The following is a 56,233-nucleotide window of genomic DNA, read 5'->3' as shown; positions in this document are numbered from 1 at the left end:
CTCGGGCACGACGGCCCACATCTCATGTTTGCCGGCCATACCGATGTCGTACCGGTCGGCAACGAAGCGAGCTGGAGCCATCCCCCCTTTGCAGCCGAGATCGCCGACGGCGAGCTGTTCGGCCGCGGCGCCGTCGACATGAAGGGCGGCATCGCCTGCTTTGCCGCCGCCGTCGCCCGCTACATCGACAAGCACGGTGTGCCCAACGGCTCGATCTCGTTCCTGATCACCGGCGATGAAGAAGGTCCTGCCATCAACGGCACGACCAAGCTTTTGCAATGGGCGGCGGAGCGGGGCGAGCGCTGGGACGCCTGCCTCGTCGGCGAACCGACCAATCCCGACAGGCTCGGCGACATGATCAAGATCGGCCGTCGCGGCTCGCTGTCGGGAAAGATCACCGTCCATGGCGTGCAGGGCCATGCGGCCTACCCGCATCTCGCCGACAATCCGGTTCGTGGCATTCTGGCTCTGACCCAGGCGCTGATGCATCCACCCTTCGACAACGGCACGGAAAACTTCCAGTCATCGAACCTTGAGGTGACGACCGTCGATGTCGGCAACAGCGCTACCAACGTCATACCGGCCATGGCGACGGCCAGCTTCAACATCCGCTTCAACGATACCTGGACAGCCGACACGCTGAAGGCGGAGATCATCGCGCGGCTGGATCAGGCCGCCGCCGACCCGACGCTGAGACCGGACCGTGTGCCGGCGCGTTACGAGATCGTCTGGGCCGAGCGCCCGAGCCATGTGTTCCTCACGCGCAACAATGCGCTGATCGCCTCGCTCTCCTCGGCGATCGAAGCTGTCACCGGGAAGGCACCGAAGCTCTCGACGACAGGCGGCACATCGGACGCGCGCTTTATCAAGGACTATTGCCCCGTCGTCGAGTTCGGTCTGGTCGGGCAGACGATGCATATGGTCGACGAGCGCGTTGCGGTCGCCGATCTCGAAACGCTGACGTCAATCTACGAAACCTTCCTCGAACGCTGGTTCCTGAATGCCGACGTTTAAGGAGGTCAAATACTATCTGGCCGGCCTGTGGTTGCTGGTCAGCAACGATCCGCGCGGCTTCCACTATCTCGACATCTCGGATCGAGGCATGGCGCGGTCGTTCTGGGCCATCCTCTGGTGCGTACCGTCAATTGGCATTTCATGGCTCTGGTGGCAGGACGCCTACCTCTCGGCCATGCCGCCCGGCAGCGCCGTGGGGCCGGCCTTCTTCTTTCGACTTGGCCTGGTGGAGGCCGCAAACTGGCTGGTGCCGCCTGTTCTCGCCGGGCTGCTGCTGCTGATCTTCAAGGCGGACGACAAATTCCAGCCTGTTGTCGTCACCATGAACTGGCTTGGCCTGCCGCTTGCCTATCTCAATGCGCTGCTGATCGCGCTCGTCGCCTTTGTGCCGGGCTCGGCCGGCCTGACTGCCATCCTGTGGCTTGTGCTGATGATGGCGCTGATCTTCGCGCTCACCCGCATCCTACGAATGATCTGCGGGCCAAACCCGCTGTTCGTCGCGGCGCTGACTCTGATGATGATGGTGCCACCGATGCTGCTGACCGACTTCCTCCAGCATTTTCTCGGGGTTTATCCGCCAGGTTCCTGAGGCTCGCCATCGCGGTGGCACCCTTATGCCGGCCGTGGCTGCTCACTCTGGCGGATGCGTCGCGCATCCGGATCGGCGGGATAATCGACCTGCAGGAAATAGAGCCCCTCGGGCGGCGCCACCGGGCCGCAAGCCCGGCGGTCGCGGGCCTCGAGTGCTGCCCGCACGTCTTCCACCGACCATTTCCCCTCGCCCACCATCTTCAGCGTACCGGCAAAGGAGCGGATCTGGTTGTGCAGGAAGCTCTGCGCCGTGGCGCGGATCTCGATCAGTTCGCCGTTGCGGGTGACATCCAGCCGGTCGAGCGTGCGAAGCGGGCTGTTGGCCTGGCAGTGGACCGAGCGGAAGGTGGTGAAGTCGTGGTAGCCGATCAGCGTCTGGGCGGCCGCATGCATGGCCGCGTGGTCGAGATCTTTCGACACCCACCAGGCGCGCTTCGCCTCCAGCGACAACGGCGCCTTGCGGCTGATGATGCGGTAGAGATAGTGGCGGCGGTGGGCCGAGAAGCGCGCGTCGAAACGCTCGTCGACCTCGGCGGCATCGATGATCGAGACGCGCTCGCCGGCCTTGCCGAGATAGGCGTTGAGCGCATTGCGGAGCGTATGGGGCGGCCAGCTCTTCGACAGGTCGGTATGGACCACCTGGCCCATCGCGTGCACGCCGGAATCGGTCCGCCCGGCGCCGCGCACCAGCACGGTCTCGCCGGTCAGCGAAAGGATGGCGTTCTCGATGGCCGCCTGCACGGAGTGGCCGTTTTCCTGCTTCTGCCAGCCGACATAGGGCGTGCCGTCATATTCGACGGTCATGCGGAAACGCGGCATCAGGCGAGCCTCGTGCCATCGGGGATCGGCGTGCCGCGTAGGAAGTCGACAGCGGACAGCGGTTTTCCGCCGGCCTTCTGCAGCTTCGTCAAGCGGATGGCGCCAGTCCGGCACGCAATGGTCAGGTCATCGGAAATGACCGTGCCGGCGACGCCCTCGCCCTCGGCCAGTTCGGACATCAGCACCTTGATGCGCTCCGGCTTGCCCGAGATCTCGGCCTCAAACCAGGCGCCCGGCGCCGGCGACAGGCCGCGAATATGGTTGTGGACGTCGGCGGCCGGCTTGTCGAAATCGATGCGGGTCTCGGCCTTGTCGATCTTGGCGGCATAGACGGCGCCGTCTGCCGGCTGCGGCGTCAGCGGCAGGTCGTCCATCTCCAGCCGGACCATGGCCTCGCCGATCGCCCTGGCGCCGACCTCGCTCAACCGGTCGTGCAGCTCGCCCGCCGTCATGGTCTTAGAAATCTCGACTTCGCGGGTGAGCGCGACCGGGCCGGTGTCGAGGCCCTTGTCCATCTTCATCACTATCATGCCGCTCCTGGTATCGCCGGCCATGATCGCCCGCTGGATCGGTGCCGCCCCGCGCCAGCGCGGCAGCAGCGAGGCGTGGCCGTTGTAGCAGCCGAGCGCCGTACCATCGAGGATGGCCTGGGGCAGCAGCAGCCCATAGGCAACCACGACAGCGACATCGGCCTTCAGATCGATGAAGCGCTGGCGTTCCTCGGGGTCCTTGAAATTGACGGGCGTATAAACGGGCAAGCCGAGCAGCTCGGCCGCCTGATGCACCGGCGACTTCTGCAGCTCCAGCCCGCGACGGCCACCGGCGCGCGGCGGCTGGGTGTAGACCGCGACGATGCGATGGCCGGCCTCGACCAGGGTGCGGAGCGTCGGCACCGAGAAGGCCGGTGTTCCCATGAATATGATGCTGAGCGACATGCAATCGTCCGTTGGTTCGGTTCAGCCGCCTTCAAACGGGTTTATCAGCAGGAGATCAAGCCCCTCGAAGTCTTTTGTATTGCGCGTCGCCAATGTAGCGCCGTTTGAGAGGCAGATGGCGGCGATCATGGCGTCCTTGGTTTCGAGTGTGAAACCTGCCTTTTGTCTTTCCGTCTTTAGTCGACCATAGAAGTGGGCGGCATCCAGCGCGAAGGGCAGAATTCGGCCTGCAAAGCCGCTTTCCATGCGATCGTACGTCTGTGTCATGGCTTCGCGTCGTCTTCCCTGCGGCAGCAGCGACAGGCCGTAACGGATTTCCGCAATCGCCACGGTTGTCAGGAAAAGCTCGTCCTTCCGGAATCCATTCAGCCAGCCGAGGAGATGGTCGCTGTATTTCCGCCCGTCCAGTTCCGATATGACGTTCGTGTCGAGGACGATGGTCATTCGTCGAACCTGGGCGGCTCACGATCCTTTTCACGTCTCGACGCTGCAATTGCGGCGAGCTCTTCATCCGTCCAGCGCTCCTCCCCGAGAAGGCCACGCAACCATTCGCCCGCCGGCTGATTTGGCTCGCTTGCGCTGCTCAGCGAGCGGCGCAGATGGATCAAGGCCTCTTCCGAGAGACTGCGGCCGTTTTGTTTCGCACGCTCCTGAAGCTCGGTTTTCAGCGCGCTGTCCAGGTTCCGGATAAGCAGATCACCCACGACCACCTCTTATGATATCAATGATATCATAAGAGCTTTGGGGAGCTTTTCAATGGGCGTTCAGTCCGCCCTGCTATAAGCTGCCTCGGTCAACCTCATCATGACCATTTCGCGCTTCAGCCGCGAGACACAGTCGATGAACGGCACGCCATTATTCGCGTTCCTCAGGCAGCCAGATCCTCAGTTCACCGACAGACCGAAAGCCGAGCTTCGTCATTTCTTCCAGTGCATCGCCACTGTCATATCCGACCAGCGGCAGACCTGTTGCGAAGGCGGTCGCCGCCAGGGAAACGGCGTCCTGGAACGCCGGCAGCGTGCCCATCTGGCTGAAGACGTTGGAAATCCCGACAACGTCCGGCGACCGGTTGACGATGCAGCCGCCATCGAAACCGTCGCCCGCCACCCGGCCATAGACATGGAGGTCGGGATCGGACAGCAGCGCTGGCGGAAAGACGGTGGCGTCGGTCGGGCTGCCTGATTCCTTCCACGATTGCTCCCAGCGATGAAGAGCCGCCGCATCGGATATGCGTATCCAGGCTGCGGATGCAGGCGTCGGCCGTGAGGGAGGCTCGGCCCAGATCCAGGACGCGGAAAACAGCAGCTGGAAACCCTTGTCAGTGAGATCGAGCCGGGAGAATCCGTCCTTCAGGCCGGGTCGTCGTCCGAGGCTTTCCGTCAGCCGGTCGATTTCTGCAAGCTGCTCTTCCGTTGCATCCGGGTCGAGGGTCGTCATACTGGAGTAATACGGGGGCGCGATCCCATCGCTCGACCAGAAAGCGCCGGTTCGTCGATCCGGCAGGGCATGGGCCCGGAACACGGCCTGGTAAAGATCCGCATTGTTGGCCGCGCAGATGCGCGCCCGTTCCGCGTCGGAGCGCGGCGTATCGTGTGGGGAGTTGCTCGGAAAAGACTGGTGCATCGTGACGACCCTGCTGCTCGAACGGGTCCGGAACCGGACCTGTTCCTGTCGCGGCAAATCGTCCAACGGCCCGACCGACGTCAGCCCACCTTGGTCTTGGCCGCCTTGGTGAACTTCTTGATGACCATTTCGCGCTTCAGCCGCGAGATATAGTCGATGAACAGCACGCCGTTCAGATGGTCGATCTCGTGCTGCAGGCAGGTGGCGAGGAGGCCGTCGGCCTTGACCGTCTGCTTGACGCCGTCGACATCGAAATACTCGACGGTAACCTCTGCCGGGCGCTCGACCTCGGCATAGTAGTCGGGGATCGACAGGCAACCCTCTTCGTAGACCGAGCGCTCGTCCGACGAGGCGACGACTTCCGGGTTGATGAACACCAGGGGCGTCTTTTCCTCGCCCTCGCGCGAAACATCGATGACCAGCATGCGCCGGTCGACGCCGACCTGCACGGCGGCGAGGCCGATGCCGGGCGCGTCATACATCGTGTCGAGCATATCCGATGCCAGCCGCTTGGTTTCGGCATCGAAGCGCTCGAAGGGCTTCGAAACTACGCGCAGCAGCGGATCGGGGAGAATGATGAGAGGCTTGATCGTCATAAAGTCTCCCATAACCCATCTTTGTTTGGTAGGGAATTATGAAGATGGCCGCAAAACGGGTTTTTTGCGGCCATTTTTCACGACATCGGTGAAGGCTGATCAGGCAGCGCGGCGTTTCGTGGCCTGAACGTGCCCGCTGCGGATATCCGCCTGCGTCCGGAAGCCACTGAGCAACGCCACAAGGGTATCCGCCTCGTTGCGCAGGTGCCGGGTCTCGGCCGAGGTGCGCTCCACCATCGCCGAATTCTGCTGGGTGATGGTGTCCATGTTGCGCACGGCAGCGCTGACCTCGGCCACCCCGATCGCCTGGTCCTTGGCCGCCGCGGCGATGTCGCCGACGAACTTGTTGACGCCGTCGATCCGGCTGATCATGTCCGCAAGGGCGACACCGGTGCTGGAGACGATGCTGACGCCGGCATTGACCTGGGTCGAGCTCTGCGAGATCAGGTCCTTGATCTCCTTGGCGGCGCTGGCCGAGCGCTGCGCCAGTTGCCGCACTTCCTGCGCCACCACTGCAAAGCCCTTTCCGGCATCGCCGGCACGAGCTGCCTCGACGCCTGCGTTGAGGGCCAGAAGATTCGTCTGGAAGGCGATTTCATCGATGACGCCGATGATCTTGGAGATTTCCGTCGAGGATTTCTCGATCTCGGCCATGGCGGCAACTGCGCTGTCGACCAGATCGCCGGAGCTCTTGGCCTGCTGCTGGGTTTCGCCGACCGCAACCGAAGCCCGGGCCGCGTTGGATGCCGTCTGGCCGACGCTGACTGCCAGCTGTTGCAGAGCCGCCGAACTTTCCTCGACACCGGCCGCCTGCTGGGCGGTGCGCATGGAGAGATCATCGGTCGCCTTCGACATCATGTCGGTGCCACTCAGGATGCCTTCAGAGGTGGTGCGGACAGAGCTGATCGAATGGCGCAGGGCGGAAACCGCATTGTTGTAGTCGCTTCCCATCTGCTGGAAAGCGCCCGGGAGATTTTCCGGCAGCGCCGACTCCAAGTCGCCTTTCGACAATGCCTCAAGGGCACGACGCAGATGCTCGATGGCAACCTTCTGGTCGGCTTCGGTGCGGACGCGATCCTGCTCCATCGCCTGGCGCCTTTCCTCCAGCTCGGCGAGGTAGACCGAAATCGAGTAGTCCATGTCGAGGAAGGTCGCCTTGACGACGGCCGACAGCTTGTTGGACAAGGTCCGTGAATGGCGTCGGCCGAAGCGCGAGGGCCAGTGCTTCTCGAGAATGCCATGCGTCAATTCGGTCAGCACCAGCGCGTAGCCGCCGATATACCAGCTCGGCTCGAGGCCAATCCGGGCATGGGTCTTGCCGACGGCGGTGACACCGGCCACGTAGCTGGCATCGAATTCGCCGTTCGAGAGGTGGCCCCAATGGCTCTCCTGTCGCGCCTTGGCACTGTCCATGTGTGATTTGTCGCGGAAGAAGTGGGCGATGGCCGGTGTCTTGCCCATCTTGGAATAGAGCTTGTCGAGCGCGCCGCCCAGAAGCTCAGACAGGGTCGGGCGCAGCTCGCGGAGCGTTGCGCGCGTCGCCTGGTCGATCTCGATGAAGTCCAGGCGTTGTTCGAGGGTGGAGGCGGCGGGCGCAGATGTCATCGTCGATCTCGATTTAACAGAGGTCACCGCACTTTAGACGCGCGGCATCGGAAGGCTGGCAACTAGACTTCTCCTATTTGCATTGACCTTCCGTTAACGCTGCCGCCCAGTTTTCGTCCAATTCGATCGCGTTATCTCGTTCACGTTTTGATCTAGCTTTTGGCCGCGCCGACGGTATAGTCCTGCGATCGCTTCACAAAACCAGGATGCCATGTCGATTTCCCTTTTCGGTTACGCCTTCGAAGCCGTGCATCTGCTGTCAGCGGCCGTTGGGCTGCTGTTGCTGCTTGTCGTGTTGCTGTTGATCCGCAATGCGTCTGGCCGCCGCAATGACGAGGAGGCGGATGACCGGGCCACGGAAGCAGAACGGCGGATGGCGGAGATGCTGCGGCTGCAGGCCGAAATGCAGGGCCGGCTGGCGACCATGACCGAGGTGTTCGGCAGCCGCCAGGCGGAATTCAACCAGGCGGTCAACCAGCGGCTGGACGGCATGTCCCACCGGGTGACCAGCACCCTCAACGAGCAGACCAAATCGACGCACGAGAACCTGCAGAAGCTGCAGGAAAGGCTCGGCGTGATCGATGCGGCGCAGACCAACATCCAGTCGCTGGCAAAGGACGTCGTCGGGCTGCAGGCGATCCTCTCCAACAAGCAGACGCGCGGCGCATTCGGCCAGGCGCGCATGGAGACGATCGTGGCGGATGGCCTCCCCTTCGGCGCCTATGCCTTCCAGCACACCCTGTCCAACGGTTCGCGACCGGACTGCATCATCCACATGCCGAACGGGCTGCCGCCGCTGGTCGTCGATGCCAAGTTTCCGCTGGAGGCCTGGAACGCCATACGTGCTGCCGCGAGCCCCGAGATGGTGCGCATCGCCGGCCAGCAGTTTCGCCGCGACATGGAGGTTCATATCCGCGATATCGCCGACAAATACCTGATCCAGGGAGAGACGCAGGACACCGCCTTCCTGTTCGTGCCCTCGGAATCAATCTTTGCCGAGATCCATGAAAAGTTCGAGGGCATCGTCCAGAAGGCGCACCGGTCGCAGATCGTCATCGTCTCGCCGTCGCTGCTGATGCTGTCGATCCAGGTGATCCAGTCGGTGCTGAAGGACCAGCGTATGCGCGAGCAGGCGCATCTCATCCAGGGTGAAGTGTCGCTATTGACGGGCGATCTTGCCCGGCTCGACGAGCGCGTGGGAAAGCTGCAGGGGCATTTCGCCGCCGCCCAGAAGGATGTCGAGATGATCGCCACCTCGTCCGACAAGCTGTCGCGGCGCGGCCAGAAGATCGAGGCGCTGGATCTGGCCGAACCGGCGGAACCGGCCCGGCCGGCGGTTGAGCCGGCGCGCAGCGTCGAAAGCCGCACCGGACTTCTCAAGCTCAGGGTGGTTGACGAGGAGTGACCGCTTCGGCAGTGTCGCGCCGACCTTTCAGCAACGCGGACTCATTGCCATGATCACAGTCTTCGGCTCCATCAACATGGACCTCATCGCCACCACCGACCGACTGCCGAAGCCGGGCGAGACCGTTGCCGGCAACGGCTTTTCAACGGCTGCCGGCGGCAAGGGCGCCAACCAGGCGCTGGCCGCAAAGCGGGCCGGCGCTTCGGTGCGGATGGCGGGCGCTGTCGGCACCGATACCTTTGCCGAACCGGCACTCGCGCTTCTCGCCGAAGCTGGCACCGATCTTGGCGCTGTCCGGCATGTCGCAGGCCCTACCGGCACGGCGCTGATCCTCGTGGGTGGCGACGGCGAGAACGTCATCGTCGTCGTGCCCGGCGCCAATGGCACGGTCACCGCGGAAGATGCGACTGCCACAGTCGCGGCTCTCGGCCAGGGCGATACCCTGATGCTGCAGCTGGAGGTGCCGGGCGATGCGGTCGAGACCGCGCTCAGTGCCGCAAAGGCTGCCGGCATCCGCACAATCCTCAACCTTGCGCCGCTGACGGCCGATGCCGCCCGCCTCGGCCGCATGGCCGATATCGTCATCGCCAACGAAACCGAATTCGAGCTGCTCGCCGGCCAGGACGGAATGACGGCAGTCGAGCGGGAGGCGTCGCTGGTGCGCCTGCACACGGAAACGGGGCAGACGCTGATCGTCACGCTTGGCGGCGACGGCGTCATTGCCATCCGCGACGGTGCGATTTCGCGCGCTAGCGGGCTCGTCATCGAACCCGTCGACACGGTCGGCGCCGGCGATACCTTCTGTGGCTACTTCGCTGCCAGCCTCGACGCCGGACTCGACTTCGACGCTGCTCTGCGCAGGGCGGCCGTTGCCGGCTCGCTTGCCTGCCTTTCGGCCGGTGCACAACCGTCGATCCCACTGGCAGCAGCGGTGGCGGCTGAAATCTGAACGTGTTGAGAGCCGCATTATGAACGGGAAGCGTCGCTTTCCGTTCAGGCCGTGGAAAACATGGCCTTCGTCGCAAAAGATTCATGTGCAGTTAATGATTTTTTCGTCGTTCTCTCGGCATGATTGTGCTCGCCACGCTAGATTGGCCTGCGGCGGCGCTCACCCGACGCCCCATGACAGGGCCTCACACGCTAACCTTGCAACCGGATAATGGTCATCCGTGCATCGTTCTCGAGGCAAGCATGTCCCTTTTTCGTCCAAAATCGCTCGCCGCGAAGCTGATCCTCGTCACTGGCATCGCTATCGCATTGGTACTCTTCATTTCCAATTTTCTGTTGATTTCGCAAACCCGTGACCGCGTCGAGATCCTGACGATGGACCAGGCGAACAGCGAGGCTAAATCCATTTCCAATGAGGTGGCGGGAAACATCGGCGAGCTTGCCAGCGCGGCTCGCTCCATGGCCGGCATCATCGGCCGCGCCCATGAGGGCCATAATCTCGACCGCAAGGGCATCACCAATATCCTGAAAGCCAATCTCGAGCAGAACGCCTTTGCCTTCGGAAGCTGGTTCTGCGAGCAGCTCGGCGCCATCGACGGCAAGACGACGGAGCTCGCCAACAACAAGGAGGAGGCCGTAAACGAGCACGGCGCATTCACCCCTTACTGGTCGAAGACGCAGGACGGCGGCATCCAGTTCTCGGTGTTCAACAACGATTATACTGCCGAATGGTGGTCGCTGGCGGCAAACTCCGGCAAGGGCGCGATCACCGCACCTTATATGGCCGAGGGCACACAGGTTCCAACGACCATGAGCTCGATCGCCTATCCGGTCATGTCAGGCGGCAAGCTGATCGGCGTCGCCGGTGTCGATATCTCGCTGGCTTCGCTCTCCAACAAGCTGCAGAAGCTTCGCCCCTTTGGCAGCGGTCACGTCATGCTGCTTTCGCAAAATGGAAAATGGCTGGTTTCTTCCGACAGCAAGCTGCTGATGAAGGATTACCAGGGCGCCGGTGCCGATGGCGTCAAGGCAGCGCTTGGCGGCGCCGGTCCCACCATCGTCCGCGATCTCGGCGCTGACACTGCCGAGCCTTTCGACCGCGTCATCTATCCCTTCGCCGTCCCCGGCCTCAACGCCACCTGGGTGGTGCTGGTGGACGTTCCGCAAAGTGCTGTTGCCGGGCCGGTCCGCGACCAGACCTACATGATGATCGCCAGCGGCCTGATCGTGCTGGCTGCCGTGATGCTGGCGCTGTTCTTTGCCGTTCGCAGCTTGGTGCAGCGGCCACTCGGAGGTCTCGTCGCCAGCGTCGAAACCTTGAGTGCCGGAAGCTACGGCGAACCGGTCAAGGGCCAGGAGCGCCGCGACGAAATAGGCCTCGTTGCCAAGGCTCTGGAAGGTTTCCGCTTCGGGCTTGCCGATACCCACCGGCTCGAAGCCGATGCAAAGCAGCATCGGCTTTCTGCAGAAACTGAGCGCAACCGCTCCGAAACGGAGCGCAGCGAGACCGTCGCCCTGCAACGGCGCATCGTTTCGATCCTCGGGGACAGCCTTTCGGAACTTTCGAAGGGCAATCTCGGCTACCGCATCGTTGAGGCATTTCCGGGCGAGTACGCGCAGCTGAAGGAGGACTTCAACGCGGCGCTGACCAGCCTCGAGGATACGATCCAGACGATGCATCTCAGCATCGGCAATATCGGCAATGGCACCGGCGAGATCAGCACCAGCGCTTCGGACCTGGCACGTCGTACGGAGCAGCAGGCCGCAAGCCTGGAGCAGACGGCCGCCGCCCTCAACGAACTGACGGCACAGGTGAACTCCAGCGCCGAGAATGCCCGTACCGCCGCCGGTAGCGTCAACGAGGCGTCGGACGACGCCGGCAAGTCCGGCGAAATCGTCCAGAAGGCCATAGCCTCGATGAAGGGCATCGAACAGTCATCGACCGAAGTATCGCGGATCATCGGCGTGATCGACGAGATCGCCTTCCAGACCAATCTGCTTGCGCTCAACGCCGGTGTCGAGGCGGCAAGGGCTGGCGAAGCCGGCAAGGGCTTTGCAGTCGTCGCCCAGGAAGTCCGGGAACTGGCGCAGCGTTCAGCAAGCGCCGCCAAGGAGATTAAGACCCTGATCAACACCTCGGCAGTGCAGGTGAAAGAAGGTGTCGACCTCGTCGGTCGCGCCGGCGGCGCCTTGCAAAAGATTGCCGATCAGGTCGTGGAGATCAACGGCCTGATCCGCCAGATTTCCTCCTCTGCCAGCGAGCAGGCGATAGGCCTGAAGGAAATCAACGCGGCAATGAACCAGATGGATCAGGTTACGCAGCAAAATGCGGCAATGGTCGAGGAGACCACAGCTGCGAGCGTTGCGCTCAACGACGAGGCACAGACGCTGAAAGGTCTGGCCGGTCGCTTCAGCGTCGGCGCCCAGCAGGGCTCGGCAGGCCTGCGCCAGGTGGCCCAGCAGATGCGCAGTCCTGTGCAGACGCGCCAAGAAGCCCCGGTGCGCAAGCCGATCGCCGCAGCGCGTCGCCAGCAGCCACAGAGCCAGGGCGCTACCGCTGTGGCTGAAAGCAGTTGGGAAGAATTCTGAGCAATTCAGGTAAGGAGCCGAACGGCTCCTTACCTCCTCCCTTGACTTCGATTGGCTGAGGTGAGGCCGTTTGCCCCAGCCGACCTATCAGATCCGCGCGAACCGTTCCGTCAGCAATGCGAAAAAACCGTCCGCATCGACAGAGCGCATGTAGCGGGCATTTCGCTTGCGATCCGTAACGTGCCACCAATCGACGACCATCATGCCGACCGTCAGCTCCGACCCCACCTCGATCTCGACGTTGCAGGTCCGGCCGCCGAACAGTTCCGGCTTCAGCAGATAGGCGACCACCGTCGGATCGTGCAGCGGGCCGCCGTCCGAGCCGTATTTTTCGATGTCGAAGCGCTCGAAGAATTCCAGCATCTCGACCATTGCCTTGGCAGGCGCGGTGCCTATTTCGGCGATCTTGCGGACGCGATCCTTGCGGGTCAGCAACTGGTGCGTGACGTCGAGCGGCATGATGACGACGGGGACGCCGGAGCGCATGACGATATCGGCAGCCTCGGGGTCGACGAAGATGTTGAATTCGGCAGCTGGGGTGATGTTTCCACCCTCGAAAAAGCCGCCACCCATCATGACCAGTTCCTGGACGCGACCGACGATCTCGGGCGCCTTCTGGAACGCGGTCGCAATGTTGGTCAGCGGCCCAAGTGTGCAGAGCGTGACAGTGCCAGTGGGCTCGCGCATCAGCGTCTCGATGATGAAGTCAACGCTATGCCCCGACTGCAGCGCCATGGTCGGTTCCGGCAGTTCCGGGCCGTCTAGCCCCGTCTTGCCATGCACATGCTCGGCCGTCACCAGAGGACGGGCGATCGGCCGGTCGCAGCCGGCGTAGACCTTGATGTCGCGGCGATCGCAGAGCTCGCAGATGATCCGGGCATTGCGGCTGGTCATCGCCAGCGGGACGTTGCCGGCAACGGTCGAAATGCCGAGAATCTCGAGCTCGTCGCGGCTGCCGAAGGCCAGCATGATCGCGGCTGCATCGTCCTGACCGGGATCGGTATCGATGATGATCTTTCTAGCCAAAGCCAAGTCCTCTTTCCTGCTATTCACGGCACCACGCCCCTTGCGACGGTTTGACGCGACTCGAACCGTCCTTGTCAAGCGAGGGTTGGCATGACCAGACGCTCGACCGGGTCATGATTACCCGATGCTGCATCCTTGCACCGCGGGCCGGCTATGCCCATATTGCGGCTCTCCGGATGCTGATATTCAGGTCCGGCAAGGTCGCTTGACAACCAAGGACTTGTGGATATGAGCCGGATGACGCCCTTTGCCAGCCCCCTCCTGTTGGGCTTTGATACCATGGAAAAGACGCTCGAGCGGATTTCCAAGATCAGTGACGGATACCCGCCCTATAATATCGAGCGGATGCCCGCCGACCCGCTGGTCGGCAATCCGGAACGGTTGCGCATTACCCTTGCCGTCGCCGGCTTCACGGAAGAAGAACTCGACGTCACGACAGAGGAAAATCAGCTTGTCATCAGGGGCAGGCAGGTCGAGCAGGAAGCGCGGGACTATCTCTATCGCGGCATCGCGGCCAGGCAGTTCCAACGCGTCTTCGTGTTGGCCGAAGGTATGCATGTCCTTGGTGCGGCGCTGAAAAACGGGTTGCTTTCGGTCGATCTTATCCGGCCGGAGCCGCCGCGTGGGGTGAAGAAAATTAACATTTCGGTCCCAGAGTAGATCAGCGGCGATTCCGAGCCGTTGGTCCCTCAATCGGAGGAACGGGAAATGTTACTCAAAGAAGCTACCGCACGTCTGACCGAAAACGAGCTCGTATCGCTCGGCAGCGGCGAAGTTGCCTATGTTCGCAAGATCCGTCAGGAAGAAGTTTCCCGCTGCTTCCCGGAAGCTCCCGAGATCGACCCGACCGTCGACCTGTGGGCCCTGTTCGGCGCCGATGGCACCCCTATACTCCTGACCGACAACCGTTCCAGCACCTTCTATAAGGCCGCCGAGGACGAGCTCAAGACTGTCAGCCTGCACTGAAGCGATTTGCCTTGCGGCAGGTCTCCAGCGCGTACGTCTCCCACGATGGTTGCTGCAAGATCCGAAGGTAGCTGCGAGCGATCGGCGGAAAGACAAGGTACGTCCCAAGATGACTTGCCTGGTCGCCTTCGTGCATTGCAGGACCGCTTTCCGGCGTGATATTCCAGGCCATGTTGAAACGTCACTCGCACCTTTGGCCAGGTGTTCCCTTCGCGATCGGCTCCGCAGTGCTTTTTGGAGCCTCTGCGCCCCTTTCCAAACTATTGATCGGCGCCATCGACCCGTGGCTGCTGGCGGGCATTCTCTATCTCGGTGCAGGCGTCGGCCTGGCGTTTATCCATTGGGGAGGAAGGCAGCTCGGATTGCGCAACGAGGAAGCGCCGTTAAGACGGGGCGACGCCCCCTGGCTGGTTGCCGTGATTATTTCAGGGGGCATGCTCGGCCCGTTGTTCCTGATGTTTGGGCTCTCCCGGACAACGGCCGCGTCGGCTTCGCTGCTTCTCAATCTCGAAGGCCTGGCGACGATGGCGATCGCATGGGTGATCTTCCGCGAGAATGTCGACCGGCGCCTGCTGGCTGGCGCTGCCGCGATCCTTGCAGGGGCAGTGCTTCTGTCTTGGAAAGGCGTATCTCCCAGTCTTGACCGGGGCGAACTTTACATCCTCGCCGCCTGCCTCTGCTGGGGCATAGACAACAATCTGACGCGCAAACTTTCGGCGGCGGATCCGGTGCAGATTGCCATGATCAAGGGCCTCGCTGCCGGGGCCACGAATTTCGCACTGGCGCTCGTTCTCGGCGCCAGCCTTCCCACCGTCAGCCTGATCGGCTTGGGCGCTATTGTCGGCTTCCTCGGGATTGGGGTGAGCCTCGTTCTTTTCATGCTCGGCTTACGGCATCTGGGAACCGCGCGCACGGGCGCCTATTTCTCGCTGGCGCCCTTCATCGGCGCGGTTCTGGCGATCCTCATTTTCCGCGAAACAGTCACGCCACAACTCTTGCTGGCTGGCCTGCTGATGGCCGCAGGCATCTGGCTGCATCTCTCCGAACGTCATGACCACGAGCATGTCCATGAGACGCTGGAGCACGATCACCTGCATAGCCATGACGAGCATCATCAACACGAACATGATGGCCCGGTCAGCGAGCCGCATTCGCACTGGCATCGCCATGAGCCCATGCGCCACAAGCACCCGCATTATCCCGATCTCCATCACCGGCACAATCACGGGTAAATCCCCGACGACAGTGACAAGGCGCGATGCCTTGAAAGTCGGGGTCGCTAGACGCGCTTGAATGTCAGGTAGGCAGACGACCGGCCCTCGCGCTTGGCTTTCGCCTCGTAACGAGTGCCCGGCCAGCCGGCATAGGGGGTCAGCCAGTCGGCAGCGTTGGTGGCCGTCCATTCGAAGCCGCCATGCGCCTGGCAGTGCTGCAGCGTCCAGTTGACATAGGTGTCGATATCGGAGGCAAAGCAGAAGGTAGCGCCTGGCTTCAGGACGCGGTGAAAGCGCTCCAGATTGACTTGAGAGACGAAGCGACGCTTCCAATGGCGGGTCTTAGGCCATGGATCGGGATAGAGCAGGTCGATCTGATCCAGGCAGGCGTCGGGCAGCCAGTCGAGCAGCTGCGTAGCATCGTCATTGTAGACGCGAATGTTGGAGACTGCCGCCTCTTCAACGTGGGCCAGCAGCTTTTGCATCGAATTGACGAAGGGCTCGACGCCGATAAAGCCGGTCGTCGGGTTTTCCTTGGCGCGGTGGATCAGATGCTCGCCGCCGCCGAAGCCGATTTCCAGGCGAAGGCGATCGACCTCGACCGGAAACAGCACCGCCAGCGATTGCGGCGGTGCTTCCTCGAGATTGACCATGAAGGCCGGCAGCAAGGTTTCCAGCCGGCCGGCCTGCTGGCCACGCAGGGGCTTTCCCTTGCGCCGACCGTAAAAGGCTTCCGTTGCCCGTGATCGGCGCTCGGTATCGTTCATGACATTCAGGCCTTGATGGCTTCCTTCAGCGGCTTGACGAGATCGAGCTTCTCCCAGGAGAAGGAACCGTCGCGGCCGGCTTTACGGCCAAAATGGCCATAGGCCGAGGTCTTGGCATAGATCGGCTTGTTGAGGTCGAGGTGGCGACGGATGCCGGTCGGCGACAGGTCCATCACCTTGCGGATGGCCGCCTCGACCTGGTCCTCGGTGTACTTGCCTGTCTGGTGCAGGTCGACATAGATCGACAGCGGCTGGGCGATGCCGATCGCGTAGGCGATCTGGATCGTGCAGCGGTCAGCGAGGCCGGCAGCAACGACGTTCTTGGCAAGGTAGCGGGCCGCATAGGCAGCCGAGCGGTCGACCTTGGTCGTGTCCTTGCCGGAAAACGCACCGCCACCGTGCGGGGCAGCGCCGCCGTAGGTGTCGACGATGATTTTGCGGCCGGTCAGGCCAGCGTCGCCATCAGGGCCGCCGATGACGAACTTGCCGGTCGGGTTGATGTACCAGGCGCAATCGGCCGAGACCGGCAGATCGCCCAAGGCTTCCATGATGTAGGGTTCGACGACCGAGCGGACCTTCTTGGAATCCCAGCTGTCGTCGAGATGCTGGGTGGACAGGACGATGGAGGTGACTTCTGCCGGCTTACCATCGACGTAGCGGACGGTGACCTGGCTCTTGGCATCGGGACCGAGCTTGCCGGCGTCGCCTTCGTGCTTCTTGCGGGCGGTCGCCAGCAGCTGCAGGATCAGATGCGAGTAATAGATCGGTGCCGGCATCAGGTCCGGCGTTTCGCGGCAGGCGTAACCGAACATGATCCCCTGGTCGCCAGCCCCTTCGGCATTGTCGTGATCGGCCGCTTTGTCGACACCCTGGGCGATATCGGCCGATTGCGAGTGCAGCAGCACGTCGATCTTGGCGGTCTTCCAGTGGAAGCCTTCCTGCTCGTAGCCGATATCCTTGATTGCCCGGCGCGCCGCCGTCTTGAACTTGGCCGGATTGATCACGTCCTTGCCGTTCTTGTCCTTCTTCATCAGGCTCGGCGGCAGGCGGACCTCGCCGGCGATGACGACCCGATTGGTAGTCGCCAATGTTTCGCAGGCGATACGCACCGTCCAGGGATCGATGCCTGTCTTGGCAGCTTCGCGATAAACCAAATCGACGATTTCGTCGGAGATGCGGTCGCAAACCTTATCGGGATGGCCTTCGGCAACAGACTCGCTGGTAAACAGGTAGTTGGCACGCATACGGGAATTCCCCTCAAAGAATAATGCTGCTTCTGTGTTAGTCAGTTCGTTGCCGAATGACAAGGGACAGAAGGACATAGATATATCTTTATATCCCTAACGCAGCTGACGAAAATGTCGCCAAACATGCAAAAGGCGGCCAAATTGACCGCCTTTTCATTCTGTTGAGCAGAGTTGCCTATTCCGCGTCGGCTTCGGCTGCCAGCGCCTTCACCAGTTCGACGACCTTGCGACGAACCTTGGCGTCGGAAATCTTCACAAAGGCGCGATTGAGCTGCAGCCCTTCGGAGGAAGACAGGAAGTCGACGACGTAGTTGGAGCTGGAGGCTTCCGCCATGCCGCTGGTGGACGTCGCGTGATCGCCCGGCGCATCTTCGAAGAAGAACGAGACCGGTACATTGAGAATACTGGAGATATTCTGCAGACGGCTGGCGCCAACGCGGTTGGTGCCTTTTTCATATTTCTGGATTTGCTGGAAGGTGATGCCGAGGCTTTCACCAAGCTTTTCCTGGCTCATGCCCAACATTGTGCGGCGGAGACGGATCCGGCTACCGACGTGAATGTCGATCGGATTCGGCTTCTTTTTATTTTCAATCATTCTAATGCCCTAACTAGCTAAGGTTGAATACGGCTTTTTCGCCTCTCTGCCCCCGACCATGCTTATATAACGCCACGTTGTAGAGCAATACCTCGCTCGTCACCATTTTACGTATGATCGGCTGTACCGGACCACTATGCCTTTTTAGGGTTTTTCGGTCAATTCAAGCCTCAGATAAAACCCACGCGGGAAATCCCGCCAATCGAGCCCATAAAGCCTAAACACAACCAGAAGCACAAAAATCTGCTCGATCTACCTATTGGAGATTGCGTTACGCTACCCAAGGTGGCGTCAATAAATCCGTCCTGATTTAAATCCAACCCTGAAACCACGCGCCCACGGGCATCGACGAGAGCCGAAATACCGCTATTTGCACTGCGAATAAGCGGCAGCCCGTACTCGACGGCGCGGACACGGGCCTGCTGAAAATGCTGATAGGGTCCTGGAGTGTCGCCGAACCAGGCATCATTGGTGACGTTGACGATGGCGTCAGCCCGCTCGATATCGGGCGTCATCTCGTTTGGAAAGATGATCTCGTAGCAGAGCAACGGGTAGAGCCGGATACTGGAGGGAAGTGTCAGCAACCCACGGCGAGCAGCGGCGGAAAAACCACCGGGCATCTCGACGATGTTGGCGATACCGAAATTCTCGAGAACGCTTTCGAAGGGCACGTATTCGCCGAACGGCACGAGATGCACCTTGTCGGCAGCGCCGATGATCTGGCCTTTCCCGTCGATCACATAGATGGAGTTATAGTAGCGCGGCGGCATGCCCGGCCCCATGTCCTCGGCCCGAACTGCCCCGGTGATGAGTATCTGATCGTCGGACAGGACATCCGCCATGCGCGTCAAAGCATCACTGTTGTCCGTCAGGATAAATGGCAATGCGGTTTCGGGCCAGACGATGATGTCCGGTCGCTTGCCACCCTCCCTGGGCGGCGCGGCTGTCAGCGCCAGATGCTGCTCGAAGATGGCCGTGCGGTCGGAAGCGGTGTTCTGCTTGGCCTCCTGGTCGATGTTCGGCTGGACGATCCGGACGACGGGCGCCTTGGCATCGGCCCGGAACGCTGGCTCCGGCTGATGAAGGGCGTAGTAGCCGTAGCCGAGATGGGCGCCGAACAGCAGGATCGCGAGGCCTATGCCTGGTATTGCACCCTGACGGGTGCCGAGCAGTGCGGGCGCGGCAAAGACGAAGACCGAGAGCACGGTTACGCCGAGCATGCCGATCAGGTGGGCCGACTGCATCATCAACGGCGTCGGCATCATACCGTAACCGATGGCATTCCACGGGAAGCCGGTAAAGACGAAGCTGCGCAGCCATTCGAGCAAGCCGAAGCCGAAGGCAAGGGCGGCAATTCGACCGAAGCCATCAGACCAGAGAAGCCGAGCCAGGGCCGCCGCCAAACCATAGAAGATCGCCAGAAAGGCCGGCAGCCCCAGGATCGCCAGCGGCAGCGCCCAGGCAAACTGCTCAGCATCGATCATCAACGCATGACCGAGCCACCAGAGGCCGGCAACGAAATAGCCGAATCCGAACAGCCAGCCGGTGAAAAATGCCGGCCAGAGGCGACGGACGATGCCGCTTCCCGGCGGCGAGGCCGCGCCATCGATCAGCCAGACCAGCAATGTGAAGGAGACGAACATCGCGGCGAAGAAGCCGAACGGCGGCAGCGCCAAGACGCCGATCGCGCCGGCACCGATCGCCAGCAGAGCGCGCCTGACGCCCCAGACCAGGATGACCCTGTCCGCAAGCCATTCCATACACGCTCTCCCTTGAAGGACACCGAATCACATTGGGTCGCAGTGTTTCAAAAAAGGCGCGGCTTGTCCTGCGATGCCTGTAGGTCGTGGGGCTAGTTGGCCGTCTTCCGATTGGCAGCGCCGCCTTCCAGCTGCACGTCGGATGCGGGAAGATCGCGGTCGGCTCCAGCCGGATCGACCTCCCCCTTGGCGGGGCGGCGACGGACCGGGTGGCGCTTGCGGGTGATCCGGACACGTTTGATGCGGCGCGGATCTGCCTCCAAGATCTGGAATTCGAAGCCGGGCAGCCCCTGAACGAGCTCGCCACGGACCGGAATGCGCCCCAGCGCCGAGAAGATCAGGCCACCCAGCGTATCAACGTCATCGACTTCTTCGCTGACGTCGAAATCCGAACCGATGGCGCGGGCGATGTCTTCCAGCTCGACACGGGCGTCGGCGACGAAAACGTCTTCCGAGACCTGCTTGAACATGACTTCCTCGTCGTCATGCTCGTCGTCGATATCGCCGACGACCATTTCGACGATGTCCTCATGCGAGGCGAGACCGTCGGTGCCGCCATATTCATCGATGACAAGCGCCATCTGCGTGCGGTTGACCTGCATGCGGCGCAGGAGATCGGAGGCCAGCATCGACGGTGGCACGAACAGGATCTTGCGGATGATGCCGGCTTCGGCAACGGTCTTGCGCAGATCGACACGGGCAAGATCGAAATTCGGCTTGGCCGAGCGCGGGGCTTTCTCAGCCTTCTCTGCCGCCACCGCGGCCACCTGCGGATCGAGGGCTGCGGCCTTGGCACCGACGCGGCGCTTGTTGCGCGCCTGCTTGGCGACATAGGAGAGCAGGTCGCGGATATGGACCATGCCGCGCGGATCGTCGAGCGTGTCGCAATAGACCGGCATGCGCGAGCGGCCCGATTCCTCGAACAGGATCATCAGCTCGCCGATGGTCAGATTCTGGTCCACCGCCTCGATATCGGCGCGCGGGACCATGACATCGGCAACGCGAACCTCGCGGAAGCGCAGGATGTTGTGCAGCATCGCCCGTTCGTCGGCTGAAAAGCCATCGTCCTCGGTGCCGTTGACCATCAGTGCGTCGGTGAGGTCCTCGCGAAGGCGCGAGCCCTGGGCCGGGCGGAGGACGCGCGCGGCGCGGCTCCAGAAGGTGGATTGGGATTTATATCCCGCCTTGCCGTTACTACTCGCAACCTCGTCGGAGGTCGCGTCCTGCTCTTTGGCGTCAGTGGCCGGTTTTGCTGTAAAGTCGCTCATGGTTCCAATCAGACCGGGTCTTGACCCGCATAGGGATCAGATAGTCCAAGTCTCGCTAAAATGCGAGTCTCCAGACCTTCCATCATTTCGGCGTCCGCATCATTCATATGGTCGTAGCCGAACAGATGCAAGAAACCATGCACCAACAGATGGGTAAGATGTTCGTCGAGGCTCTTGTCGAGATCGGCCGCCTCGCGCTCGACGGTCTCGCGAGCGATGATGATATCGCCGAGCATCGGCCCAGGCATTCCCCCGGGCGCGAGCGGGAAGGCCGGGAAGGACAGCACGTTGGTCGGCTTGTCCTGTTGGCGCCACTCCGCATTGATCTCGCGGATCGACGCATCGTCGGTGAAAACAAGCGACAGCTCAGGCTGCATGGCCGGGAAAGGCTGGGAAAGCTCGGTCACCAGGAAATCCGCGGCATCGCCGAGCACACGCTCGGCCATCGCCTGCAGGGTGTCTTCGGAGGGCCAATCGCCCTCCTCGACGCTGATCTGTATATCCAGTCGGGTCATAGGTTCATGCCGGCATCAACGCTGCCGATCGGCCTCTTCGCTTTCGGGGGTCGCATACAGGGTGTCGTAGGCGCGCACGATGCGGCCAACGAGCGGGTGGCGGACGATGTCGGTATCCTTGAAGCGGATGACCGAGATGCCTTCGACACCGCTGAGCAGCTGCAGCGCCTCGACCAGGCCCGACTTGACGCCGCGCGGCAGATCGATCTGGCTCGGATCGCCGGTGACGATCATCCGCGAATTTTCGCCGAGACGGGTGAGGAACATCTTCATCTGCATCGATGTGGTGTTCTGCGCCTCGTCGAGGATGACGGCGGAATTGGCCAGCGTCCGGCCGCGCATGAAGGCGAGCGGCGCAATTTCGATGACGCCGGCGGTGATCGCCCGCTCGACCTTGTCGCCCGGCATCATGTCGTAGAGCGCGTCGTAGAGCGGCCGCAGGTAAGGGTCGACCTTCTCCTTCAAGTCGCCGGGCAGGAAGCCGAGGCGTTCGCCGGCTTCGACCGCCGGGCGGGACAGGATGATCTTTTCGACGGCGCCACGCTCCAGCAGCTGGCAGGCCTGGGCAACGGCAAGATAGGTCTTGCCGGTACCGGCCGGACCACAGCCGAACACCAGTTCGGAGCGCTCGAGCGCCCGCAGATAGGCGTCCTGGGTGGGCGTGCGGGCAACAATGGTCTTCTTGCGCGTCGACACCTGGGCCATGGTGAGCTTGGCCTTGCGCTCCATGGTCGGCAGGATCAGCTGGTCGTCCGCCGCCTGCGCCATGCGGATGGCGCCCTCGACGTCGGAAGGCTCGACCGAGCCGCCCTTCTGCAATTTTTCATAGAGGTAATCGAGCGTACGCCGGGCCTGGTTGGTGGCCAGCACGTCGCCGGTGATGACGACGGAATTGCCACGGGCGCGGGCATTGATCTTCAACCGCTGTTCCAGCAGCTTCAGGTTCTGTTCGAACTGTCCAAACAGCTCGCTGGCGAACCTGTTGTTTTCGAAAGTCAGAACGAAGTGATTGGCGTCGGTCGCGGCAGGGGCCTGGCGCGGGGTAGAGGAAACCAATTCTTGTGCGTTCAAGCGGTCAAGCTCCTTTGCCAATCTTGGATCTACACCTGCTCTGCAAAGAGACTGTTGGTGCTTGTCCCGGTGATTCGTACGTTAATAATGTCACCGATTTGCGATGCCTTTGCATCAACATTCACCGATTGCAGCCAGGGAGAACGGCCGATCAGCTGTCCGGGCATGCGACCGGGCTTTTCAAGCAACACATCGACCAAGCGACCGACACAGGCTTCGGCAAATTCCTGCTGCTGGCGCGTCAAAAGCGCCTGCAAACGTTCCAGCCGTTCCGCCTTGATCTCTTCGGGCACCTGGTCCTTCAAGTCCGCGCCGGGCGTGCCGGGACGCGTCGAATATTTGAACGAATAGGCCTGGGCATAACGCACGGCCGTAACGAGGTTCAATGTATCCTCAAAATCCTGGTCTGTCTCGCCCGGAAAACCGACGATGAAATCGCCCGACAGGGCGATGTCCGGGCGGGCGGCGCGGATGCGCTCGACCAGCGCCAGATAGTCGGCCGTGGTGTGGCGACGGTTCATGGCCTTGAGGATGCGGTTGGAGCCGGCCTGCACCGGCAGGTGCAGATAGGGCATCAGCATGCGCAGGTCGCGGTGGGCGTTGATCAGCCGATCGTCCATGTCACGCGGATGGCTGGTGGTGTAGCGCAAGCGGGACAGGCCCGGAATGTCCGCCAGCCGGTAGAGCAGATCGCCGAGGCTCCACTCCTCGCCATCAGGACCCTTGCCGTGCCAGGCGTTGACGTTCTGGCCGAGCAGCGTGACTTCGCGCACGCCGCCAGCCACCAGCTTTTCCGCCTCGTCGACGATCTGCGACACCGGCCGCGAGACTTCGGAGCCGCGGGTATAGGGTACGACGCAGAAGGTGCAGAACTTGTCGCAGCCCTCCTGCACCGTCAGGAAGGCGGTGACGCCGCGGGCGCGGATCTTGGCGCTTTCGGCCATCGGCAGGTGCAGGAACTTGTCCTCGATGGCATATTCCGTATCGACGACGCGCTCTCCGCCCTTGGCGCGGCGCAGCGCGTCCGGCAGGCGGTGGTAGGTCTGCGGACCGATGACGACATCGACGGCTGGCGCCCGGCGCAGGATTTCCTCGCCTTCGGCCTGGGCGACGCAGCCGGTGACGCCGATCATCATCTCGCGACCGTCTGCCGCCTTGCGCTTCTTCATGTCGCGCAGCCGCCCGAGCGCCGAATAGACCTTCTCGGCCGCCTTCTCGCGGATATGGCAGGTGTTGAGGAGCACGAGGTCGGCCTCTTCCATGTCCTCGGTCGGCTCATAGCCGTCCTTGGCCAAGGCGTCGCTCATCCGGGTGGAATCGTAGACGTTCATCTGGCAACCGTAGGTCTTGATGAAGACCTTGCGGCTGTTGCTGCCATCACGGGTTTCCGGGGCGATCAGAAGGGCGCTGTCCTGTGTCATGGCGGCTATCTAGTCGTTTTTCGAGGTTGTGAAAAGACAATCTTCGTGTCAGGCACGGTGGCGGCCGAGCAGGAGGTCGCTCAGCATGGTGCGGATGCGCTCGGTGACGAGTGCCGCCACCTGCTTGCGATTGCTGCCCGCCGTGTAATCCACCGTCTCGCCGAACCACACATCGACATCGATGGCACCGCAGGCGAGCACGCCTTTCAGCGACGGCAGCATCTCTATATCGCCGGGCCAGGTGGCGACCGGCCGATGGTAACGGCCCATCGGCATGCCATGGATGCCGGTATAGGCGACAGCCACCGGCTGGATATGCACCACGCCTTCCGGCGTGCCCGGCAGGGCAGCAGCGGCAGCTCCGAACAGCGAGGATTTCACCTCCAGCAGCCGGTTGCCGTCCGATGTCGTGCCTTCCGGAAACAGCACGACGATCTCGCCGCCGGCCATGCGCTCTGCGATCTCGCTGACCTGCTCGCCTGTCTTGCGCTTCTGCTCGCGCACGACGAAGACAGTCTTCTGCAGTCGGGCGAACATCCCGAAGATCGGCCAGTCACGCACCTCGATCTTGGCGATAAATGCGACATCGGCGACGGCCGACAGCACGAGAATGTCGAGCCAGGAGGAGTGGTTCGAGGCCAGCATCAGCGGCCGGCGCCCGTCCGGCGCGCCGTGCACCCGGATGCGCAAGCCGAAGACCCAGCAGACGAGGCGGTGCCAGATGCGCGGCAGATAGCGGCGCAGCTTCCAGTCGAAATAGAGACAGAGACATTGCAGCGGCAGCATGAAGAGGCTGGCGACCACCACCAGCAACAGACCGAAGGCAAGGCGAAGCCGGTGGATCAAGGCCGGGCCTCATCAAGTGTTTTCGGGTGCGTACCTACCACCGCCGCCCTCATTCCTGTGCGTGTCACAGGAATCCAGTGCGCCCAAGTCCTTGGGCGCGAGAGAGCTTCTGCGGGGTTCAGGTCGGTCCTCTCACATCGCAGACGCGCCGTGGCTGACCGGGCCTGATTGCCAACTTTGGGATGGCTGCACGCCCCCTCCTCCCTCATTCCTGTGCTCGTCACAGGAATCCAGTGCGCCCAAGTCCTTGGGCGCGAGAAAACTTCTGCGGAGTTCAGGTCGGTCCTCTCACRKCGCAGACGCGCCGTGGCTGACCGTGCCTCATTGTCAACTTTGGGATGGCTGCACGCCCTCTCCTCCCTCATTCCTGTGCTCGTCACAGGAATCCAGTGCGCCCAAGTCCTTGCGCGCGAGAGAGCTTCTGCGGAGTTCAGGTCGGCCCTCTCACGGCGCAGACGCGCCGTGGCTGGATTCCTGTGACGAGCACAGGAATGAGGGAGGACGTGGGGGGGCGTTCGCCCAATGGTGCACTCACCGCAAAGCTGCGGTTTCCGAATGCATAAGCTTCGTCCAGCCCTGTCGCAGACTTCGGGCACTCAGTGCTCATCCTTCTTGATCGGCACGCCGTAGAGCTCCAGCCGGTGGCCGACCAGGCGGAAGCCGTGTTCGCGGGCGATGCGCTCCTGCAGGGCTTCGATTTCGGGCGAATGAAACTCGACGACATCGCCGGTCTTCAGGTCGATCAGGTGGTCGTGATGCTCCTCCGGCACGGTCTCGTAGCGCGAGCGGCCGTCGCGGAAATCGTGGCGGGTGATGATGCCGGCGTCCTCGAACAGCTTGACCGTGCGATAGACGGTCGAGATCGAGATTTTCGAATCGATCTTCACCGAGCGGCGATGCAGTTCCTCGACATCGGGATGGTCCTCGGCCTCGGCGATAATCCGGGCGATGACGCGCCGCTGCTCGGTCATGCGCATGCCGCGTTCGGCACAAAGCTCCTCGAGCGATTTGGCGATATCATTCATCGATGTGCTCTTCTGCCCCGTGGATACGATCCTAGGGACTAGCGAAGATCGCGGCGCATGACAAGCGCCGTCGATTTTGCGCCGGAGGCATCCGTGTAATAGGCCTTGCGCTCGCCGACCGTGTCGAAGCCCAGCTTTCGATACAGCCCGACCGCAGCCAGGTTGCCGGCGTCGACCTCGAGGAACATGCTTTCGCCGCCGCGCCGGTGGGCCTCGCGCATGGCCGCCTGCATCAGCCGCCAGCCGAGACCGGCGCGACCGAGCCTCGGCTGCACCGCTATCGTGAGGATTTCCGCCTCATCGGCAACATGGCGGGCAAGCACGAAGCCGCAAAGCGCCGGCTTGCCGTTGGTCTGGCGGGCAACGAAGCCGAAAACCGGATCCTGCGACAAAAGGCTGTGGAATTCGCCCGTGCCCCAGGCTTTCGGAAAACGGGCGCTGTGCAGCGCCGAAACGTCGGCGCAATCACGCGATACCATCGCGACCAATTCGTATTCCGGTTTTCGCGTCAGGAAGGATGGCAGCATGGCCTACTGCCTCGCGACCGCGAAGCCGAGCTGCGGCTTGGCATCTGGACCGCGCAGATAGAGCGGCTTCGGCTTGTCGCCGACCTCCATTGCAGCGCCAAGCCGGGCGACGTCGGCGATCGGGAAGACGTTGGCAACGGTATCAATCGGGGTGGTTCCCACCTCGGCGCGCAGCAGCGGCACGGCGGAGCCTGCCAGCAGGCCATCGAATTCAGCCACCAGCGCCTGCGCATCCTCGATCAGCATCGCCTGCGGCTCATTGACCGGCAACCCGTCGGCGCCGAAGGTCTGCAGGTAGACTTCTCCGCGCTTCGCATCCATCGCCACCAGGATCGGGCGACCCGCCGCCTGCGGTTGATGGGCAGCTGCGATGACGGCAAGCGTTGTGACACCGACCGCCGGGATGCCGAGGGCAAGGGCGAAACCACGGGCAGCCGCGACACCGACGCGGATGCCGGTGAAGGAGCCTGGTCCAACAGTGACAGCGATGCGCTCGATCTGATCGAGCGTCAGGCCGGCCTTTGCAAGCACGCGATCGATCAGCGCGATCAGGTGCTCGGCGTGACCCTTGCCGATAGTCTCGGTGATGTCTCCGAGCAGGCGATCACCGCCGCTGTCATAGACGGCGGCGGCGCAATCAACGCCTGCGGTATCAAGCGCCAGTACGATCATCTTCTGAAATTTCCGACAAGGCCTCGATCAGACGGCTTCGACTTCCAGCACTTCGGGGACGAAATGGCGAAGGAGGTTCTGCACGCCATGCTTCAGCGTCGCCGTCGAAGACGGGCAGCCGGCGCAGGAGCCCTTCATGTTGAGGAAGACCGTGCCATCCCGGAAGCCGCGGAAGGTGATGTCGCCACCATCCTGCGCCACGGCCGGGCGAACGCGGGTGTCCAGCAGCTCCTTGATCGTCAGGACGATCGATTCGTCACCTTCGGCAAAGAACTCGCCATCGGCATCCGTGGCTTCCGACAGCGCAGACGCAGTGCCCATGACCGGCTTGCCGGACATGAAATGCTCCATGATCGAGCCGAGGATCGCCGGCTTCAGGTGCTGCCATTCCTGCTCGTCCTTGGAGACGCTGATGAAATCATAGCCGAAATAAACGCCTGTGACGCCGGGCACCGTGAACAGGCGGGCGGCCAGCGGCGAGGCTTCGGCATCTGCGGCGCTGCGGAACTCGGCCGTGCCGTTCTCCATCACCACCTTGCCAGGCAGGAACTTCAGCGTCGCGGGGTTCGGCGTGGATTCGGTCTGAATGAACATCGTCATCTCCATGACGGTCGGAAGCAACCGGCCCGTCTTTTAGAACTCTTCAAAAGAAAATAGGCCTTTTCGACCTGCCAATCAAGAGCGCAACACTCAACAAATCGGCAACCTGATCGTCCAGACATAGCCGGCAGATTAACAGAGCGCGTCGATTTCCTCGTTGGTCAGCGAATCCGGCAGGACGGTGACCGGGATCGGGAAAGCGGCGGCCCTTCCGGCGACCGAGGACACCAGCGGACCCGGCCCTTCCTTGGCGGAGCCTGCGGCGAGCACCAGGATGGCGACGTCTCGGTCCTCGTCGATCAAGGCATTCAGCTGCTCGGCGACGTCGCCCTCGCGGATGACCGTTTCCGGCTCAATGCCGATCGTCTCGCGCACCAGCTGGGCAGCCTTGGCAACGACGGCCTCGGCCTCCTCGCGGGCTTCGGCGCGCATGATTTCCTCGACCCCCAGCCACTGCTGGAAATCACCATCGGGAATGACGTAAAGCAGCAAAAGGCCGCCATTGGTATTCTTCGCCCGCCGGCCGGCATAGTGCACGGCACGCTGGCATTCGGGAGTGCCGTCGATCACCGCCATGAACTTGCGGCGATGGCCTTCGAGCCGTGAAAGTCGCTGTGATACCATGCGCTATCCATGACATGTGGAACGGCAAATCGCAAGATGACGCGGCTCGATCTCCACCCTTGCGGGGGCGTATATCTCGAAGCTTGCAGAGGGATTATGCCGCATATTCCGAAGTCGCGGAGACCCCCTCTGGCGGCCGGGCCGACATCTCCCCCACGAGGGGGGAGATCACGTTGCGGCAGCTTTTAAGAGATGAAGCCGACGATGTCCTTGACCTGCTGCATCGTGACGTCGGCGCGGGCGCGGGCGCGGGCACCGCCATCGCGCAGAACGGCGTCGATATGGCCGGGATCGCCCATCAGCCGGCGCATCTCGCCGGTGATCGGCGCCAGCGTGGAGACGGCGACGTCGACCAGGGCCGGCTTGAACACCGAGAACTGCTGGCCGCCGAATTCGGCAAGCACCTCAGCCTTGGTCTTGTCGGCGAGCGCCGCATAGATGCCGACGAGATTGTCGGCTTCCGGGCGACCGGCAAGGCCGGCAATCTCGCTCGGCAGGCCGTCCGGATCGGTCTTCGCCTTGCGGATCTTCTTCGAGATCGTTTCCTCGTCGTCCATCAGGTTGATGCGCGACAGGTCAGACGGATCCGACTTCGACATCTTCTTGGTGCCGTCCTTCAGCGACATGACGCGCGGCGCAGGGCCGTCGATCAAGGGCTCGACCAGCGGGAAGAAGGCATGCACCGGCTGCTCGCCGACAACGATGTCCAGCCCCGTGCCGGCGCGGCGGATGTGCTCGGCATAGTCCATGTTGAACTTCATGGCGATGTCGCGGGCAAGCTCGAGGTGCTGCTTCTGGTCGTCGCCGACGGGCACGTGGGTGCCGCGGTAGACCAGAATGTCGGCAGCCATCAGGCTCGGATAGGCATAGAGCCCAAGCGAGGCGTTCTCGCGATCCTTGCCGGCCTTGTCCTTGAACTGCGTCATGCGGTTCATCCAGCCGATGCGGGCGACGCAATTGAAGATCCAGGCGAGTTCGGCGTGCTGCGGCACGGCCGACTGGTTGAAGACGATATGCTTGGCCGGGTCGATGCCGGAGGCGAGGAAGGCCGCGGTGATCGAGCGGATCTGGCTCGGCATGTCCTCGTGCACCAGCTGCGCCGTCAGCGCGTGCATGTCGACGACGCAATAGATGCAATCGTTGTTTTCCTGCAGCGCCACGAACTTCTTGATGGCGCCGAGATAGTTGCCGAGATGCAGGTTGCCGGTCGGCTGCACGCCGGAGAATACGAGTTTCTTGAATTCGGTCATATCGTCCTCAATAGGCTTGTGGAAGGCCCCAGGGCTTCTCGCCCATGTTGCTAACGCCGAGGCTTATGCACGGCGAAAAGACGCCGATCAAGCGGCATTTCAGAGGGAATGCTGGATCAGATCCCAGCGATTGCCGTAGGGGTCCGCGAAGACCGCGACTGTCCCGTAGACCTCGCGCCGCGGCGTCTCGAGAAAGGCCACACCCTTGGCGACCATGGCGGCGTGGTCGCGGTCGAAATCGTCGGTCTTGAGGAAGAACCCGACACGTCCGCCGGTCTGGTTGCCGACCGCCGCCTGCTGCACCTCGCTGTCGGCTCTCGCCAGCAGCAGGGACGCCCCCGCCTCGCCCACTGGGCGAACCACCAGCCAGCGCTTGCCATCCGGCTGGACTTCGTCCTGCAGGCAGTCGAAACCGAGAGCGCCGCAATAGAAGGCCTTGGCGGTATCGTAGTCATCGACGACGAGGGTGACGAGAAAGATGGACCGGTCGGACAACGGCTGCTCCTGTGAATGGCCGAAGATGTGGGTGCAGGCATAGGCCTTTGACGGTCGCTTGAACAGGGTCACGCCCTGTCGGTATGAGGGCGCGGATCGGCAACTCACCGGCCTCCGTAGCTTCCCTGCATGGTCTCCCGGACAAGAAGAAGAATATGACGAACATCCAAATCCAGCGCGTCCAGATCTCGGATGCCGAAGAGCTTATCGACGCGAACAGAAAGAGCCAGACGCTTCACGCGCCCTGGACTGCTCCATTCACGGATATGGATGGCTTTGACGCTTGGTACGCCAAGACGATCACGGGGCCGAACCTCGGTTTCGTCGGGCGCGAGCGAAACAGCGGCTCGGTTGTCGGCGTGGTGAATATCAGCGAAATTGTATGGGGCGCATTCCGAAGCGGGTATCTGAGCTATTACGGCGTTGCCGAATTTGCGCGGAAGGGTTTCATGACCGAGGCTGTAGACAGCGTCTGCAGGCATGCCTTCGAGGAAATCGGCTTGCACAGGCTGGAAGCCAACATCCAGCCTGACAATATCGCCTCATTGTCGCTGGTGCAGCGCGCCGGATTTCACCGCGAAGGCTCTTCCAGAGACTATCTCAAGATCGCCGGCGAATGGCGCGACCACGAGCGTTGGGCGCGGCTCGCCGGTTAGCATCTTCCCCAAACCGGTGCCCCGCGTCTGGCCGGATCACGCTTGCCTGCGGGGCGTTTGAGACCGGCTGATGCCGCGCCTTCTGGTGCAGAACAACCTGGGTTTGCAGGCGTCCAGGCATACATCTCACTGTGCTAATATTTTCACGCTGCTCGCGGAACTAAAATTCAGCAATTGCATTGAAGCGGTGCAAATCAACATCGCCAAATGAGGCATTTCATGAGCAGCACCACAGACAAGGCATCCGGTCTCGCAAACGAAGCGATCGGCAACATCAAGCAGGGCGTTGGCAAGTTGGTCGGCAGCGAGAAGCTGCAGGCCGAAGGCAAGCTGCAGGAACTCAAGGGCGAAGGCCAGCAGGCTGCCGGCGACGCAAAGGCCGCTGTCAAGGATGGTGCGCAGAACGCGTCGGACTATCTCAACAAGAAGCTCTGATTGCCGGCCCACGCGGGGCGATCGAGCTCCGCGTGATGCCTGATTTTCTATAGAGTGGCTTCCGCGCAGTGAGGGCCTCGCGTGTTCCAAATCTTCCCCCACTGGCAGCCGCCTTGCCGACCGATCGGCGACTTCTCCATCGCGTCAGCGGTGATGAGCGCCATCCGATCCGGGTGTCATTTCGATACCTCGAACCTGCTCGTATCGGCAGCCGGTCCCTTGATCTTGATCGAGGGTACGGCGGGCGACGACACGTGCATCTCCACCATCAAAAGAATTGCATCCGAAGTGATCGGCCATGACCGCCTTCAGATGCGGGTCTTCCTCGACTAACACTCCAACATCAGGATCTCACCTATGACCGAACCCGTTGGCCTCAACCGCCGCGCCGAACCCGCTTACGCAATCGACCCCAGCGACACGGCTTTCTTCAATAAAATTTCCTGGGGCGCGATCTTCGCCGGCGTGGCCGTTGCGCTTGCGGTTCAGTTCCTGCTCAACCTGCTCGGCGTTGGCGTCGGCGCCGCTGTCATCGACCCGGCCAAATACGACAATCCAACCGCAAGCTCCTTCTCGATCGGCGGCGGCATCTGGTTCGTAGTTGCCGGCCTGATCGCAGCGTTCATCGGCGCTTACGTCGCCGGTCGCCTGTCCGGTCGCCCGAGCAAGTCGACGGGTTCCTACCATGGCCTGACCACCTGGGCCGTCACCACGCTCGTCATCCTTTACCTGCTGACGACCTCGATCGGTGCTGTTGTCGGCGGCGCATTCAGCGGCCTCGGCAGCATGCTGGGCGGCATTGGCCAGACTGCCGGCACGGCGGTTACTGCTGCCGCTCCGGTGGCTGCCAATGCGAACAACCCGATGGCTGACATCGAGAAGCAGATCCGCAATGCCAGCGGTGGCAACGATCCCGAGGCGCTGCGTGCCGCTGCCGTCAGCGCCGTGCAGGCTGCCCTGACCGGCGACCAGGCAAAGGCTGAAGACGCCCGCAACCGCGCCGCCGATGCGATCGCCAAGGCGCAGAACATTCCGGTCGATCAGGCAAAGGCACAGGTCGCCCAGTACGAGGCAACCTATAAAGCGAACGTGGAAGCTGCCAAGCAGCGTGCCATCGATGCGGCCCAGACGGCCACCAAGGTTGTCTCCAGCGGCGCCATCCTCGCGTTTTTCGCCCTGCTGCTCGGTGCCATCGCATCGTGGTTCGGTGGTTCGGTCGGCACGCGCGCCATCCCGGCTTCCGTCAGAAGGGACATCTAACGCAACATCGAAGGCGCCGGAGATCCCGGCGCCTTCGAGCAGTTCTGCGCCAACGACATCCTCCCTTGCCCGCCGGCAAGGGAGGATGTCGTGTTTGTGGTACCTGAGGCTTACGCGGCGGAGACGCCGTCCAGCTTCGCCAGCACCTCGTCCGTGAGTACGATGTCCTTGGCCGCGAGGTTTTCCTGGAGATGGCCGACCGAGGAGGTGCCCGGGATCAGCAGGATGTTTGGCGAACGGTGCAGCAACCACGCCAGCGCGACCTGCATCGGCGTAGCACCGAGCCCGGCGGCGACTTCGTTGAGCGTCGAAGACTGCAGCGGGCTGAAACCGCCAAGCGGGAAGAACGGCACGTAGGCAATGCCGTCGCGGGCCAGATCGTCGATCAAGCCGTCGTCTTGCCGATGGGCCAGATTGTACATGTTCTGGACGCAGACGATCTCCGTGATCCTCCGCCCCTCGGCAATCTGCGTCGCCGTGACGTTGCTGAGACCGACGTGGCGCACCAGGCCCTGGCGCTGCAGTTCTGCCAGTGCCGTCAGCGGCGCCTCGATCGAGCCTTCGGCCGGACCGTGGACATCGAACATGATGCGCAGGTTGACCACCTCGAGCACGTCGAGACCGAGATTGCGCAGGTTGTCGTGGACGGCGGCGGTCAGTTCATCGGTGGAAAAGGCAGGATTCCAGGAGGCGTCCTCGCCGCGCTTCGCACCGATCTTCGTGACAATGACGAGATCGTCGCCATAGGGATGAAGTGCCTCGCGGATAAGCTGGTTGGTGACGTGCGGTCCGTAGAAGTCGCTGGTGTCAATGTGGTTGACGCCAGCAGCGACAGCCTCGCGCAGAACCGCAAGAGCCGCGTCATGATCCTTCGGCGGCCCAAACACTCCGGGGCCAGCAAGCTGCATGGCGCCATAGCCGAGACGCCGTACGCTGCGGCTACCAAGGGCGAAGGTGGACAATTGATCTAGGCTGGACATAGGCTCTCTCCTCGTTGTTGAGACTTGGAGATAGGCCAGTTCGGCATTTGCGAAAATGGGAGTAAACCGCACGGGCTGTGCGCCAAAGCGAACAGTGCCTGTTTCAGACGACGACGCGGCATTTCGCTTCGAGCGGGAGCCACTCCTTAACCCGAAGGCGGGAGGCAGTGGCTCAGTCGAGTTTCTCCCCGAAGCCAGACGGTCACCGAAGGTGGAGCTTTACCCAACAGAGCAACACCATGCTGACGAAGGTCAGCGATACCTGCTTCATTCGTCTGATCCGCTTCGTGCGGATTCCGGCCCAATCATACTGCATCGAACGCAGCCCCCATCGATCCCGCGTCGAGGCACTCATTGCCGCGCAAAACGAATATCGCGAGCCGCATTCCCGCCATTACGTCCTAAATTACGAACCTTGCGTATAGCCTGCGCTGCGCCGCAAGCGAAGGCAGCCCGTCGGATAATCTGCGCTTGCAAAGCTAGGCGCGCGCCTGAACGGTCATCAGCAAACGTTCCTTCGGGCGCAGCGTGACTTTCATAATGGCTTTCGGCCGCGCCGCGCTTGGATTGGCGAGCCGGATGGCGGGCAGAATGACCGCGAGGATGGCCACCGCCTCCATGATGGCAAAGGCATTGCCGATGCAGACCCGAGGTCCGGCGCCGAAGGGCATATAGGCGTATCGGTGGCGATCCTTTGCGGCATCAGGGGCAAAGCGATCGGGCTGGAAGGTCTCGGGATTTGGCCACAATGACACATGGTGGTGGACGGCATAGATCGGAACGTGAAGGTTCGTGCCGGCCGGGATTGTGAAGGCGCCCAGCCTGAAGTCCCGCAATGCGGTGCGGGTGATGATCGGCGCCGGCGGATAGAGGCGCATGGCTTCCGAAAAAACCTGCTTCGTGTAGTTCAGCCTTGCGACATGCTCGGCACGGAGCGGCTGGCCTTCCGTAACTGCAGCAATTTCTTCAAGAACCTTCGCTTCGTATTCCGGGTGCCGGGAAAGAAGATGGAGTGTCCAGGCCAGCCCCAACGCCGTCGTCTCATGCCCCGCCGTGATGAAGGTCATGAGGTTGTCGACGATCTCGTCGTCGCTCATGCTCCGGCCGGTTTCGGGATCGGACGCCGCGAGCAGCATCGATACAAGGTCGAAGCGCTCATCGGGCGTTTTACGGCGGGTGGCTATCACGCGAGCCAGGCTGGAGCGAAGAAAGGCAACAGCCTCGCGCGCCTTGCCGCGCCCTGGAAAAGGAACCCATTCGGGCAGGCCGAGCATCGCAAGCGCGAATGTCCAGCCGCTTGGTTTCAGATAATCGGTGATGCCCTGCTCGACCTTCCCGACATCGATGCCGTGGCCACCCGACATCATCGTCTCGACGATGATGTCGAAGGTCGTCCGCATCATCTCATGGCCGATATCGAGCGCCGTACCGTTGGCCGCCAAAAGCCGATCGCGGGTGACTTCGGCTGCCGCAATCATTGCCGGCTGCAATTCGATCAGCTTGTCATGGCGGAACGCGCCGGCGACCGCCTGTCGCTGCCATTTCCAATGGGCGCCATCGGCGGTCAGGAGGCCCTTGCCGAGGGCCGGGCCCAGGGCGCGCCTGACGTTTTCGCCCTTGCCCAGGGCATCCGCATTCTTGACCAGCGCTTCGTGAATGAGGGTCGGGTCGGACAGGAACACCTGCGTCCTGCCGGCGGTGCGCGTGAAGACCACCGGTTCGACGAAGACTTCCGGCGGCAAGGCCTCGAGCGGGTTCCTGATCATGGCAAGGACGGTAGCCGCCGTCGATCTTCCCCGCAGGAAAGGAAGGCGTTCGGAAGATGGGACGTCGATGGACGCGCTCATATCTGGCTCCTTGTTCCAACCGGAAATCTCCGGTACCTTTTCCTAAGGTATGCACCTTAAGTAAAATAAGGTGATTACCTTAATATTGCAAGAGGGCGGCATGAAAGACGAAACGAAGAAGAAGGCGCGCGCGCAAAACCGCCCCTCGACCCGCGACAGAATCCTCGACGCCACGCTCCTGCTCTTCAACGAAAAAGGTCCTAGCCGCGTCACGACATCGGAAATTTCCGGAACAGTCGAGATTAACGAAGGCAATCTTTATTATCACTTCCGCACCAAGGAAGCGTTGATATCCGGCCTCTTCTCGCGCTTCGAAGGAGCGGCTGCGGCCTTTGTCGCAGGGGCAAGTTCGGCCCCATCGGACGACCCCGCGCGCTATGCCGGATTTTTGCGCCAGTGGTTTTCGCTCGTCTGGGACTATCGCTTCCTGTTCCGCGATCTCATCGATCTCCTCGCCGTCGCCCCCTCGCTTGCCGATAAGATACAGACCGTGAGCCGATTGATGGGCCATGCGCTTGAGGAAATTCTCGGCCGCATGGAGAGCGAAGAACTGATCAGCGTGCCTTCCGAGGATCGCCAACCCCTGCTCGCCAATGTGTGGATTGTCGCCACCTACTGGGCAGTCTATTTGAACCTGCAGCAACGGGTGCCCGAGCTCAACGAGGACCATCTCGCCTGGGGCATCAACCAAGTTTCCGCCCTGTTTCGGCCCTATCTCAGCCCGCTGGCCCGGCAGGCCTTCGAGGAGACGCGGACGTCCTCCCAAACTTAGCTCCAGACAGGTTGAACCGGATCTGTTGCGGCCGCAGCCTGGCCGGCAATTGGATCTGGTGCGGCGATCGGCGCTTGCCACGAATCAACGGCCTGTCTAGCCTGCATCCAAGGCTCGACCCACGCCTCCCCCCTCCTTTCGGGGAAGTACCGCACGTGCAGGGTGACATCACCATCGTCGAACCATCCGTTCGGGCACCGCATGAGGAGGGGTTGCGTTTCAGCTCGCTATGGAGGCCTTCGATGAAACTTTCTGCGCCCATTTTCCAATTGAAACGCCGCGCCAAGCTGATGGCACGGGACACCAAGCTTCCGCTGCATGATGCACTGGATCAGATAGCCCGCGAAGAGGGGTTTGCTCGATGGAGCGCGCTGTCATCGCATATGGCGGCGGGATCGCTGTCGAGAACGATCCTGTCGCGGCTGGACGACGGCGATCTCCTTCTGCTTGCCAGCCGACGCGGACACGGCAAGACCACCCTTGGGATTCAGCTTTTGCTCGATGCCGTCAGGGCTGGGCGACAGGCGGTCTTTTTCACTCTGGAGCTGACCGAGGCCCAGGCCCGGAAGCAGATCCAATCCCTCGATGAAGGAACGCCTCGTGTCAGCGACACGATCGACGTCGTCACGTCCGACGGGATCTGCGCGGATTATGTTGTCCATCATCTTGCCGGGATGAAGCGCGGCACCCTCGCCGTGATCGACTATCTGCAACTGCTCGACCAGCAGAGAAGCAAGCCCGCCCTTGCCGAACAGCTCACAGTGCTCAAAGCCTTTGCCGACAGGACGGGTGTGGTGCTCGGCTTCATATCGCAGATCGATCGTGCGTTCGATCACGAGGACAGGCGTCTGCCCGACATAAGAGACATCCGGCTACCCAATCTGGTCGACCTCGGCATATTCAGCAAAGCCTGCTTCCTGCACGACGGCGAGGCGCAACTCCAGAACGTCGCCTAGCTCTAAGGCTGCCGATGGGCTAACGGAGGGCGTCTCGCCGCCCTCCGCACAGGTGTTGCTTCGCGATCGGTCACTCGGGCTTCGGCTGGTCCGGGCCAGGCGTCGTGGCCTTTGGCTTGCGGTTGAGATTGCGGCGGATCATGCCGAGGTTGGCGCCGCCGATCAGGAAGGCGGTGGCGAAGTAGACGAGCATCGAGATGGCGATGAGCAGGCCGAGCGTGCCGAGTTTCGTGGTCAGCGCTGCACCCGAGGCGAGTTCGGGCGCCCAGCGCTGCTTGAGATAATAGATCACGCCGCCCATCACCGCGGCGGAGACGATCAGCAGCGCGGCACGGCGGGCAAGCGCCCATTCCCAGACCAGATGGCCGCGATAGAGCAGCGTGCCGAACAACAGGACCGTGCTGATCCAGCCGGCCGTTGCCTCCGCCACCGCAATGCCGGGCGCGCCCATGTAGGGAAACAGCGTCAGGGCCGTGGCGCAATTGACGGCAACCGCGACCGCCGAAAAGCGCATCGGCGTCCTGGTATCCTCGCGCGCGTAAAAGCCCGGCTGCAGCGCCTTGATCATCACGAAAGCCGGCAGGCCAATGCCGTAGATCGCCAGGATGGCGCCGACGACGGCGGTGTTCTGTGCGTGGAAGGCACCGCGCTCGTAGAGCAGGCGGATGATTTCGTCAGACAGGATCCACAGCGCGAAGGCAGCCGGGATGGTCATGAACAGCACGAATTCGATCGAGCGATTCTGCAGATTGCCGGCCTCGCGCAGATTGCCGCTCTTCAGCGAGCGGGCGAGTTCCGGCAGTAGCACCACACCGACGGCAACGCCGACGACGCCGAGCGGCAACTGGTAGATACGGTCGGCATATTGCAGGGCGGCAATGGCGCCTTCGCGCGACGAGGCGATGGCCTGGCCGATCATCTGGTTGATCTGGGTGATGCCGCCGGTGATGGCGGCCGGAACGGCGAGAATCAGCAGGCGCTTGACGTTCGGCGTGATGCGCGGAAAGCGGATGCCGATCGAGATGCCGGCATGCAGCACGCCGAAGTAGACCACGGCCAACTGCAAGATGCCGGCCACCAGCACGCCCCAGGACATGTACCAGGCGGTGTCGAGCGGCGGCGAGCCGACGTATAGCGCGTAAAGCAGCGCGCTGATCATCACCACGTTGAGGAAGACGGGCGCGATGGCGGCGGCGAAGAAATGATGCAGCGAATTGAGCATGCCGCTCATCATCGCCGTCAGCGACATGCACATCAGATAGGGAAACATCACCGCCGCCATGCGGATGGTGATCGACATCTTGTCCGGATCGTCGGCGAAGCCCGGCGCAATGATGAAGCGCACCAGGAGCGGCATGGAAAGTTCCATCACGACAGTGATGAGGAACAGCACGGAGAACAGGACGCCGAAGACCTCCTCGGAAAAGCGCTTGGCGCCGTCTATGCCGTTCGCCTCGATCTCCTTGGCAAACAACGGCACGAAGGCGGCGTTGAAGGCGCCTTCGGCAAACAGCCGGCGAAACAGGTTTGGGAAACGAAACGCCGCGTAGAACACGTCCGCCATCGGTCCTGTTCCAAGCGCTGCTGCCATCAGGGTCTCACGGGCAAAGCCGAAGATGCGGCTGCCCAGCGTTGCGCCGCCGACGGTGGCGAATTTGCGAACGAGGCTCATGCGTTTACGTTTCCATCGTGTCAGTGGGCGTCAATGGTTTGCGGGGCACTGTCTCGTTGCCGCGCTCTCGTTCCCAAGCCTTAGACAGGAATAAGAGGAAGCACGCGAGAGGCGTGAGCCGGCTGTTGCCGGCCTGGCGGGCTTCATACGTGCATTCGACAGCATCGGCTACCGCGCCTTTTCGATTGTCTCCGAGGGAGCGATGATGCCCGAAGGCATGCGCTGGCGCAGTTCGTCCTCCTCGCCGGCCATGACAGCCCGCAAGCGTGCGATGATATTGCCGCGCTTGTTCTCGTTGGAAATCTTCTGGCCGACCAGATCGGTGACATAGAAGGTATCTATGACCTTCTCGCCGAAGGTGGTGATGCGGGCCGAGTGAATATCGAGCGACAGGTCGGACAGTACAGCGGTGACCTCGGACAAGAGGCCGGTGCGATCGAGGCCCTCGACTTCGACAACGGTGAACTTGTTGGACAATGAGTTGGAGATCGTCGCCGACGGCACCACGACGAAGGCCTTGCTCTTGCGCTTGAGCTTGGTGCGGTTGGCGATCACCTCCGGCAGCAGCTTGCGGCCGGAGAGGACGTCCTCGATCATCTTCCCGATGGTTGCGGCGCGGCGCAATTCGTCGGCGTCATCGGCAAACTCGCGGCTGACATGGATGGTGTCCAGCGCCCGGCCGTCGGCGGTGGTGAATATCTGCGCGTTGACGATGTTGGCGCCTGACGCAGCGCAGGCGCCGGCAATGACCGCCAGAAGGCGCGGATGGTCCGGCGACAGCACGGTGATTTCGGTGATGGCGTGAAAGCTGTCGGTCCGAACCATGGTTGCCAACACCTGGCCCGCCTCGTCGGTCTGGCGGATGAAGCGGGTGTGGCGGATCTGATCCTCCAGCGATACCGACAACAGGTAGGGCTGGTAATGCAGCTTTACGTAGGTCTCGCGCTCGCTTTCGCTCCAGTCGGACAGGGCCGCAAACAGGGCTTCGGCGGCGTATTTGGCACGCTCGTTGCGCGACACTTCGGAAAAGCCGCCGGCCAGCAGCAGCTCCGTCTCGTAATAGAGCGTGCGCAGCAGCTGGCCCTTCCAGCCGTTCCAGACGCCGGGACCGACGGCGCGGATATCGCAGACGGTGAGGATGACCAGCATCTTCAGCCGTTCGAGCGACTGCACCCGGTCGGCAAAATCGATGATCGTCTTGCGGTCGTTGAGATCGCGCGTCTGGGCGACCATCGACATCGTCAGGTGCTCCTCGATCAGCCAGACGACCAACTCGGTCTGCTTCGGCGACAGGCCAAACCGGGGTGCCAGCTTGCGCGCCACCTTGGCGCCGGCAATCGAGTGGTCTTCAAGCCGACCCTTGGCGACGTCGTGGAGAAGCACGGCGACGTAAAGCGCCTCGCGGTCTTCGACATGCGGCATCAGCTTGTTGACCAGAGGATGGATTTCCTCGGCCTTGCCCTTGTCGATCTCCGACAGGATGGCAACGGCGCGGATCAAGTGTTCGTCGACCGTATAGTGATGATACATGCTGAACTGCATCATCGCGACGATCTTGCCGAACTCCGGGATGAAGCGGCCGAGCACGCCGGCCTCGTTCATGCGGCGCAGGATCAGCGCCGGATCGCGGCGCGACGTCAGGATCGACAGGAACAGCCGATTGGCCTCCTCGTCCTCACGCAAGCGATTGTCGATCAACGACAGCGAACGGGTCACCCGCTTCAGTGCGTCGGGGTGGAATTCGAGATTGTTGATGTCGGCGACATGGAAGAGGCGGATCAGGCTGACCGGATCGCGCTTGAAGACATCCGGGTTGGCGAGCGCAATCCGGCCGCGATCCTCGACGAATTCAAGCGAGCCGGCAATCTTGCGCGTCCGGTGCGTAAAGCGGCTAAGCACGCCCGACAGCCCCGGCGTCGCCTTGGCCTGCTCATCCTCGAGCGCGGCGCAAAGAATCCGCGTGAGGTCGCCAACATCCTTGGTCACCAGGAAGTAATGCTTCATGAACCGTTCGACCGCGGAGAGACCCGGGCGCGCGTGGTAACCGAGCGCCTCGGCGATGTCGCGCTGGATGTCGAAGGACAACCGTTCCTCGGCCTTGTTGGTCAGGAAGTGCATGTGGCAGCGGACCGCCCAGAGAAAATCGTCGGCCTTCTCAAACAGCCGGTACTCGCTCTTCGACAGGACGCCGAGCTTGACCAGCTCGATGGTGTCGCGGACGTGGTAGTAGTATTTGGAAATCCAGAACAGCGTGTGCAGGTCGCGCAGGCCACCCTTGCCTTCCTTGACATTCGGCTCGACAAGGTAACGGGTATCGCCGGCCTTGCGATGGCGCTCGTCACGCTCGGCCAATTTGGCGGCCACGAACTCAGGGCCCGTACCAACCACGATTTCCCTGTCAAAACGGTTTTCAAGCTCGATCGCCAGCTGCGGGCTACCACAAATGAAGCGCATCTCGAGGATGGCGGTGCGGATCGTCATGTCGGATTTGGAAAGCCGAATGCACTCTTCGATGGTGCGGGTGGCATGGCCGACCTTGAACCCCATGTCCCAGAGGACATAGAGCATGAACTCGACGGCCTTGTGGGTATCGTCCTCCGGCTTGGGCGCGAAGAGGAAGAGCAGATCGATATCCGAGCCCGGCGCCAGCGTATCGCGGCCATAGCCGCCGACGGCAGTCACGGCGAACCTGTTCTCCTGGCCGGGATAGACCTGGGTTACGGCGACGTCATAGAGGACATTGATGAGCTGGTCCTGCAGCCAGGAAATCCGATGGGCGCAATCAAGCCCGCTGCCACGGGCGAAAAGCCGCAGCCTGCAGCGCTCGCGCGCCTCCTGGCTTGCCTTTTTCAACGGTGGCAGGAGGGCATTGCGCAGTTCGCTGCGGGTCCCGGTGTGTTTGGAAATGACCGCCTCGCATTCGGCGCGCAGGGCCGCCACATCCAGGATGTCGGGATAATCGATGCTCACCATGCCGCGCCGCGTGATGTCCTGTCCGCTGTCGGCCACTCGCTGCTCGAGGGCCTCACTTTTCATCGCCATGCGCTATAGCCCTTTTGCCCCGCAATTGACAGGCATCATAAAAACCAGAGTCTTTATATTTGGCGAAGGTTCAGACAGCCGCCACGTATTGGTGCCCGGGCAGCTGAGATCCGCTCAGGGCTCGCAACGGCCCTCGGTGATATTCTTGGCCTCGATCGCCTTCATGTCATTGATATGATAAAGGATCTGGCGAGACTGGGCGCCGATCTTGGCCAACAGGTCGCGATCGCACTCCCAATAGCCAGCCGTCGCGATGCGGGTCGAGATATCCGAGATGCGGCCGCAGGCGAGCACGATGTCAAGCAGGCCGCGCGCGGAATGCCACTCGACCGGGGCCTCCGGCTTCGGCCGGGCTTCCGGTATGGCGAAGCGATCAGAGAGTTTCCGCACTTCGGTCAGCAAGTTTTCGATATGCATGGCACGATCCTGTTTCCGACGTCAGCCGGCCTCACTGAGCTTCTTCTTCAAATCGTAGAGCGCGTCAAGGGCGGCGCGTGGCGTCAAGTCATCAAGGTCGATGGCCTTCAACGCCTCTTCCACCTTGGACGTTCCACGCGCGCGCGCTGCCTCGTCGCGGCGGACCGCTACCTGGAACAGCGGCAGGTCGTCGATCAAGGAGCTTGCGGGGTTTTTCCGATCGGCATCCTCCAGCCGGGTCAGCACATCGCGGGCGCGGGCAACGACGGATGCCGGAAGCCCGGCCAGGCGCGCCACCTGGATTCCATAGGACCGATCGGCCGCACCGGGTCCGACCTCGTGCAGGAAAATGACCTCTCCGTCCCACTCCCTCACTCGCATCGTGGCATTGCCGAGCCGCGCGAGCTTTTCGGATAGTGCGGTGAGTTCATGGAAGTGGGTCGCGAACAGGCCACGGCAACGGTTGACCTCATGCAGGTGCTCGACCGCCGCCCAAGCGATCGACAGACCATCAAAGGTGGCGGTGCCGCGGCCGATCTCGTCGAGGATGACCAGCGAGCGGTCGCTTGCCTGGTTGAGGATGGCCGCCGTCTCGACCATCTCTACCATGAAGGTCGAGCGGCCGCGGGCAAGATCGTCGGAAGCCCCGACGCGGGAAAACAGCCGGTCGACGATGCCGATATGCGCCGAGGTCGCCGGTACGAAAGATCCCATCTGCGCGAGGATGGCGATCAGCGCGTTCTGGCGCAGAAAGGTCGATTTACCGCCCATGTTCGGACCCGTCAGCAGCCAGATGGCGCCGTCGCGACCGCCTTCGCCAGGCGACAGATCGCAGTTGTTGGCAACGAACGGGCCGGCCGACTGGCGGCGCAGAGCCTGCTCGACCACGGGATGACGGCCGCCACCGATCGCAAACATTTTCGAATCGTCGACTGCAGGTCGGCAATAGGCCTGCTCCTCTGCCAGGAGCGCCAGACCAGCTGCGACGTCGATGACGGAAAGCGCCCGGGCGCCGGCCTTGATTGCCTCCGCCCTGCGGACCACCGCCGTCACCATGTCCTCGAAGGCCTTGAGCTCGATCGCCAGCGCCTGGCCGCCGGCATTGGCAATACGGCTCTCGAGATCGGCGAGCTCCGATGTGGTGAAGCGCATGGCATTGGCCATCGACTGGCGATGGATGAAGCGCCCCTTGGCTTCAGGCGTGTCCGTCATCGGGCCTGCGCTACCGGCCGTGACCTCGATGAAATAGCCAAGCACGTTGTTATGCTTGATCTTTAGCGACTTGATGCCAGTTTCCTCGGCATATTGCAGCTGCAACCCGGCGATGACGCGCCGCGACTGATCGCGCAGGGCCCGCACCGCATCGAGTTCGGCATCGGCGCCGGGCCGAAGGAAACCGCCGTCTCGCTTCAACAGCGGCAATTCGTCGGCGAGCATGGCGGTCAGCTGCCCTTCCAGCTCGGCCGGCAATGTCTTCAATCCGGCCAGCGCGTCGTCGAGCTCGCTCGGAAGCATGGCGCCACCCAGCATCCCAGCGATATCAAGGGCGGCCCGCAGCCCTTGAGCGATGGCAAAGAGATCACGCGGCCCGCCGCGATCGAGCGCCAGTCGCGACAGGGCGCGCGGCATGTCCGGGACGTGCTTCAGGGCTGCCCGGAGATCGGCGCACAGCGATGGCTCTTCAAGCAAGAAGCCGATGGAATCGAGCCGGGCATTGATCCTTATGGGGTCGGTCAACGGTGACATCAGCCGTTCGGCGAGGAGCCGTGCGCCACCGCCGGTCACTGTACGATCGACGGCCTTCAGCAGCGTGCCGTTACGATCGCCGGACTGCGTGCGCACCAGCTCCAGATTGGCGCGGGTGGCGGGGTCGATGAACAGCGTCGAGGCGCCGCTCTCGCGCTCTGGCCGACCGAGCGGCGGGCGCTCGGCAAGCTGGGTCTTTTCGACATAGGCGACGGCGGCAGCAGCGGCGGCAAGTTCGGCGCGGGTGAAGCTGCCGAAGCCATCGAGCGTGGCGACGCCGAAATAGCGGGTAATGCGCCCTTCGGCGCTGGCGCTGTCGAACAGCACGGCCGGCTGCGGCACGGCGACGCGTCCGAGAACGTCGAACACCGGCTTCAGCTCCGGATCGTGGAACATGGTATCGGGCAGGATCAGTTCGCGCGGCTCGATACGGATGATGTCGGAGAGCAGGCGCGATTGGTCGGTCTCGGCCAGCCGGAAGATGCCGGTGGAAATATCGATCCAGGCGAGCGCCAGCTGCGGCTCACTGCCCCCGCGGATGCGGGTGAGCGCCATCAGGTAGTTGGATTCCGAGGGCGAGAGCAGCTTTTCCTCGGTTATCGTGCCGGGTGTCACCAGTCGGACCACGTCCCGCTTGACGACAGACTTGCCGCCGCGCTTTTTCGCCTCCGCCGGATCCTCGATCTGCTCGCAGACGGCCACGCGGAAGCCAAGCGAAATCAGCTTCTGCAGGTAATCGTCGGAAGCATGCACCGGCACGCCGCACATCGGGATGTCCTGGCCCATGTGCTGGCCGCGCCTGGTCAGCGTGATGCCGAGTGCCCGCGACGCCTCGACGGCATCCTCGAAGAACAGCTCGTAGAAATCACCCATCCGGTAGAAAAGCAGCGAATCCGGATTGTTCGCCTTGATCTCGATGAATTGCTCCATCATCGGCGTTGCCGAGGCCCGGCTTTCCTCGGTGGCAAGCTCGATGGCCGAGAAAGGCTCGATCCTTGTGGCGATGCGTTCGTTCACGGTTTTATCTGTCCCAAAACAAGCCGCCACCCTATCCGCCGGGGCGCCGTCAAGACAACCGCAATCGGGCGGGCGACGCCTATCGCCCACAGGAGGTTTGTGTTCAGGCGGCGCCTCGTCCGCGCCGTCGGACTACCGGCTGCCCCCCTCACCGGCGGGACGGCAGCGCGACTAGCTCACAGCAAGCACGGCATCCGCGAATTCGTCCGGCATCTCCTGCGGCAGGTTGTGACCGGCGCCGGGAGGATACGGCGCTCATAGGGGCCGCTGAAGTGCGACGCCGCGGTATCGGTATCACCGGGCGGGTCGACGCCGTCGTCGGCGCCCTGCAGAACGATGGTCGGCGCCGCGATATCGGGCTGGAGGGCAAGCCGGCGCTCGATCTCGGCATAGGCCGGATCGCCTGGGGCGAGGCCGAAGCGGTGGCGGTATGAGTGGACGACGGTGGCGACGAAATCCGGGTTGTCGAAGGCAGCGGCGCTGCGCTCGAAGGTCTCCGCGTCAAAGGACCAGCTCGGCGACCACAGGCGCCAGAGCAGTTGGCAGAAGGCGCGGCGGTCAGTCGCAAGGCCAGCTGCGCCGCGCGCGCCATGAAGGTAATACTGGTACCAGAACCGGTGCTCGGTCTCCGGATCGGCCGGCTGACCGGCCTGCGCGATATGCTGGATGTTGTAGCCCGCGCCGCCGCTGACCAGCCCGCGCACCCTTTCCGGCCACAGGGCTGCGACGACGCAGGCGGCCCGGCCGCCCCAGTCGTAGCCGGCGAGAACGGCTGACGGGATCGACAGCGCATCCAACATCGCCAGGAGGTCGGCGCCGAGGGCAGCCTGCTCGCCGGAGCGCGGCGTGTCGGGATCGAGGAAGCGGGTCGGGCCATAGCCTCGCAGGAAGGGAACAATGCAGCGCTTGCCGGCCGCCGCCAGCCGCTCGGCGACGCCGTCATAGGCATGGGCATCATAGGGAAATCCGTGCAGCAGGATGACCGGCGTACCGTCCACCCGACCGCTTTCATGATAGCCAATATCCAGAACGCCGGCGACGATGGTTTTCATGATGCTTGCCCCCATTTCAGCCGGATAAGAGTGCCGACACTGGAGAGATTAGCGTTCGTCCGCACGAGGACAAGATGCCGGTGCCGGCACCGGCACCGGTCGCCCTTAGCAACCGCCGGCTTCGCGGCTTGCGTTGGGCACAGGTGCGTGACACGCTCAGCCTGAGGCCTGTCTAGGAATTTGCGCATGAAACTGTTTTGGCTAGTCGCGGCGATATCCATAAGCTTGTTCGGTGCAGCCGGTGCGCAGGCTGCCAGCTTCGATTGCGCTAGGGCTGTGACGGCGGACGAGCATGCTGTCTGCCGCGATCCGCAACTGTCCCGCCTCGACGACCTGCTGCCCAAGGCCTATGCCCAAGCGAAGCAGGCGACGCCGGATGAAGACATGACCCAATATGCCCGCGACTTTATTGCCAACCGCCACGCCTGCGGCGCCAAACGCGGCTGCATCCTTGGGAATTACGTCGGCATTCTTTCGGACTACCGCAATCACGGGGCAGCCGACATGCCGCTCGGCCGGATCACCGCCCCAATTGTCGCCGAAGGAGAAGCGCCGGACAGTGGTGCGCTGCCGCAGACGATCGGCCATTGCGTGACGACGACCGTGACGGATATTTCGCCGCGCGTCGACACTTTCGACAGCGGCACGGAGATCGCCTTTGCCAACGGCGGGCTGTCGGTCTCCTACGAGCGCGAGGAGGCCCTGATCCACTCGCGGCTGAAAGACAAGGTCGTGATGTGCCTGATCTCCATCCCGCACAATTGTCCGGCCGGAGACGACCGCGGCAAATCCTACCTGATCACCAATCTAAGAACGAAGGCCAGCTGGAATTTGGGCGATTCGCAGCATATGTGCGGCGGGCCATAGGCCCGTGGTGGCGTTCACGCCATAGCTGGTCGCGGAACGGGACCGTCTGCTTGCCCCGCTGCCGATCAGCTCAGGAAGCGGTCGGCCTGGGCGCCGTAGTGGTTCACGTAGCGGTCGGAGATGCTGGCGATGGGCAGAACGATCAACACGTCCGTGGTGTTGAAAGCATGGTCGACCACCGCCTGTGCGCCCACCATGGCGCCGAGGCGCAGGTATCCTTTGATCAGCGGCGGCATCGCCATCAGTGCCTTGCGCGAATTGATCGCTTCGGCGGGCATCAAATCCATGGTGCGGGCGAGCGAAGGCAAGGCTTCAGCCGCCCATTCGCCCTGCGCACGGACGTTGTGATACAGAAACGACAAAGCGAGCGCATGCTCTTCCGGCCGCGTGCCCGGGAAGGACGCACATCCGAACATCGCGCCCATGCCATGCTTGAGGGCATAGGCCCAGTTGCCCTGCCACAGCAGTTCGACGATGCGCTTGGTGCGATAGGCGGGAAGCACGCAGGAGCGGCCGAGCTCCATGAACTGCTTGTCGGGGTGCCGGGCGATCAGGGCGTCGGTCGCAAATTCCGAAGCCGAGTAAAAACTGCCATGGGCCATTGCCACTTCCTGGCGCAGCAGGCGGTATGTTCCGACGATCTGGTCTTCGGTGTCGCCCTCGATCGAATTGTCGAGCACCAGGAGGTGATCGCAGATGGCGTCCCAGCTGTCGACATCGCGCTTCATGCGCATTGCCTCAGCCGGCAGTTGCGCATGCATCTCCTCGACAAATACGCGATAGCGCACTGCCTGGGCAGCATCAATTTCGCGCTCGTTCCGGGCAAGGCGCGTTTCCAGGTTACCGATTCGGCCGAACACGTCTCCGTTCAAAGGAGTGCTCGTTTTTTTGATATTTTGTACAGTGTCGCCCTGAACTTCGCGATTTAACATTTCGATGGACATGGCGCGTTCCCGACCGTGGGTGATTTCATCGCCATAAAGCAAATTCTTGCGACAAGAAAGTGACATGCTGCGACGCCAAAAGCAAGGTGACGTCGCAGTCGGAGACGCGCTAATCGCAGGCTTTAGGATTGTCGGGCAAAGTCGACCGTCATCGCCGCCAGCGTCTCGACCTCGCGAATCAGGCGCCGGGGGTCTGCGGGCTTGGCAAGGACGATGCTCGCACCGTTCAGCAGGGCGCTTCGACGGGTGTCATCGCGACTATCCGCGGTCAGCACGATGACGGGGACCGGTGGCAGTCCCTGTCGGCGCTCATGGGCCCTCAGCCTGCCGAGCATCTCGATGCCATCCCCTCCCGGCATCGAGAGATCGGTGACGATGATGTCCGGACGGGTGCCGCCCGCATGCCAGGCACGATCAAGCAGGCTTTCCACATCCTCGACGAGATCCACGGCATGACCCGCCTTGGTCAGCACGGCCCGTACGAGCATGGCATTGACAGGATCATCCTCGGCCAAGAGCACGCTGAGGCCGGTTCCCTGTGGCAGCTCCGGCAAGGCCATGAAGCCCGGCTGGTTGTCGTTGATCGCATCGCGTCGCTCCATCCCGCGCATGCGGCCGCGCAGCACGTCGATCAGCGACTGCTCGCGCAGCGGCCGAATCAGCCAGGCGTCGAACATGTCGAACTCAGGGACATTGCGCTGTTCGGGCGTGACCAGGAAGATACGGCGCACCCCAGGCGCAAGAGCGCCAAGCAGGGCGTCGAATTGGGCGAGAAACTGCGGCGCCATGCGGTTGTCGACGATCACGTCGGTTGGGACGCCTTCCGCTTCCATCAGCGAATCGATGGTGAAGCTGCCAACATCGCCTGCCTCGATCCGTCGGCAGCTGCCGCCGAGCATGCGGATGGTTTCCGCCGTGGCCGTCGCCACCGGGCCGTCAGGCGCAAGCAGCAGCACGCGAGAGGATTTGAGCATGGTGGCGCGGTGGTTCCTGTTGCGCAGTTCCGGCGTCAGTTCGACAGGGAAGCGAACGATGAACTGGCTGCCGATGCCCTTCTCGCTGACGACCGTCATCGTTCCGCCGAAGCCTTCGACGATGCGGGCGGAGATGGTCAGTCCCAGGCCGGTGCCTCCGCTCTTTTCAAGATCGCCGCCGGCCTGCTCGAAAGCACCGAAAACGCGGGATTGCTCTTCGGGCGTCATGCCCGGGCCACTGTCATGCACTGTAATGATAAGGTCTCCACCATCATGGACAGCGCGCACCAGCACACCGCCCGACTGGGTAAATTTGACGGCATTGCCGATGACGTTGAACAGCACCTGGCGCAGCCGTGCCGGGTCGAAGCTCATCAGCTCGGGAATGTCGCAATGAACGGTGGCGCCGATTTCGATGCCCTTTTCATGAGCCCGATGGGCGAGCATCTCGACCACACTCTCGATCAGATGGCGCAGTGATTCGGCGCGGGGATGGATCTGGAAGCGGCCGCTTTCCAGTGTCGAGAAGTCGAGAAGGTCCTCGACCAGCTGAACCAGCGCCTGGCCGGACTGGCGAATGCCATCCAGATAGCTCGTCTGCTCCCAGGTCAGCGCCGTCTGGCCGATCAGTTGGCTCATGCCCATGATGCCGGATAGCGGCGTACGGATTTCATGGCTGACGGTAGCGAGCAATTGTGACTTGGCGGCGCTTTCGTGCTCCGCCTTGAGGCGGGCTTCCTCGCGATTCCGGGTGGCGAGACGCTGATCGGTAATGTCGCGCGCGATGCTCTCCATGCGCAGCCGTCCAGAGATCGGATCCCGGATGACGACGTCGCGCCAGGAAAAGATGCGCTGGCCAAGGGGCGTGGCGATTTCGACATCGTAATGATGCGGGCGCTCGGCCGGGCGAAAGGCCAAGCCGATTTCCTCACAGGTCATGCCCTCGGGACGAGCCTTGCCGGTCAGGGCCCGAAAGGTGGCATTGGCGCGCAGGATGCGTCGATCGAGACTACGGGTGACGGCGATATCACCCAGCGCGTCGTGAACGAGGGGCAGGAGCGTATAATGACTATTCGAAAGATCGGGCAGATCCGCCGCGCCTGCGTCCGGCAGGCTCGATACGTCCGCCAACGCCGAAGAGCCCCTCGTCCGCCAGCGGCCGATGGCAACAGCAGTGGCGGTTGCCGTCGCAACGATGCCGAAGACAGATACGAGGGCCCACGGACCGGCCACGTAGCCGGCTGCGAGCAGCAGTCCGCAGGCGACAACGCCCCCGCCGCCAAGCCAGACCTGGCCGGGTGAGATGGAGAGACTGGAGGCAGGCGGCCGCGCAACAGCAAGCGGATCGGCAGACTTATCCGTCTGCCCGTTCGGGGTTTGCCCGAAGGCCGAAGCTAGCCGTTCCTGCAGATTTGCCGGTGTGTCCATGATGTCGGGATAACATGGGCGCTGTTCCGAATGCCTTCCCGAAACACTTCAAATTTTAAGCTTTCGGCTTTTTCGGCAGCAGGAGCTCGTCCAGGATGACCGCACCGGCGCCCACCGTGATGAAGCTGTCGGCGAGATTGAAGACGGCGAAGGACCAGGTTTCCGTATAGAACAGGACGTAATCGATGACGTGTCCGTAGAGAAAGCGATCGACGAGATTGCCGAGCGCGCCGGAGATGATCAGCGCAAAGCCCAGATGGGCGAGCCAGCGATCCTTTGCGGCGTGCCGCCAGAGATACAGCACGAATACGACGATGATCAGCCGCATCCCGACGATCAGCCAGCCATCCAGGCCCGACAGCATGGAGAAGGCTACGCCGAGATTGTAGGTCCGATACAGGGCGAGCATCGGCACGACATGAACCGCCTGCTGCAGCGGCAGATAGTGATCGACGGCTATCTTGATCGCCTGGTCGAGAATGACGGCGATGACGATGAAAATCAGGATCGGCAGCGGCCGGGAGAACAAGGCGGCTTTGGCCGGCACGATGGGGGTCACTTCGGTCATCGCGCCTCGCTGAGCGTCAGGAGATGGCGTCGGGCTTCGAACAGCATTACGGCTGTCGCCACCGCAAGGTTGAGAGAATCGGCACGCCCTTGTTGCGGGATCCGGGCAAGCGCATCCGCCTGGCTGGCGAGCGCTTCCGGCAGGCCGGATTGCTCGTTGCCCATCAGCAGCACGACCGGCTTTTTCTTGTAGTCGATGGTGCGGTAGTCGACGGCACCAGCGAGATGAGTGGCAACGACAGACACGCCGGCATTCTTCTTCCAGGCCAGGAATTCATCGACCGATGCGTGGGTGACCGGCACGGCGAACACCGAGCCCATGGTTGCGCGGACGGTTTCCAGCGAGAACGGATCGGTGGTCTCGCCGACCATGATGACGCCTGAGGCGCCGGCTGCATCGGCGGTGCGGATGATGGTGCCGAGATTGCCTGGGTCGCGGACGCGGTCGAGCGCAACATAAGTCTCGCCCGGCTTCGGCCGGATGTCCTTCAGCGCCTTCCAGCGCTGGTCGAAGATGCCGACGACCATTTGCGGATTATCGCGCCGGGTGATGCTGGAGAGCACCTTTTCGTTGACCTCAAGCACCAGGCCGCCGGCAGCGACCGTGCGCGCCGCCATCTGTTCGACCAGCGGCTTGCCCTTGGCGGCCTTGGCGTAAACGAGGGTGCGGATAGTCCAGCCAAGCTCGATCGCGTCGATCACCAGCTTCAGGCCTTCGGCCATGAAGGTGCCGGTTTCCTGGCGCGCCTTCTTGTCGGAGAGAGCCTTGATGTCCTTGATGATGGGATTGGCCAGCGAGGTGACTTCCTTCACCTGCCCGACCCGGCGCGGACCGTTGTCGCGAAAATCGTCGTTCATTGCGGCACCCAGCGGGAAAAGAGAGAGGTGGAGAGCGCCCTGCCCGGCTGCTTGCCGTCGAGGCCCGTCTCGCGGATGACCAATTCGCCGGATTCCACGACACCGGGCGCGCCGCGCATGGTTTCGCGCATCAGCTCATGGATCGAATAGAAGCTGGCGCGGATCGAATAGGCTGTCAGCACCAGGCCGAGCGCCTGGGGCGACAGGATCTGGCGGCAGATATCGAGCATCAGCGGCAGGTGCTCGAACAGGTGCCAGACTTCGCCGTTCGGACCACGACCGAATTTCGGCGGGTCGGTCAGGATGATGTCGTAGGTGTTGCCGCGCCGTTCCTCGCGCAGGATGAACTTCATCGCATCCTCGCAGATCCAGCGGATCGGCAGCTTTTCCATATGCCCGAGCGCCTGGTTCTCGCGGCCCCAGCCGATCGCCTTCTTCGAGGCGTCGACATGGGTGACTTCGGCGCCGGCGCGGGCGGCGACCAGCGAGGCAACGCCGGTGTAGCCGAACAGGTTCAGCACTTTCAGCGGCCGCTTCGAGGCCTCGATTTGCTGCTTCATCCACTCCCAGTGAACGATCTGCTCCGGGAAGACGCCGACATGGCGGAACGATGTGAAGCGGCCGTGGAAATCGATATCCAGCAGCTGCAGCGGCCAGGTTTCGCCAAGTGCTGCGCGCGGAAAGCGCCAGCGTCCCATGCCGTCCTCTTCCGTATCACCGGTAAAGATGGCGTCGGCGTTGTCCCAGACGGAGGCCGGAAGCGTCGGCGGCCAGAGCGCCTGGGCCTCGGGGCGGACGATCCGGTAAGGACCGTATTGCTCGAGCTTGAGGCCATTGCCCATGTCGATGAGATGGAAATCGCCGGCGCCGGGCGATTCCAGGATGACCGGCACGCGCTCGGGGGGACGCTCGCCGGTGCGCGCGATCAGCGGCCGTTCGGCAGCGGCGATCCCGGCCTGTGCGTCGGCAACGCGTTCGCTGCGCAAGGGCTCCCGAGGCGCCGCTTCCGCACGGGGCGGCCTTGCCTCCCGTTTCCCCTCGTCGCGCGCCGGCTTCGCCTCGCGGTTGGGCTTGGCGTAGGGCTTGCCACGACCGCTCGGAGCATCCGTGCGCGGGGCTTTGCCGCCAGGGCCAGCGCTTGCCCTTTGTCCGGGCCGGCGTTCCTTCTGTTTCACCATGATTGTCTCGATATTGACGTCGGCGTGCAAATAGCACCTGGGCGGCTCTTGGCAAAGCGCTTTCCGATCTGCAATTGTCGCCCCCCAATGACAGGCAGAAATGGAGACGCGAGATGGACATGACCGGGGAGGTGCGGATCTCCGCACAAAGGGATGTCGTCTGGGCCGCCCTCAACGATCCCGAAATCATCAAAAAGTGCATTCCACGCTGTGAGAGCTTCGAGCGCGTATCGCCGACGCAATTCGTCGCGCTGATCAAATTTCGCATCGGGCCGCTGTCCGCGTCTTTCCATGGCGACGTCACCCTCTCGAACATCAATGCGCCGGACAGCTACACGATCGAGGGTGAAGGCAGAGGTGGACTTGCCGGCTTTGCCAAGGGAGGTGCCGACGTCGTGCTAGAAGCCGACGGAGCGGAGACCATTTTGCATTATACCGCGCGCGGCGAGATCGGCGGCAGGATCGCCCATATGGGCTCCCGACTGATCGATTCCAGCGCCAAGAAGCTGACACAACAATTTTTCGACGACTTCAACGCAGCGATCAACGGCAAGATCAATGCCTAGAACTCGGTCCGTTTCCAGGGTAGCCGCTTGACGACACATCGATGGCATATCAGACCGGCCGTAGACACGGATCGGCCCACGCTTTCCGAGATCTATCTATCCGCCCGACGCGCGGCATTCACCTGGCTCGACCCAGCGCGGTTCTCGCTGGAAGATTTCGCATCCCAGTCGAAGGGAGAGAAGGTTTTCGTCTGCGCGGACGAAGACGGCGCGATCGCGGGCTTCGTGTCGATCCTGGAGCTGGATGGCTTCATCCACATGCTTTACATCCGCGCCAGCCTTCAAGGATCGGGAGCCGGAACGGCATTGCTGCAGGCCCTGCCGGGCTGGCCGCACCGCCGCTATCGCCTCAAATGCCTGGTCAAGAACACCAAGGCGCGAAGCTTCTATGAACGGATGGGCTTTGTGGTCACCGGTATCGGGACGTCCGCAGAAGGGAATTATCACGATATGACGCTCGGGCCCACGACAGATCGCGCGGGCTGAGTTTCACTTGGCGGGAAGCTGCCCCGCGATCTGTTCGGCTCGGTTTCGATGGCGGTCGGCCTCAGCCTGCCAGCGAAGCGCCTCGCGGGCCTCGTTGCGGGCGCGCTTGCGATAGCGCCCCTGGGCGAACCACGTTGCCGCCGAACCGATCACCATGCCGAGAATGAGGGCGATGAAAACAAAGACGAAAAACGGCGCGCTCAGTGCCAACACCTGGTCCTCGGGGCGGAACGGGTTGAATGCCATCGTCACCAACTGACGATTGGCGACACAGAAGATGATGAGGATGATGCCGATCGGCAGCAACACCAGCAGGTTGACGATCTTCCTAGCCATTGCCAATTTCCTTGTTCATGCCCTGCTCTCCCGACGCCCCGGCCAGCGGCATTCCGCACGCGCGCCGCCAGCGGCGCTGCTGGGGGGTCTCTGCAATCCTCGTCCAGGATAGGCAAGATTGGGGCGACTTCAAGAGGGCCCCGGGGCCCGATGCCGACTCAGCTATCGTCGTCTTCATCGTTGCTGCCGGGATTGAGGCGCTCGCGCAGCTCTTTGCCGGTCTTGAAAAAGGGGACCCATTTTTCCTCGACGAAGACGGTATCGCCTGTGCGCGGGTTGCGGCCGGAGCGCGACGGGCGGTTTTTTACCGAAAAAGCGCCGAAGCCGCGCAGCTCGACGCGGTTGCCGCCAGCCAGCGCATCCGTGATTTCGTCGAGGACCGCGTTGACGATATTTTCGACGTCACGGTGGTAGAGATGCGGATTCCGCGCCGCAACGATTTGCACCAATTCCGATTTAATCACGGTGGCCCCCTAAATCATTGATTTATCAGTGGCCAACACCCTGCCAAACAGAAAGCAGGCCGTCAAGAAACAACTTCTCGGACAACATCTTCTGGGCGTCTTCACCATCGATTAAGTCGCCATAGCCGAGCAATGTGACGATACGCGAGGCTGCACCGGACAGGAAAAAGGGCGAGGTGCGGCTGGGGGCCTCCCAATCGACAATGGGAAGGTCCTTCTTGACGTTGCGCGTCTCGAGATAGGCGCGGATGGCGTCGTCGCCGCCGAGGCTGTCGACCAGTTTGTTGGCGAGGGCTTGGCGGCCGGTGAAGATGCTGCCGTCGGCGAGCTTGAGCACCTGCTCGCGTGGAAGCTTGCGACGTTCCGCGACAAGATCAACGAACCAGCCGTAGCTGTCCATGACCATATTGTTGATCATCGCCTTGGTTTCGTCGCTCGGCGGATTGAATGGCGACGGCTCGGCCTTCATCGGCGACGACTTGATGGATTCCATCGAAACGCCGAGCTTGTCGAGCAAGGTCTTGACCTGCGGATATTGAAGCAGCACGCCGATCGAGCCCGTGATCGAGGCCTCGCCAGCAACGATATCATCTCCGGCGGTCGCCACCATGTAGCCTGCGGAAGCCGCGACTGTCCTGATATCGGAGACAACAGGCTTCTTGGCAGCGACCGCACGGATCGCCTTGAAGATCCGCTCGCCGCCATAGGTCGTCCCGCCGGTAGAGGAGATGGACACCACCAGCGCTTTGACGCGGTCGTCGTCCTCGATCTTCTTCAGTCGCTCCAGCAGCTCCTTGTCGTCCTGGATCAGGCCGGTGACTGCGACCCGTGCAACCTGCGGCCCTTTGTCTGCGCCAAGGTCGCCACCAGCGAATCGATAGAGCGCAAAGCCGAGACCGATAAGCAGCAGGACAGCAACGATGCGCCAAAAACCGAGCTTCCGACGCAATTGTCTGCGATCGGCAATTGCAGAACTCTCCATGAGGTCCTATTTCCTTTTATGAATAAAGCCGAATATCGCGACGTTCGCCTGGCTTCGTTAAAAAACAAACGGCACCATGAACGTCGGCCGTCTGAGTGCTGCGTGTTCCGAGCCCTTTTGTTGCCTAAAAAAATCGGTATTGGCAAGCCGATGCCGCCATGCGAAACATTATGGCAGGTGGTCATGTGCGTTGTGCCGGACTGCCTTGCCGGATCTAGAGAGATCGACTGCCGATGACAGACACCACCGAAACAGCCGGTCTTGGACGTTCTTCTCTCAAGGAGGCGCGCGCTTACGATGCAGCCCTCGTCAATTCCGGACGCGTCCGCCGGTTGAAGATCCTGCTGCCGATCGCCGCCGTGCTGATCTCTATCGTCTTCATCGCCGTGTCGGTCGTGCGCGCCTACATGCCGCAGAATATCTCGATCGCAGGCGTCTCCATGGAGGACGGCAAGATCGTCATGCAGAAGCCGGCGATCGCCGGGCGCAACTCCGACGGCATCAACTATTCCATGCTCGCCGAAAAGGCTCTGCAGGATGTCAAAAACCCGAACATGATCACGCTCAAGAACATCAAGGCGGCCATGCCTGTCAGCGACGGAGTGGCGCATGTGGTGGCACTTAGTGCAGACTACGATCGCACCGCCGATACGCTGAAAATGACAGAGCCATTCACCGTCAATCTGGACAACGGCCTGCGCGCAGAATTCCAGGGCG

General features: G+C 62.4%; 56 protein-coding genes and 1 pseudogene (2 of these 57 only partly in view). 18 read left to right on the top strand and 39 right to left on the bottom strand.

What is annotated here, in order from left to right; translation table 11 throughout:
• Together dapE and VH564_RS14030 are read left to right on the top strand one after the other, a co-directional pair.
• Positions 1 to 1,014, top strand: the 3' portion of a protein-coding gene (gene dapE, locus VH564_RS14035; protein ID WP_423340450.1) for a succinyl-diaminopimelate desuccinylase. The gene continues 180 nt to the left of window position 1, outside the view; only the last 1,014 of its 1,194 coding nucleotides appear in the window; its start codon lies beyond the left edge, outside the window; its stop codon occupies positions 1,012 to 1,014.
• Positions 1,001 to 1,603, top strand: a complete 603-nt coding sequence (locus tag VH564_RS14030; protein ID WP_423340449.1) for a hypothetical protein — start codon at positions 1,001 to 1,003, stop codon at positions 1,601 to 1,603. Before dapE ends, VH564_RS14030 begins: the two co-directional genes overlap by 14 nt.
• Positions 1,604 to 1,626: 23 nt before the next feature.
• Here the strand turns inward: VH564_RS14030 and truA are convergent, their stop codons facing one another.
• The 7 genes from truA to VH564_RS13995 all read right to left on the bottom strand — a co-directional run bounded on the left by truA (position 1,627) and on the right by VH564_RS13995 (position 7,183).
• Complete coding sequence (gene truA / locus VH564_RS14025; protein ID WP_423340448.1) at positions 1,627 to 2,424, bottom strand: tRNA pseudouridine(38-40) synthase TruA; 798 nt, start codon at positions 2,422 to 2,424, stop codon at positions 1,627 to 1,629.
• Positions 2,424 to 3,359 (bottom strand): methionyl-tRNA formyltransferase, encoded by a 936-nt coding sequence (fmt, locus tag VH564_RS14020; RefSeq protein ID WP_423340447.1) that lies wholly within the window; start codon positions 3,357 to 3,359, stop codon positions 2,424 to 2,426. The genes truA and fmt overlap by 1 nt, the downstream gene beginning before the upstream one ends.
• A 21-nt stretch (positions 3,360 to 3,380) precedes the next feature.
• Complete coding sequence (locus VH564_RS14015) at positions 3,381 to 3,803, bottom strand: type II toxin-antitoxin system VapC family toxin (RefSeq protein WP_423340446.1); 423 nt, start codon at positions 3,801 to 3,803, stop codon at positions 3,381 to 3,383.
• Positions 3,800 to 4,063 (bottom strand): FitA-like ribbon-helix-helix domain-containing protein, encoded by a 264-nt coding sequence (locus tag VH564_RS14010; protein WP_423340445.1) that lies wholly within the window; start codon positions 4,061 to 4,063, stop codon positions 3,800 to 3,802. Before VH564_RS14010 ends, VH564_RS14015 begins: the two co-directional genes overlap by 4 nt.
• Positions 4,064 to 4,214: 151 nt before the next feature.
• Positions 4,215 to 4,982 (bottom strand): hypothetical protein, encoded by a 768-nt coding sequence (locus VH564_RS14005; protein WP_423340444.1) that lies wholly within the window; start codon positions 4,980 to 4,982, stop codon positions 4,215 to 4,217.
• Positions 4,983 to 5,062: 80 nt separating this feature from the next.
• The gene (def, locus tag VH564_RS14000; RefSeq protein WP_423340443.1) at positions 5,063 to 5,578 is read right to left on the bottom strand and encodes a peptide deformylase; all 516 of its coding nucleotides are present in this window, start codon (positions 5,576 to 5,578) and stop codon (positions 5,063 to 5,065) included.
• A gap of 99 nt (positions 5,579 to 5,677) precedes the next feature.
• Positions 5,678 to 7,183, bottom strand: a complete 1,506-nt coding sequence (locus VH564_RS13995) for a methyl-accepting chemotaxis protein (RefSeq protein ID WP_423340442.1) — start codon at positions 7,181 to 7,183, stop codon at positions 5,678 to 5,680.
• A gap of 211 nt (positions 7,184 to 7,394) precedes the next feature.
• Between VH564_RS13995 and VH564_RS13990 the strand changes: the two genes are divergently transcribed.
• From VH564_RS13990 to VH564_RS13980, 3 genes are all read left to right on the top strand, one after another.
• Positions 7,395 to 8,588: a DNA recombination protein RmuC gene (locus tag VH564_RS13990; RefSeq protein WP_423340441.1), complete on the top strand. Its 1,194-nt coding sequence runs from the start codon at positions 7,395 to 7,397 to the stop codon at positions 8,586 to 8,588.
• 49 nt (positions 8,589 to 8,637) lie between these two features.
• Positions 8,638 to 9,537 (top strand): ribokinase, encoded by a 900-nt coding sequence (locus VH564_RS13985; protein WP_423340440.1) that lies wholly within the window; start codon positions 8,638 to 8,640, stop codon positions 9,535 to 9,537.
• Positions 9,538 to 9,779: 242 nt separating this feature from the next.
• On the top strand, positions 9,780 to 12,125 hold the full coding sequence (locus tag VH564_RS13980; RefSeq protein ID WP_423340439.1) for a methyl-accepting chemotaxis protein: 2,346 nt from the start codon (positions 9,780 to 9,782) through the stop codon (positions 12,123 to 12,125).
• 87 nt (positions 12,126 to 12,212) lie between these two features.
• On the opposite strand, the gene VH564_RS13975 is transcribed toward VH564_RS13980, so the two are convergent.
• A complete protein-coding gene (locus VH564_RS13975) occupies positions 12,213 to 13,157 on the bottom strand; it encodes a nucleoside hydrolase (protein WP_423340438.1) in 945 nt (314 codons plus the stop codon).
• A gap of 222 nt (positions 13,158 to 13,379) precedes the next feature.
• Between VH564_RS13975 and VH564_RS13970 the strand changes: the two genes are divergently transcribed.
• The 3 genes from VH564_RS13970 to VH564_RS13960 all read left to right on the top strand — a co-directional run bounded on the left by VH564_RS13970 (position 13,380) and on the right by VH564_RS13960 (position 15,349).
• Complete coding sequence (locus VH564_RS13970; protein ID WP_423340437.1) at positions 13,380 to 13,811, top strand: Hsp20 family protein; 432 nt, start codon at positions 13,380 to 13,382, stop codon at positions 13,809 to 13,811.
• A 48-nt stretch (positions 13,812 to 13,859) separates the two neighbouring features.
• Positions 13,860 to 14,117, top strand: a complete 258-nt coding sequence (locus VH564_RS13965) for a DUF1150 family protein (protein ID WP_423340436.1) — start codon at positions 13,860 to 13,862, stop codon at positions 14,115 to 14,117.
• A gap of 170 nt (positions 14,118 to 14,287) precedes the next feature.
• Positions 14,288 to 15,349, top strand: coding sequence for a DMT family transporter (locus VH564_RS13960; protein WP_423340435.1), 1,062 nt, complete (start codon positions 14,288 to 14,290; stop codon positions 15,347 to 15,349).
• Positions 15,350 to 15,396: 47 nt separating this feature from the next.
• Here the strand turns inward: VH564_RS13960 and trmB are convergent, their stop codons facing one another.
• The 16 genes from trmB to VH564_RS13880 all read right to left on the bottom strand — a co-directional run bounded on the left by trmB (position 15,397) and on the right by VH564_RS13880 (position 30,014).
• Entirely contained in the window at positions 15,397 to 16,098 is a 702-nt protein-coding gene (trmB, locus tag VH564_RS13955) for a tRNA (guanosine(46)-N7)-methyltransferase TrmB (protein ID WP_423340434.1), read from the bottom strand.
• A 5-nt stretch (positions 16,099 to 16,103) separates the two neighbouring features.
• Positions 16,104 to 17,342 (bottom strand): methionine adenosyltransferase, encoded by a 1,239-nt coding sequence (gene metK / locus VH564_RS13950; RefSeq protein WP_423340433.1) that lies wholly within the window; start codon positions 17,340 to 17,342, stop codon positions 16,104 to 16,106.
• A 178-nt stretch (positions 17,343 to 17,520) separates the two neighbouring features.
• Positions 17,521 to 17,940 (bottom strand): helix-turn-helix domain-containing protein, encoded by a 420-nt coding sequence (locus tag VH564_RS13945; RefSeq protein WP_423340432.1) that lies wholly within the window; start codon positions 17,938 to 17,940, stop codon positions 17,521 to 17,523.
• 170 nt (positions 17,941 to 18,110) lie between these two features.
• Positions 18,111 to 19,700, bottom strand: a complete 1,590-nt coding sequence (lnt, locus tag VH564_RS13940) for an apolipoprotein N-acyltransferase (RefSeq protein WP_423340431.1) — start codon at positions 19,698 to 19,700, stop codon at positions 18,111 to 18,113.
• A gap of 92 nt (positions 19,701 to 19,792) precedes the next feature.
• Positions 19,793 to 20,968, bottom strand: coding sequence for a hemolysin family protein (locus tag VH564_RS13935; protein WP_423340430.1), 1,176 nt, complete (start codon positions 20,966 to 20,968; stop codon positions 19,793 to 19,795).
• Positions 20,969 to 20,976: 8 nt separating this feature from the next.
• A complete protein-coding gene (gene ybeY / locus VH564_RS13930) occupies positions 20,977 to 21,483 on the bottom strand; it encodes an rRNA maturation RNase YbeY (RefSeq protein ID WP_423340429.1) in 507 nt (168 codons plus the stop codon).
• A gap of 15 nt (positions 21,484 to 21,498) precedes the next feature.
• Positions 21,499 to 22,554, bottom strand: a complete 1,056-nt coding sequence (locus VH564_RS13925; RefSeq protein ID WP_423340428.1) for a PhoH family protein — start codon at positions 22,552 to 22,554, stop codon at positions 21,499 to 21,501.
• Between the two features lie 29 nt (positions 22,555 to 22,583).
• Positions 22,584 to 23,975, bottom strand: coding sequence for a tRNA (N6-isopentenyl adenosine(37)-C2)-methylthiotransferase MiaB (miaB, locus tag VH564_RS13920; RefSeq protein ID WP_423340427.1), 1,392 nt, complete (start codon positions 23,973 to 23,975; stop codon positions 22,584 to 22,586).
• 48 nt (positions 23,976 to 24,023) lie between these two features.
• Entirely contained in the window at positions 24,024 to 24,821 is a 798-nt protein-coding gene (locus VH564_RS13915) for a lysophospholipid acyltransferase family protein (protein ID WP_423340426.1), read from the bottom strand.
• 596 nt (positions 24,822 to 25,417) lie between these two features.
• Positions 25,418 to 25,846, bottom strand: coding sequence for a Fur family transcriptional regulator (locus VH564_RS13910; protein WP_423340425.1), 429 nt, complete (start codon positions 25,844 to 25,846; stop codon positions 25,418 to 25,420).
• A 38-nt stretch (positions 25,847 to 25,884) separates the two neighbouring features.
• A complete protein-coding gene (locus VH564_RS13905) occupies positions 25,885 to 26,373 on the bottom strand; it encodes a GNAT family N-acetyltransferase (RefSeq protein WP_423340424.1) in 489 nt (162 codons plus the stop codon).
• Between the two features lie 3 nt (positions 26,374 to 26,376).
• Positions 26,377 to 27,045 (bottom strand): tRNA (adenosine(37)-N6)-threonylcarbamoyltransferase complex dimerization subunit type 1 TsaB, encoded by a 669-nt coding sequence (gene tsaB / locus VH564_RS13900; RefSeq protein WP_423340423.1) that lies wholly within the window; start codon positions 27,043 to 27,045, stop codon positions 26,377 to 26,379.
• A gap of 27 nt (positions 27,046 to 27,072) precedes the next feature.
• On the bottom strand, positions 27,073 to 27,639 hold the full coding sequence (locus VH564_RS13895; RefSeq protein WP_423340422.1) for a NifU family protein: 567 nt from the start codon (positions 27,637 to 27,639) through the stop codon (positions 27,073 to 27,075).
• A 138-nt stretch (positions 27,640 to 27,777) separates the two neighbouring features.
• Positions 27,778 to 28,269: a universal stress protein gene (locus VH564_RS13890; RefSeq protein WP_423340421.1), complete on the bottom strand. Its 492-nt coding sequence runs from the start codon at positions 28,267 to 28,269 to the stop codon at positions 27,778 to 27,780.
• A 185-nt stretch (positions 28,270 to 28,454) separates the two neighbouring features.
• Positions 28,455 to 29,519, bottom strand: a complete 1,065-nt coding sequence (gene trpS / locus VH564_RS13885; protein WP_423340420.1) for a tryptophan--tRNA ligase — start codon at positions 29,517 to 29,519, stop codon at positions 28,455 to 28,457.
• Between the two features lie 99 nt (positions 29,520 to 29,618).
• Positions 29,619 to 30,014: a VOC family protein gene (locus VH564_RS13880; protein ID WP_423340539.1), complete on the bottom strand. Its 396-nt coding sequence runs from the start codon at positions 30,012 to 30,014 to the stop codon at positions 29,619 to 29,621.
• 155 nt (positions 30,015 to 30,169) lie between these two features.
• Here VH564_RS13880 and VH564_RS13875 point away from each other — a divergent pair, with 155 nt between their 5' ends.
• The 4 genes from VH564_RS13875 (at position 30,170) to VH564_RS13860 (ending at position 32,365) form a co-directional block, all read left to right on the top strand.
• Entirely contained in the window at positions 30,170 to 30,670 is a 501-nt protein-coding gene (locus VH564_RS13875) for a GNAT family N-acetyltransferase (protein WP_423340419.1), read from the top strand.
• Positions 30,671 to 30,889: 219 nt separating this feature from the next.
• On the top strand, positions 30,890 to 31,105 hold the full coding sequence (locus tag VH564_RS13870; RefSeq protein ID WP_423340418.1) for a CsbD family protein: 216 nt from the start codon (positions 30,890 to 30,892) through the stop codon (positions 31,103 to 31,105).
• Positions 31,106 to 31,186: 81 nt separating this feature from the next.
• Entirely contained in the window at positions 31,187 to 31,438 is a 252-nt protein-coding gene (locus VH564_RS13865) for a hypothetical protein (protein ID WP_423340417.1), read from the top strand.
• A gap of 24 nt (positions 31,439 to 31,462) precedes the next feature.
• The gene (locus tag VH564_RS13860) at positions 31,463 to 32,365 is read left to right on the top strand and encodes a PhnA-like protein (RefSeq protein WP_423340416.1); all 903 of its coding nucleotides are present in this window, start codon (positions 31,463 to 31,465) and stop codon (positions 32,363 to 32,365) included.
• Between the two features lie 110 nt (positions 32,366 to 32,475).
• Here VH564_RS13860 and VH564_RS13855 read toward each other — a convergent pair whose 3' ends face one another.
• Complete coding sequence (locus VH564_RS13855; protein ID WP_423340415.1) at positions 32,476 to 33,345, bottom strand: aldo/keto reductase family oxidoreductase; 870 nt, start codon at positions 33,343 to 33,345, stop codon at positions 32,476 to 32,478.
• Between the two features lie 479 nt (positions 33,346 to 33,824).
• Positions 33,825 to 35,192: a cytochrome P450 gene (locus tag VH564_RS13850; protein WP_423340414.1), complete on the bottom strand. Its 1,368-nt coding sequence runs from the start codon at positions 35,190 to 35,192 to the stop codon at positions 33,825 to 33,827.
• Positions 35,193 to 35,292: 100 nt separating this feature from the next.
• Here VH564_RS13850 and VH564_RS13845 point away from each other — a divergent pair, with 100 nt between their 5' ends.
• Together VH564_RS13845 and VH564_RS13840 are read left to right on the top strand one after the other, a co-directional pair.
• Entirely contained in the window at positions 35,293 to 35,964 is a 672-nt protein-coding gene (locus VH564_RS13845) for a TetR/AcrR family transcriptional regulator (protein ID WP_423340413.1), read from the top strand.
• 242 nt (positions 35,965 to 36,206) lie between these two features.
• Positions 36,207 to 36,920, top strand: a complete 714-nt coding sequence (locus VH564_RS13840; RefSeq protein WP_423340538.1) for a DNA helicase — start codon at positions 36,207 to 36,209, stop codon at positions 36,918 to 36,920.
• Between the two features lie 70 nt (positions 36,921 to 36,990).
• Here the strand turns inward: VH564_RS13840 and murJ are convergent, their stop codons facing one another.
• The 5 genes and pseudogenes from murJ to VH564_RS13815 all read right to left on the bottom strand — a co-directional run bounded on the left by murJ (position 36,991) and on the right by VH564_RS13815 (position 45,866).
• Positions 36,991 to 38,592 carry a murein biosynthesis integral membrane protein MurJ gene (murJ, locus tag VH564_RS13835; protein WP_423340412.1) on the bottom strand — a complete coding sequence of 534 codons (1,602 nt, stop codon included), beginning with the start codon at positions 38,590 to 38,592 and terminating at the stop codon, positions 36,991 to 36,993.
• Between the two features lie 168 nt (positions 38,593 to 38,760).
• A complete protein-coding gene (locus VH564_RS13830; RefSeq protein ID WP_423340411.1) occupies positions 38,761 to 41,634 on the bottom strand; it encodes a [protein-PII] uridylyltransferase in 2,874 nt (957 codons plus the stop codon).
• A 114-nt stretch (positions 41,635 to 41,748) separates the two neighbouring features.
• Positions 41,749 to 42,051 carry a hypothetical protein gene (locus tag VH564_RS13825; RefSeq protein ID WP_423340410.1) on the bottom strand — a complete coding sequence of 101 codons (303 nt, stop codon included), beginning with the start codon at positions 42,049 to 42,051 and terminating at the stop codon, positions 41,749 to 41,751.
• A gap of 21 nt (positions 42,052 to 42,072) precedes the next feature.
• Positions 42,073 to 44,814 carry a DNA mismatch repair protein MutS gene (mutS, locus tag VH564_RS13820; protein WP_423340409.1) on the bottom strand — a complete coding sequence of 914 codons (2,742 nt, stop codon included), beginning with the start codon at positions 44,812 to 44,814 and terminating at the stop codon, positions 42,073 to 42,075.
• A gap of 171 nt (positions 44,815 to 44,985) precedes the next feature.
• Positions 44,986 to 45,866, bottom strand: a pseudogene (locus VH564_RS13815) (alpha/beta fold hydrolase).
• Between the two features lie 186 nt (positions 45,867 to 46,052).
• On the opposite strand from VH564_RS13815, the gene VH564_RS13810 reads away from it, so the two are divergent.
• Positions 46,053 to 46,733 carry a lysozyme inhibitor LprI family protein gene (locus VH564_RS13810; protein WP_423340408.1) on the top strand — a complete coding sequence of 227 codons (681 nt, stop codon included), beginning with the start codon at positions 46,053 to 46,055 and terminating at the stop codon, positions 46,731 to 46,733.
• 65 nt (positions 46,734 to 46,798) lie between these two features.
• Here the strand turns inward: VH564_RS13810 and VH564_RS13805 are convergent, their stop codons facing one another.
• The 5 genes from VH564_RS13805 to VH564_RS13785 form a co-directional block, all read right to left on the bottom strand.
• Entirely contained in the window at positions 46,799 to 47,677 is an 879-nt protein-coding gene (locus tag VH564_RS13805) for a GNAT family N-acetyltransferase (protein WP_423340407.1), read from the bottom strand.
• A gap of 122 nt (positions 47,678 to 47,799) precedes the next feature.
• Positions 47,800 to 50,079, bottom strand: a complete 2,280-nt coding sequence (locus VH564_RS13800; RefSeq protein WP_423340406.1) for a hybrid sensor histidine kinase/response regulator — start codon at positions 50,077 to 50,079, stop codon at positions 47,800 to 47,802.
• 55 nt (positions 50,080 to 50,134) lie between these two features.
• Entirely contained in the window at positions 50,135 to 50,647 is a 513-nt protein-coding gene (lspA, locus tag VH564_RS13795; RefSeq protein WP_423340405.1) for a signal peptidase II, read from the bottom strand.
• Positions 50,644 to 51,504 (bottom strand): TrmH family RNA methyltransferase, encoded by an 861-nt coding sequence (locus VH564_RS13790; protein WP_423340404.1) that lies wholly within the window; start codon positions 51,502 to 51,504, stop codon positions 50,644 to 50,646. Before VH564_RS13790 ends, lspA begins: the two co-directional genes overlap by 4 nt.
• Positions 51,501 to 52,682 (bottom strand): class I SAM-dependent methyltransferase, encoded by a 1,182-nt coding sequence (locus VH564_RS13785; RefSeq protein WP_423340403.1) that lies wholly within the window; start codon positions 52,680 to 52,682, stop codon positions 51,501 to 51,503. The genes VH564_RS13790 and VH564_RS13785 overlap by 4 nt, the downstream gene beginning before the upstream one ends.
• Before the next feature lie 113 nt (positions 52,683 to 52,795).
• Here VH564_RS13785 and VH564_RS13780 point away from each other — a divergent pair, with 113 nt between their 5' ends.
• Together VH564_RS13780 and VH564_RS13775 are read left to right on the top strand one after the other, a co-directional pair.
• Positions 52,796 to 53,248: an SRPBCC family protein gene (locus tag VH564_RS13780; protein WP_423340402.1), complete on the top strand. Its 453-nt coding sequence runs from the start codon at positions 52,796 to 52,798 to the stop codon at positions 53,246 to 53,248.
• Positions 53,249 to 53,275: 27 nt separating this feature from the next.
• The gene (locus VH564_RS13775) at positions 53,276 to 53,734 is read left to right on the top strand and encodes a GNAT family N-acetyltransferase (RefSeq protein WP_423340401.1); all 459 of its coding nucleotides are present in this window, start codon (positions 53,276 to 53,278) and stop codon (positions 53,732 to 53,734) included.
• Positions 53,735 to 53,737: 3 nt separating this feature from the next.
• Here VH564_RS13775 and VH564_RS13770 read toward each other — a convergent pair whose 3' ends face one another.
• The 3 genes from VH564_RS13770 to sppA form a co-directional block, all read right to left on the bottom strand.
• A complete protein-coding gene (locus VH564_RS13770) occupies positions 53,738 to 54,070 on the bottom strand; it encodes a DUF1049 domain-containing protein (RefSeq protein WP_423340400.1) in 333 nt (110 codons plus the stop codon).
• Positions 54,071 to 54,228: 158 nt separating this feature from the next.
• The gene (locus tag VH564_RS13765; RefSeq protein WP_423340399.1) at positions 54,229 to 54,534 is read right to left on the bottom strand and encodes an integration host factor subunit beta; all 306 of its coding nucleotides are present in this window, start codon (positions 54,532 to 54,534) and stop codon (positions 54,229 to 54,231) included.
• Between the two features lie 25 nt (positions 54,535 to 54,559).
• On the bottom strand, positions 54,560 to 55,516 hold the full coding sequence (sppA, locus tag VH564_RS13760) for a signal peptide peptidase SppA (protein WP_423340398.1): 957 nt from the start codon (positions 55,514 to 55,516) through the stop codon (positions 54,560 to 54,562).
• Positions 55,517 to 55,749: 233 nt separating this feature from the next.
• Between sppA and VH564_RS13755 the strand changes: the two genes are divergently transcribed.
• Positions 55,750 to 56,233: the 5' portion of an LPS export ABC transporter periplasmic protein LptC gene (locus VH564_RS13755; RefSeq protein WP_423340397.1), read on the top strand. Its footprint extends 179 nt past the window's final position; the window shows 484 of its 663 coding nt (coding positions 1-484); its start codon is at positions 55,750 to 55,752; its stop codon lies beyond the right edge, outside the window.

Origin of the sequence: Rhizobium sp. HT1-10 (assembly GCF_049472505.1) — a bacterium.
GTDB lineage: Bacteria > Pseudomonadota > Alphaproteobacteria > Rhizobiales > Rhizobiaceae > Rhizobium.
This window is presented reverse-complemented; position numbering and strand designations above follow the sequence as displayed.

Bases quoted from the DNA above. Each gene is read 5' to 3' on its own strand.
- VH564_RS14030 (WP_423340449.1), top strand. From the start codon at position 1,001: ATGCCGACGTTTAAGGAGGTCAAATACTATCTGGCCGGCCTGTGGTTG.
- truA (WP_423340448.1), bottom strand. From the start codon at position 2,424: ATGCCGCGTTTCCGCATGACCGTCGAATATGACGGCACGCCCTATGTC.
- fmt (WP_423340447.1), bottom strand. From the start codon at position 3,359: ATGTCGCTCAGCATCATATTCATGGGAACACCGGCCTTCTCGGTGCCG.
- VH564_RS14015 (WP_423340446.1), bottom strand. From the start codon at position 3,803: ATGACCATCGTCCTCGACACGAACGTCATATCGGAACTGGACGGGCGG.
- VH564_RS14005 (WP_423340444.1), bottom strand. From the start codon at position 4,982: ATGCACCAGTCTTTTCCGAGCAACTCCCCACACGATACGCCGCGCTCC.
- def (WP_423340443.1), bottom strand. From the start codon at position 5,578: ATGACGATCAAGCCTCTCATCATTCTCCCCGATCCGCTGCTGCGCGTA.
- VH564_RS13995 (WP_423340442.1), bottom strand. From the start codon at position 7,183: ATGACATCTGCGCCCGCCGCCTCCACCCTCGAACAACGCCTGGACTTC.
- VH564_RS13990 (WP_423340441.1), top strand. From the start codon at position 7,395: ATGTCGATTTCCCTTTTCGGTTACGCCTTCGAAGCCGTGCATCTGCTG.
- VH564_RS13985 (WP_423340440.1), top strand. From the start codon at position 8,638: ATGATCACAGTCTTCGGCTCCATCAACATGGACCTCATCGCCACCACC.
- VH564_RS13980 (WP_423340439.1), top strand. From the start codon at position 9,780: ATGTCCCTTTTTCGTCCAAAATCGCTCGCCGCGAAGCTGATCCTCGTC.
- VH564_RS13970 (WP_423340437.1), top strand. From the start codon at position 13,380: ATGAGCCGGATGACGCCCTTTGCCAGCCCCCTCCTGTTGGGCTTTGAT.
- VH564_RS13965 (WP_423340436.1), top strand. From the start codon at position 13,860: ATGTTACTCAAAGAAGCTACCGCACGTCTGACCGAAAACGAGCTCGTA.
- VH564_RS13960 (WP_423340435.1), top strand. From the start codon at position 14,288: ATGTTGAAACGTCACTCGCACCTTTGGCCAGGTGTTCCCTTCGCGATC.
- trmB (WP_423340434.1), bottom strand. From the start codon at position 16,098: ATGAACGATACCGAGCGCCGATCACGGGCAACGGAAGCCTTTTACGGT.
- metK (WP_423340433.1), bottom strand. From the start codon at position 17,342: ATGCGTGCCAACTACCTGTTTACCAGCGAGTCTGTTGCCGAAGGCCAT.
- VH564_RS13945 (WP_423340432.1), bottom strand. From the start codon at position 17,940: ATGATTGAAAATAAAAAGAAGCCGAATCCGATCGACATTCACGTCGGT.
- lnt (WP_423340431.1), bottom strand. From the start codon at position 19,700: ATGGAATGGCTTGCGGACAGGGTCATCCTGGTCTGGGGCGTCAGGCGC.
- VH564_RS13935 (WP_423340430.1), bottom strand. From the start codon at position 20,968: ATGAGCGACTTTACAGCAAAACCGGCCACTGACGCCAAAGAGCAGGAC.
- ybeY (WP_423340429.1), bottom strand. From the start codon at position 21,483: ATGACCCGACTGGATATACAGATCAGCGTCGAGGAGGGCGATTGGCCC.
- miaB (WP_423340427.1), bottom strand. From the start codon at position 23,975: ATGACACAGGACAGCGCCCTTCTGATCGCCCCGGAAACCCGTGATGGC.
- VH564_RS13910 (WP_423340425.1), bottom strand. From the start codon at position 25,846: ATGAATGATATCGCCAAATCGCTCGAGGAGCTTTGTGCCGAACGCGGC.
- VH564_RS13905 (WP_423340424.1), bottom strand. From the start codon at position 26,373: ATGCTGCCATCCTTCCTGACGCGAAAACCGGAATACGAATTGGTCGCG.
- tsaB (WP_423340423.1), bottom strand. From the start codon at position 27,045: ATGATCGTACTGGCGCTTGATACCGCAGGCGTTGATTGCGCCGCCGCC.
- VH564_RS13895 (WP_423340422.1), bottom strand. From the start codon at position 27,639: ATGTTCATTCAGACCGAATCCACGCCGAACCCCGCGACGCTGAAGTTC.
- VH564_RS13890 (WP_423340421.1), bottom strand. From the start codon at position 28,269: ATGGTATCACAGCGACTTTCACGGCTCGAAGGCCATCGCCGCAAGTTC.
- trpS (WP_423340420.1), bottom strand. From the start codon at position 29,519: ATGACCGAATTCAAGAAACTCGTATTCTCCGGCGTGCAGCCGACCGGC.
- VH564_RS13875 (WP_423340419.1), top strand. From the start codon at position 30,170: ATGACGAACATCCAAATCCAGCGCGTCCAGATCTCGGATGCCGAAGAG.
- VH564_RS13870 (WP_423340418.1), top strand. From the start codon at position 30,890: ATGAGCAGCACCACAGACAAGGCATCCGGTCTCGCAAACGAAGCGATC.
- VH564_RS13860 (WP_423340416.1), top strand. From the start codon at position 31,463: ATGACCGAACCCGTTGGCCTCAACCGCCGCGCCGAACCCGCTTACGCA.
- VH564_RS13855 (WP_423340415.1), bottom strand. From the start codon at position 33,345: ATGTCCAGCCTAGATCAATTGTCCACCTTCGCCCTTGGTAGCCGCAGC.
- VH564_RS13850 (WP_423340414.1), bottom strand. From the start codon at position 35,192: ATGAGCGCGTCCATCGACGTCCCATCTTCCGAACGCCTTCCTTTCCTG.
- VH564_RS13845 (WP_423340413.1), top strand. From the start codon at position 35,293: ATGAAAGACGAAACGAAGAAGAAGGCGCGCGCGCAAAACCGCCCCTCG.
- VH564_RS13840 (WP_423340538.1), top strand. From the start codon at position 36,207: ATGAAACTTTCTGCGCCCATTTTCCAATTGAAACGCCGCGCCAAGCTG.
- murJ (WP_423340412.1), bottom strand. From the start codon at position 38,592: ATGAGCCTCGTTCGCAAATTCGCCACCGTCGGCGGCGCAACGCTGGGC.
- VH564_RS13830 (WP_423340411.1), bottom strand. From the start codon at position 41,634: ATGGCGATGAAAAGTGAGGCCCTCGAGCAGCGAGTGGCCGACAGCGGA.
- VH564_RS13825 (WP_423340410.1), bottom strand. From the start codon at position 42,051: ATGCATATCGAAAACTTGCTGACCGAAGTGCGGAAACTCTCTGATCGC.
- VH564_RS13810 (WP_423340408.1), top strand. From the start codon at position 46,053: ATGAAACTGTTTTGGCTAGTCGCGGCGATATCCATAAGCTTGTTCGGT.
- VH564_RS13805 (WP_423340407.1), bottom strand. From the start codon at position 47,677: ATGTCCATCGAAATGTTAAATCGCGAAGTTCAGGGCGACACTGTACAA.
- VH564_RS13800 (WP_423340406.1), bottom strand. From the start codon at position 50,079: ATGGACACACCGGCAAATCTGCAGGAACGGCTAGCTTCGGCCTTCGGG.
- lspA (WP_423340405.1), bottom strand. From the start codon at position 50,647: ATGACCGAAGTGACCCCCATCGTGCCGGCCAAAGCCGCCTTGTTCTCC.
- VH564_RS13790 (WP_423340404.1), bottom strand. From the start codon at position 51,504: ATGAACGACGATTTTCGCGACAACGGTCCGCGCCGGGTCGGGCAGGTG.
- VH564_RS13785 (WP_423340403.1), bottom strand. From the start codon at position 52,682: ATGGTGAAACAGAAGGAACGCCGGCCCGGACAAAGGGCAAGCGCTGGC.
- VH564_RS13780 (WP_423340402.1), top strand. From the start codon at position 52,796: ATGGACATGACCGGGGAGGTGCGGATCTCCGCACAAAGGGATGTCGTC.
- VH564_RS13770 (WP_423340400.1), bottom strand. From the start codon at position 54,070: ATGGCTAGGAAGATCGTCAACCTGCTGGTGTTGCTGCCGATCGGCATC.
- sppA (WP_423340398.1), bottom strand. From the start codon at position 55,516: ATGGAGAGTTCTGCAATTGCCGATCGCAGACAATTGCGTCGGAAGCTC.